We start from the raw sequence: 57,671 nt of genomic DNA, 5'->3' as shown, positions 1-57,671 counted from the left end.
AATTTCACCGCTGTCAGGTTTAATTGCTATAAAGGTGCCATCATAATTTTTGAGTGTTTCATAGGCAGACTCTTGCAAAAAGGCATCTATGGTTAAATACAAATCTTCACCTTTTCGAGGAGGTATTTCTTTTATCAAACGAAGTTCTCTACCAAGAGCGTCCACTTCAACAACTTTTTCTCCTGGGATTCCTCTTAATTTATCATCATATATATACTCTAATCCAGCCTGTCCAACTTTAAAATAGGAAGGAAGCTCTCTAAAGGATGGATTGTTTTTTATATGTTCCTCAGTAATTTTCCCAAGATAACCAATCAGATGGGCTGTTGCCTCTTTATAAACATAATGACGTTTTATTTCAATTTCTATGATTAATCCAGGAATTTCAGATTTTCGTGCTTCAAGCATTGCAACCTCTTTAAATGTTAAATTTTCTTTTATTCTTATAGGGATATAGATGCTTTCAGGTTTTTTTTTAATTTTGTTTGCAATCTCTTCTTCAGGGATATTTAAAATTTCACTAAGAATTTTTATATCTATATTCTGTGTATATTCTGGCGACAATGAAACACTAAAGGAAGGAATGTTTTCAACTAAAGGTATTCCATTTCTGTCGTAAATAATTCCTCTTGGTGCTGGAATTTTTATGATTCTTACTCTGTTTTGTTCAGAAAGTTTGTTGTATACTTCGCCTTTAATTATCTGTAAATGAAAAAGTCTAATGACGATAATAAAAAATATGAAAAATATTAAACCCATATAAAATTTGTTTTTAAAATTGTTCACGGCTTTCTCCAGCTTATTATTAAACCTATTGGAATATTAAATAAAGCTCTTATTAAAATTGTTTTAATTAATAGAAGATTGTCAAACTGTAAGTTAAAAAAATAAATAATTATAATGCTATAGATTACTTCATCTAATAATGTTAAAAGAAAAACTATCAAACCCTTAAATTGTTCTGTCCAGTGAAAGAAAAGCTGTTTAGTTAAAATAACAAGAGATATTCCAGCAGTAGTTTTAGATATTATTGCAGGACCGATTATCCCCTGTGTTAAATCATCGAAGAAACCAATTAAAACAAAAAATAACATAGGCAATACTTCAGATGGTGTAATATTTCGTAGTTCTTCTTTCGGAAAAAAGTGTTCAATGACAAATTTATAAATTAATAAAATAGAAAAGTTTAATCTTATTGTAGAAATAGTTATCAATTCTTGGAAGAAAAAAGTTATTAATATGAGTATTGTCCATTTGAAAAAGTTTTTCATATGCTCTTTTTTATTACAGCAACCTCTTCAATATTATGCTCTCTTTGTATTGGTATGACATCTATTTTTTGAAAAAATCCTTCCTTTTTTGTTGTTGATTTTACAGCACCTACTAATATGCCTTCTGGGAAAATACCATCTAATCCAGAAGTTATAATTCTATCTCCTACAAGAATTTCTTCTTCAAGGGGAATATACTTTAAAAGGCATCCATTGCCTGTTCCGCTAAGTATTCCTTCTGTGCGAGTTCTTTCTATCCTTACAGCTACTGAAAAATTTGGATCAGTAAGAAGTAATACTTCAGAAAAATTAGAACTAACTGATATCACTTTGCCTACTAAACCATTAAATGTAATCACTGGAAAGTCTTTCTGAACTCCCTGATTACTTCCTTTGTCAATCCAGAGAGTTTTCATAAATTTATTGGATCCTTTAGATATAACATTTGCAATGGTGACTATATCTTTACGAGTTTCTTTTAAGTCCAGAAAAGATTTAAGTCTTTTATTTTCATTAATTAACTCTTGATATGATTTCTGTATTAGAGAAATTTCATAAAGTTGCCTTTTTAATTGTGTATTTTCTTCTTTTAAATAAAAAAAATCCTTTAATAAATCTTTTAAATAAGTTAAAGGAGCTAAAATTTGAGAAAAATGAATTTTCGAAAATGTTAATTTTCCCTTTGCCTGATAACTAATTAGAAAAAATGAAGCAAAAAGAATAAAAATTAACAGGAAAATAGTTAATTTTTTTATCATCAATTGACATTAATAGAGACTCTTCTTAATAAATCAAGCTTGTCAAGCATTGCACCACAGCCTCTTACAACCGCCTTTAAAGGGTCATCGGGAATTACAACAGTAACACCAGTATGTTCTCTTATAAGAATATCAAGTCCTCTTAATAAAGCCCCTCCTCCTGCTAAAACTATCCCCTTGTCAGCAATGTCTGATGCAAGCTCTGGAGGAGTATTTTCCAATGTTACTTTAATTGTTTCTATAATGAGATAAATTGGCTCATGAAGTGCTTCTCTGATTTCATCTTCTGTGATTGTTATAGCCTTTGGAATTCCACTTATTAAATCTCTTCCTTTTATTTCCATTGTTTTATTTGAATTTAGAGGATAGGCACTGCCAATGTTTATTTTTATAAGTTCGGCAGTCCTTTCTCCAATCATTAGGCTATATTTTCTTTTTATGTAGGAGATTATTGCCTCATCCATTTTATCTCCACCAACTTTTACAGCCTTTGAACAGACAATTCCGTCTAATGATATTACCGCAACATCTGTTGTACCTCCACCAATGTCAACAATCATATTACCAGAGGGCTCTCCAACAGGTAATCCAACACCAATTGCTGCTGCCATAGGTTCTTCTATTAGATATACTTCCCGAGCTCCTGATGCAATAGCAGCATCTTTAACAGCTCTTTGTTCAACCTGAGTTATACCTGAAGGTACACCAATGATAATTCTTGGAGAAATAAAACATTTTCTATTGTGAGCTTTATTTATAAAATATTTAAGCATTTCTCCTGTAGCATCGAAGTCTGCTATTACACCATCTTTGAGAGGTTTTATTGTAATGATATTTGCTGGAGTTTTACCCATCATCTCCTTTGCTTCTGTACCAACAGCAATAACTTTTCTGTTGTCTCTTCTCATAACTACTACAGAAGGTTCATCACAAACAATACCTTTGTCTTTAACATAAACCAACGTATTAGCTGTACCAAGATCAATAGCTAAATCATTTGAGAATTTACCAATTATTTTTTGAAGGAACACTCTTCGCCTCCTTTGTTTTGTTCATGATAATATTTTAAAATATTTTTTTGCTATTCTTCTATTACAGAAGTATTTGCTAAGTAGTCACCTAATCTTTTAGATTCTGAATCTCCTACAATCATTATAAATTCAAAAATAAAAATTATAATACCTAAAGCCCATCCAATGAGAGGTATTTTAAATAAAAGAAGGGCAAAAGCAAAGAATAAATTTCTTATAATTGAATCTCTAAAATTAGCAGGAGTATTCTGTTCTAATTTTACCACTCTTAAGTTCAAAAAAAATTTCCCTATACTCTTTCCTTTAAAAATTCCGTCACTGAGTAATATATAAAGAATACCTAAAAATAAGCCAGATTCAGGAAAAATTTTCCATATGCTGTAAACGACAATTAGATCTATAATTTTTGCTAAAACTCTGTAAAAAATTTTACTATGTCTCGGATTATTAGCCATTTTTATTTTTGTATTATATAATTTTATGTTTTATTATAAATAAGCACTTGCCTCTTTTTTGTATAAACAATTATGATAGGATACAATAAATTTTATGAATAAAGCAAAAATAGAAAACATAGAAATTTTAATGAGGAGGGAGAGATGGATAATAAATTTTTGAGGAAATTTTATTTTTGGGCATTATTTTTTTTCTTCTTTTTAGCCTCTTCTAATTTAAGTTTTGGAGAAATTATTGCTCAGCCAGGAACTTTTGACCATTTTCAAATTGAAGCTCCCGATAAACTTTTAGTAGGTAAAGACCATAAAATAATTCTTTATGCTGTAGATATTTTTGGCAATAAAGTAAATATGCCAAAAGATTTTGTTAGAGAATTAAGATTATCAACAACAGGTAATGCTCAAATAAATCCGAGCATTGTGAAATCTGATGAAATAAATTCCTCAGGGTTATCTATCAATATAAGAAATGAAAAATCAGAGGAGGTAGTTATAAGTCTCTATGAAAACAATCGTCCTTCTCCTGTTTTAGAAAAGAGAATTAAATTTATAGCTGATGCTCTAAATGCTTTATTTATTAAACATCCTGATTCAGTTAAGGCAGGCAAGGAATTTATGGTACAACTTTTTGGGGTCGATAAATATGGCAATTTAGCTTGTGATTATGACCCTAAAGAGATTAATGTATTTTTTAAGGGAGATTTAACTCCCGAAATTAAAGAATTTCAATTTTCTCCTTTTAATTGCACTGTAGATATCAAGCTTTATACAGAGAAAATAGGGAATTTTTATTTGGAAGCAGCTTTATTAAATAAAAATATCTATGGTAAAAGTAGAACAATTGAAGTTTTAAATGGTGACATAGCTTATTTTATAGTAAATGCTCCCCAAGAAGCAGTAGTCGATGAATCCTTTGATTTAACAATTATAGCCCTTGATAAATTCAATAACTTTGTAAAAGATTTTGCATCCAAGAAAGAAAAGATTATTGTTGAAGCAAAAGGAAAAGGCAAAATTTTCCCTTATGAACTCTTATCACAGGCTTTTTCAGATGGCAAAGCTAATATAACTCTTCGCTACAATATACCAGAAGATATTAAGATTATAGTAAAGCTTGCAGGAAATACCAATATAATGGGTGAAAGTAGCATTGTTAAAATTCAACCTCAAAAGGTAAAAAGATTTGAAATTTTTGCTCCAGATACAATCATAGCAGGTCAAAGATTTAAAGTAAAAATTGTAGCCTATAATCAACTTGATAAAATAATGTCAAGTTATAATTTATACGGTAAGAATGTAATTTTAAAAACAACAGGTACAGGGAATCTATCTCCGAATATTATCCCACCTTCAGCATTTAATCAGGGAGTAGCTATTGTAGATTTAACATATGACAGAGCAGAAAAATTTGATATTATTGCTACTACTGAACAAGAAGATATTCCATCTAAATATATTCATGTTGAAGAAAAGAAGAAAAAAGTAAAAACAAAGCATAAAAAAGATGCTAAGGGAAGATCTGTTCTTTTAGAGCTAAAGAATATAACCCAAATTGAGTCAAAAAATGAGTGTAAAGTTATTTTAAATATACCTAATATTGATAAAGCAGGCAGATATTTCCCCAAGACAATTAAAGACAAAAAAACTATGACAGTTCTAATTGAAATATCTCCAGCTATAAACAAAACTGAAGGACCTATAAATTTTGAGTCAGAATTTATAAAAGAAATTTTTGTAAAGGAAGAAAAGGAAAAAGTTTTGGTTAAAATTGTACTTAAGAACCCACTTAGATATCATCTTACTAAACAGAAAGATGAACTTATTGTTACATTTAGGAGAGCTTAATGGGGTTTTTTGACAAACTTAAAGAAAAGTTAACAAAAACTAAACAGACAATAATTGAAAAAATTGAAGCTATTGTTCCTGTTGGAAAGAAGATTGATGAGACAACAATAGAAGAAATTGAGGAGATTTTGATATCCTCTGATGTAGGTATAAAAGCAACAGAACAAATCACTGAACTATTGAAAAAAAGAGTTAAAGAGGGTGCCCTTAAGGATTATAATGATTTAAAGCTTCTTTTAAGAGATGAACTTTATAAAATTCTTGAAGACAATACATCGTTAAATTTATCAAATAAACCATCGGTGATTCTTGTTGTTGGAGTAAATGGTGTAGGGAAAACAACAACTATTGGAAAATTAGGGCACAAATTTGTCAGTAAAGGTAAAAGTGTTGTTTTTGCTGCTTCTGACACATTCAGAGCTGCTGCAATCGAACAGCTTGAAATATGGGCAAATAGAGTAGGAGCAGATCTTATTAAACATAAAAGTGGTGCGGATCCTGCTGCAGTGGCTTTTGATGCTTTGGAGCATGCAAAATCAAAAAATAAAGATATTGTAATTGTAGATACAGCAGGTAGACTTCATACTAAGTTTCCTCTTATGGAAGAATTAAAAAAAATCAGTAGAGTTATGAAAAAGTCCATTCCAGAGTCACCCCATGAGACTTTGCTTATTTTAGATGCCACAACAGGTCAAAACGCAATAAGGCAGGCAGCACTTTTCAATGAGGCACTCGGACTTACTGGTATTGTAGTGACAAAGCTTGATGGTACTGCAAAGGGAGGTGTAATTTTTGCAGTAAAAAAAGAAATAGGTATACCTATAAAGCTTATTGGTATTGGAGAAGGAGTTGACGACTTAAAAGAATTTAATCCTAAAGAGTTTGTTGATGCATTGTTTGATTAATTGGTTGCGGGGAGAGGATTTGAACCTCTGACCTTCGGGTTATGAGCCCGACGAGCTACCAGACTGCTCCACCCCGCGATCATTTTTAATATAACTTAAAAAATAATGCTTTGTCAAATATATGAAGATAGTTTTAGCATCCAGAAATAAGAAAAAAATCGAAGAGTTAAAAAGACTTCTTGAAGGTATCGACATAGAACTTCTCTCTGCCAATGATTTCCCTCATTTAGAAGAAGTTGAAGAAGATGGACAAACATTTGATGAAAATGCTTTAAAAAAAGCTCGATATGTAAGTCAACAAACTGGCTTGCCTGCCATTTCCGATGACTCAGGATTAGAGGTAGAAGCGTTAAATGGGTCTCCTGGTGTAAGGTCAGCAAGATATGCAGGAGATAAAGCTACAGATGAAGAAAACATCATAAAACTTTTGAAAGAAATGAATGGAATTCCTGATGAAAGACGTAAAGCTCGTTTTGTATGTTGTATTGCTTTGGTACTTCCTGATGGACAGGAATATCTATTTTGGGGATATGTAAATGGAAAAATTACTTTTGAACCAAGAGGTAATAATGGATTCGGATATGATCCCGTATTCATTCCAGAGGGTTACCAGAGAACTTTTGCCGAGATGGAACCTAATGAGAAAGATAAATTGAGTCATAGAAAAGAGGCTCTTGACAAATTAAAGGGATTTTTGGTAAAATTGCGCACTCGTTTATAAAGAAAACTTATTATAAAATTATAAAATTTAAGTTGCTTTTTATTCAATAATAGGTTAAATTATTAACCAAAGTATTTTTAATTAGCATGCATAAAGGAGGATTCAATGAGACTAGTATTCTTAGGTGCACCGGGTGCGGGGAAAGGAACTCAGGCAAAAAGATTGGTAGAAAAATATGGTATCCCTCAGATATCCACAGGTGATCTTCTTAGAGCAGCAGTTGCTGCAGGAACAGCCCTTGGTAAAGAAGCTAAGTCATATATGGATAGGGGTGAACTTGTTCCAGATTCAGTTGTTCTTGGAATGGTAAAAGAGAGGCTTTCTCAGGATGATTGTAAAAAAGGTTTTATTCTTGACGGTTTTCCAAGAAATGTTGCTCAGGCTGAGGCCCTTGATAAGATACTTGTTGAAATGAATATGCCTTTAGACCTTGCATTAAATTTGGATGTTCCTTTTGATGATTTGATGAAAAGGCTTACTGGAAGAAGAACATGTAAGTCCTGTGGTCAAATGTACAATGTCTATTACTCACCTTCGAAAGTAGAGGGTAAATGTGATAAATGTGGTGGCGAACTCTTTCAGAGAGATGATGATAAAGAGGAAACTATAAGAAAAAGATTAGAGGTATATAAAGCTCAAACAGAGCCACTAATTGAATATTATTCTAAAAAAGCAATTCTTAATAGTGTATCAGGCACAGGTAATATAGATGAGATATTTAATAGTATCTGTGCAATCTTAGAAAAAAAGTAAATTAAAGGAGGGAAGGTATGCCGGAAGTAAGAATTAAAACTCTACCACCGCCTCATGGTGGAAAGCTTGTTGACAGGGTTGTCCGTGACCCACAGATGGCAAGAAAATTGATGGAAAAATGCTCTGCAGTTTATGACATTAAGCCAACACTTTTTAAAGGCAATCCAGTAAGAAATGTTTACAGAGAAATCATGTCAGTATGTTATGGATTCTTCAGCCCTGTTGAAGGTTCTATGACAAAGGCTGAACTTGAAAGTGTTCTTGAAAAAAGAAGACTCTTAAGTGGATGGGTATTCCCCTATCCAATTCTTTTTGATATTTCTGAGGAAGATTTCAAGAAATTAGGTGTAGGACCAGGTGACTGGCTTCTTATCAGACTTAAGGGTGAACCTTTTGCAATTCTTGAAATTGAAGAAGTTTATGAAATAGTACCAGGTGATGTTGCAGTAAGAACCTTCGGAACACCTGAGAAAAATCCTGAAGTTGTAAAAGTTCCTTTTGATCAGAAGCATACAGGATACAATATTTACTGCTCATTAAATCCAATAATTCTTGCTGGAAAATACACAATAATTAATGAGCCAAAGTTGAGACCACCCTTTGATAGATTCTGGTATCCACCAAAAAGAGCAAGAGAAGAATTTGAAAAGAGAGGATGGACAACAGTTATTGCTCACCAGACAAGAAATGTTCCACATACAGGCCATGAAGCCTTGATGAAAAATGCTGCATACATTGGCGATATTAAACCTTGTGATGGTATTGTTGTCAACGCAATAGTTGGTGCAAAAAGAATTGGTGATTTTCCAGATGAAGCAATTGTTGAAGGTCATGAAATGGTTCATCTTGCTGGTTACATTAAACCAGAGCGTCATCTTGTAACCTTTACACTCTGGGATATGAGATATGGAAATCCAATAGAATCTCTGATTCATGCGGTAATCAGGCAGAACATGGGAATTTCCTTCCATATGTTTGGAAGAGACCATGCAGCATTGGGTGAGTATTATGATATCTTTGCAACCCAGATTCTCTGGTCCAAGGGTATTCCAAGCTTTGGATTTGATGCTCCACCATATGCAGTTGATGGTGGTTTCTATATAAGACCTCAAAACATTGAAGAGTTCTGGTTCTGTCCAAAATGTAAAGAGTTTGCCTATTCAGCAAACTGCTCACATAAAGGAATTTACTCCAGATACTCTGGAAGCTTTATCAGAGGACTTATTAATGAAGGTGTAATGCCACCTCCAGAGATTTACAGACCAGAAGTTTACAAGGTTGTTGTAAAATGGTGGCAGAAATTTGGATATCCATTTAACAATGAGAAGTATCTAAAAGAGAGAGAGGAGAGATTAGAGGTAGATCTCCCTCATATGGAACTTCCAGCTCATTTAAAAAAATAAAGGAGGTGAATAATGGCTAAATATTTAGGCGTAATAATTGATGAAAAAAGAATGGCAGCTATAAAGGGTACCCCCCTGGAGGAAAAAGTTGAATCCATTTTTGGTGGAGCATTAAGAAGATTAGTTATTGAAGTTCCCGATGACCTTGGGCAGAAAGTTATTGACCAGTTTACAAAGGCAAGATTTGATGCAAGAGGATTTATTGAGGAAACTCCTGCAGCATTTAAGAGAGCAATATTCAAAAGAATTGCTGAAATGAAAGAGTTATCAGCAGCAGTAGTAGAAAAGGTTCTTGCTGAAGACCTCGATAAAGTAAAAGAGGAAGCAGCAAAGGAAGACAAAGAACTTCCTGTTCCTGATATTGATATCAGTGATGTGCTGGAATTACAGAAAAATCCAGTACAAAAACCAGCATAATAAAAAAACAAAAAAGGAGGTTAAGCTATGCCAAGTTTTGTAATGGTTGAAAAATGTGACGGCTGCAAAGCCCAAGACAAGACAGCTTGTCAGTACATCTGTCCTAATGATCTTATGACTCTGGACAGAGAAAAAATGAAAGCCTTTAACCAGGAGCCAGATCAGTGCTGGGAATGTTACAACTGTGTAAAGATATGCCCACAGCAGGCAATCGAAATTAGAGGTTATGCAGACTTCTTCCCACTCGGTGCAAGCGTTATTCCAATGAGAGGTCAGGATGCCATTATGTGGACTATTAAGTTCAGAAATGGCTCTATTAAGAGATTCAAATTCCCAATAAGACTTACACCTGAGGGTTACTGGACAGCTGATACTATTTATAAAGATCTTCCTGAACCAGATTATTCAAAAATTAAAGGTCCTGGCTATTTCAATTATGAAGCCAGAAAAGAGTAAAAAATAAATTAAAGAAGGAGGTATAAAAATGGAAAAAGAGACTTGCACATTTTCATACTGTCAGAGACCAGAAGTAATTGAAATTGATACCGATTTTCTTATAATCGGTGGTGGAATGGCTGCTTGTGGTGCTGCATTTGAAGCATGCAGATGGGCAACACCAAAGGGACTTAAAGTAACAATGGTGGACAAGGCAGCAACTGACCGTTCTGGTGCGGTTGCAATGGGTTTGAGTGCTATTAACACCTACATTGGTGAGAATAAAGTTGAGGACTATGTTAGATATGTCCGTGCAGACCTTATGGGTATTATTAGAGAAGACCTTGTCTTTGACCTTGGAAGACATGTTGACAACTCCGTTCACATGTTTGAGGAATGGGGTCTTCCAATTTGGAAAAAGAGTGACGATGGTTGGTCATTAGATGGCTTCCAGGCAAGAGATCAGGGTAAGCCAAAGCTCAAAGATGGTGGAGTTCCATGCCGTTCAGGAAAATGGCAGATCATGATTAACGGTGAATCCTATAAGGTTATTGTTGCTGAAGCCGGAAAAGCAGCCCTTGAATACAATAGAAAAGCTCTCAATATCCCTCAGAATCACTTTGAGAGAGTATTCATAGTTAAACTTCTCAAAGATGCAAAGGAGCCAAATAGAGTAGCAGGCGCAATTGGTTTTAGCGTAAGAGAGAATAAAGTATATTTATTCAAAGCAAAAGCAATTCTTAATGCTTCAGGTGGTGCTGTTAATGTATTCAGACCAAGATCAACCCGTGAAGGTATGGGTAGAGCTTGGTATCCAGTATGGAACTCAGGTTCAGGATATTATCTTGGTATGAGTGTTGGCGCAGAAATGACAATGATGGAAAATAGATTTGTTCCTGCAAGATTTAAAGATGGATACGGACCTGTTGGAGCATGGTTCCTATTCTTCAAAGCAAAAGCAAGCGATGCTCTTGGAAATGATTACTGTGCAAAAGACACACCAGAATTCCAGGATGCTGTAAAGAAATATGGTAAATGGGCAGAGGCTCTTGGAACAGCTATCAGAAACCATCTTATGATGCAGGCAATGAAGCAGGGTAGAGGTCCAATCCTTATGAATACCCACACCGCAATGCAAGAGCTTGCAAAGCAGATGGATGCCAAGAGGCTTAAACATCTTGAAGCTGAAGCATGGGAAGACTTCCTTGACATGTGTATCTCCCAGGCAGGACTTTGGGCAGCTAACAATGTAGAACCAGATAAGTCTCCATCCGAAATTATGCCAACAGAACCTTATCTTCTTGGCTCACACGCTGGTTGCGCAGGTTTCTGGGTAAGTGGACCTGGAGACATTCCTGGAGCACCAGCTGAATGGTTCTGGGGTTACAACAGAATGAGTACAGTAAATGGACTCTTTATGGCTGGAGACATTGTTGGAGCCTCTGGACATAAATTCTCCTCAGGTTCTCACGCAGAAGGTAGAATAGCAGCAAAAGCAGCAATCGCATTCATCCTTGACAATCCTAACTATACGCCAACAATTGCTGAGGATATAAATGCCCTTGTTGCTGAACTCTATCTACCATTTGAACTTTATGAAAAATACAAAACCTATTCTACTGATCCTAAGGTTAACCCATACTACATAAAGCCAGAAATGTATCAGGCAAGACTTCAGAAGATTGCTGATGAGTACTTTGGTGGAATTGGAACATGGTATATGACATCTAAGACCATGATTGAAGAAGGATTAAGAAAACTTCAAATGCTCAAAGAGGATGCAGCAAGACTTGCAGCAGCAAATCTCCATGAGCTTCTCCGCTGCTGGGAGAACTACCACAGAACACTCTCCCTTGAAGCCCATGCAAGACATATCCTCTTCAGAGAAGAATCCAGATATCCTGGTTACTACTACAGAGGAGACTTTGACTTTGTTGATGACAACAACTGGCGTGCATTTGTCAACTCAGTGTATGATCCAGCAACAGATACATTTACGCTTAAGAAAGTCCCATACGTCCAGATCATTCCAGACTAATATGAGGTTGAAGAAGGGAGGGAGGCATCTCCCTCCCTTTAAAATTTTGGTTTTTGATTTAAAATAAAAGTTCGTAATGCAGTGCAAAGCTGTATTACGATTTTTTATGTTTATGATAACTCAATAAAGGAGGCTGAGAATGCATCATAATGGTAGCCCAAATCGAATATTGGTTATAGGAGGGGGATTTAGTGGTTTAACTGCAGGTATAGAGGCTGCCGAGACAGGAGCTGAAGTAATAATTGTAGAAAAAAATCCCTATCTTGGCGGAAGAGTAGCCCAGTTGAACAAATATTTTCCAAAAATCTGCCCCCCCCTATGTGGACTTGAAATTAATTTCCGTCGTATTAAAGTAAACCCGTTAATTAATTTTTATACGATGGCAGAGGTGGAATCTATTTCTGGTACTCCTGGTGATTATACGTTAAAAATTAAACTTAATCCAAGATATGTAAATGAAAACTGTACAGCCTGTAATGCCTGTACAGAAGCCTGCCCTGTTGAAAGAGATAGTGATTTCAATTTTGGTCTAAATAAAACAAAGGCAATTTATCTTCCTTTTGAACAGGCATTTCCATTAAGGTATGTTGTTGACAGAAACAAATGTCCAAAGGACTGCCCTGCTCCCTGTGTAGATGCCTGCAAATACAACGCTATTGATCTTAATATGCAAGCTGAAACCATTAATCTTAATGTTAATTCCATAATTGTTGCTACCGGATGGAAACCCTATGATGCTCAAAAAATAGATAATCTTGGTTTTGGTAAAGTTAAAAATGTAGTCACCAACATGATGTTCGAAAGAATTGCATCAAAGAATGGTCCAACAGGAGGACAGATAATTAGACCTTCAGATGGCAAACCTGTAGAAAAAGTTGCCTTTGTCCAGTGTGCAGGCAGTAGAGATGAGAATCATCTTCCTTTTTGTTCATACATATGTTGTCTTGCCTCTCTTAAACACACTCTTTATATAAAAGAGCAAAATCCAGATGCGGAAGTTTACATTTTCTATATAGACATCAGAACCCCTGGAAGATATGAAAAATTCTTCAATCAGGTCAAAGAACAAAGCGGGGTTAACTTAATTAAAGGAAAAGTAGCATCTATTGAACAGGATGCTGAATCAGATGATGTAGTTGTGGTTGCCGAAAATATATTAAATGGAGAAAAAATAAAACAAAAAGTTGATATGGTAGTTCTTGCCACAGGAATGCAGCCTGAGGGTTTGGAGTTTAAAGTTCCAGGTCTTAAGTATGCTGTAGATGGATTTGTTATTGATGCAGAGGGTATATATTCTGCAGGATGCGCAAAGAATCCTATGGATGTTGCAGGCTGTGGTAAAGATTCAACTGGCGCAGCCCTCAAGGCAATTCAGATTGGTGTAAGGAGGTAAGAAATGGAAAAGAAAATAGGACTTTATATCTGTAAAGGCTGCGGTATAGGTGATGTAATAAATACAGAAAAGATTGTAAACATAGCAAAAAATGCATTAAGAGTGCCTGTAGTAGCTGAACATGATGTTTTATGTAGCAAAGAAGGTGTTGAGTTAATTAAAAAAGATATTGCAGAGCAGGGTGTAAACAGTATAGTAATAGGGGGATGTTCACCAAGAGTTAAAACCTATGAGTTTACTTTTCCAGGTTGCTTTGTTGAAAGAGTTCCTGTTAGAGAGCTTGCTGTTTGGACAATAGAAGATGATGCTGAAAAACAGCTTGCCGCAGAAGACTACATTAAACTGGGGATTATAAAGGCACAAAAGGGAGAGGTCCCAGAGCCTTATATCATTGAGATTAACAAGACAATTCTTGTGGTAGGTGGCGGAGTCTCAGGAATGACAGCTGCGTTAGAAGCTGCGAAGTCAGGATATGATGTTGTTTTAGTTGAAAAAGAGGCTGAACTTGGTGGTTTTGCTCGTAAACTTTACAAAAAGGTTCCAACTGATGACTATACAAAAGGTGTTTTAGCTGATGTCAATATTGAGCCTCTTATAAATGAAGTTAGCTCAAATCCAAAAATTAAGGTTTATACATCATCAAAAATTGAAAAAATTGATGGTCAGCCCGGTGATTTCGATGTAACCATAGCAAAGAATGGCTCAACAGAGACAATCAAGATTGGTGCAATAATTCAGGCAACTGGATGGAAACCCTATGATGCTAAAAAACTCGCCAAAAAATATGGGTATGGCAAATTTAAAGACGTTGTCACAAATATTGAGTTTGAAGAGATTGCTAAAGCAAATAATGGAGTAATCAAAAGACCTTCTGACCACAGAGTAGTTAATTCGGTCCTTTTTGTTCAGTGTGCTGGACAGAGGGATCCTGAACATATTCCATATTGTTCTGGAATGTGCTGTGCAACAACCCTTAAACAGGCAAGATATGTAACTGATGGTAATCTTGATGCATCAGCAATGATTATTTACAAAGATATGAGAACTCCAGGAAAGCTTGAATACTACTATAAAGAAGCTCAAAATAACCCTGGAGTTATGATGGCTAAGGGCGAAGTTACAGGAATAAGAGAGGAATGGGATAAACTTATTGTTACTGTTGAAGATTCTCTGCTAGGTGAAAAGGTAGATATTGAAACAGAGATGGTTGTCTTAGCTACCGGTATGGTTCCTACAACAAAGGAGCCTCAAGATTATTTAATAGGACTTGCTCAAGCAGCTGCAAAGGGTGACGAAGAAAAAGCAAAATATATTGAAACAACTAAAAAACCTGAATTTATTCTTAATCTTGGTTATCGTCAGGGCCCTGAACTTCCTTTCCTTGAAGGAGGATTTGGTTTTGCTGACTCTAACTTTATTTGTTTTCAGTATGAAACCCGCAGAACTGGAATATATGCAGTTGGTCCTGTAAGACAACCAATGAATATGACTGAGGCACAGGAAGATGCCCGTGGTGCTGCACTTAAGGCAATACAGGTTCTTGAACATGTTGAAAAAGGAATGGCTGTTCACCCAAGAGCATGGGATACCTCATTCCCAGAACCAAATCTTACAAAATGTACAGCCTGCAAGCGTTGTACTGAGGAATGTCCCTTTGGTGCTATTGATGAAGATGAAAAGGGAGTTCCATTCTATAAACCAAACAGATGTCGTAGATGTGGAACCTGTATGGGAGCCTGCCCTGAAAGAATAGTTTCTTTCAAGGATTACAGTGTTGACATGCTTGGAACAATGATGAAAAATGTTTCAGTTCCAAGTGAAGACGACAGACCTCGTATTATTGTCCTCTGCTGTGAAAATGACGCATTCCCTGCAACAGAAACTGCAGCTCTTCACAGATTAAAACTTGACCCAGCAGTAAGATTTATTCAACTTAGATGCCTTGGTTCCATGAACCTTGTCTGGATAGCAGATGCTCTCTCAAGAGGTGTTGATGGAATGCTTCTACTTGGTTGTAAATTTGGCGAAAATTACCAGTGCCACTTTGCTAAAGGTAGTGAACTTGCCAAATACAGACTTGGTAAAGTTCAGGAAACTCTTGACAGACTTCAACTTGAGTCAGACAGAGTTCAAATGTACGAATTAGCAATTGATGAGTACTGGAGAGTGCCTCAGATTATAACAGAGTTTATGGATAAAATTAGAGAAATTGGTCCTAATCCATTTAAGGGCTTCTAAGGAGGGAAGACATGGACAAACCAGTAAAACCAGATTTACAATTTGCAAAAGAGATTATCAAAGCAGGTGGAGAATCACTAAAAAAATGTTACCAGTGCTCAACTTGCACTGTTGTATGCCAACTTTCACCTGATAAAGCACCCTTTCCAAGAAAGGAGATGCTTTATGCTCAGTGGGGAATGAAAGAGAAACTTTTCAATAATCCCGATATATGGCTTTGCCATCACTGCGGTGATTGTACTGCTTACTGCCCAAGAGGAGCAAAACCAGGTGAGGTTTTGGGTGCTGTCAGAAAACTTATGATTCAGCATTATTCTCCACCGAAATTTCTTGCTAAATGGGTTGCTGATCCAAAGTATCTTTTACTTCTGTTTTTATTTCCCTTGTTATTGTTCCTTGGAGAACTCGCAATTCTCGGCTATTTTTCAGGTACAGAAATTCCAAGAGGAGAGGGTGGTGTAATGGCTTATTCAGCTTTTCTTCCTGCTGTGCCATGGATTGATGTTCCCTTTATGGCAATTGCAGCTTTTGCTGTAATTTGTTTTTACCTTGGAGTGAAAAAATATTGGCTTGATTTGACTGCAGGAGTGGAGCTAAAGAGAAAGGATATTTATAACTGCATATACGAAACCATAAAGGATATACTTCTTCATAAGAAGTTCCAGTTTTGTACAAGTAATAAAGGAAGATATTCAGCTCATATGCTTGTTCTATATGCATTTATTGGTTTGGCAATAACAACAGGAATTGCTGCTTTTTATGAATGGGTATTACATTGGCCATCACCATATCCTCAGACAAATATAGTCAAAATAATTGGTAATACAAGTGGAATCGCTTTACTCATAGGCATGTTTTTAGTAATTGTTAACAGAGCAAAGAATTCTGCTCAACAGGGTATAGGAAGTTATTTTGATTGGTTCTTAATAACTGTAATATTTGGAGTCGGAATTACAGGTTTTATGGCACAGATTTTAAGACTTGCAGAGGTTGAAACCCTTGGTTATGCATCCTACATTGTCCATCTTGTTTTTGTATTTGTTCTTTTTGCCTATGCACCACACTCAAAGATGGCTCATATGGTTTACAGAGCAACAGCTATGGTATTTTCAAAGGCTGCAATGAGAGAAGAAAACATAAAGAAGGAAGAAGCAGCATAATTTATTTAAAAAGAGGCGGGAACAAACCCGCCTCTTTTTTGAATTTTTGGTAATATATCTTATGAAATTCACTCCTGCCTATTTAAAGCTTTCTGAACATGAATTTATAGAAAAAGTGGAACATGCTTTTGAAATAATAAAAAAATGTAGCCTATGTCCAAGAAATTGCAATGTTGACAGAACCGCTGGAGAAAAAGGAGCTTGTAAAGTTCTTGACAAACCCTATGTTTCAAGTTGGGGACCCCATTTTGGTGAAGAACGACCTCTTGTAGGAAGATATGGATCTGGTACTATTTTTTTTGGTTATTGCAATTTAGCATGTGTATACTGTCAGAATTGGACAATTAGTCATCTTGGAGAGGGAGAAGAAATTTCCTGTGAGGATTTAGCTGGTATAATGATATATCTTCAAAATTTAGGATGCCATAACATCAATCTTGTCACTCCAACCCATCAAGTACCTCAGATACTGAAAGCTCTTTGGATTGCTATGAATCAGGGACTAAAGATTCCTGTTGTCTATAATTGTGGGGGATATGAATCTATTAAAACTTTGAAAATTTTAGATGGGGTTATTAATATTTATATGCCTGATTTTAAATATTCCGATTCCGAAAAAGCGGAAAAGTATTCAAAAATAAAAAAATATGCAGAGGTTGCTAAAGAGGCTTTAAAAGAAATGCACAGACAAGTTGGTGATTTAATTATTAATGAACAAGGTATTGCTCTCAGAGGTTTACTTGTAAGACACCTTGTATTACCAAATAAGATAGCTGGCACTGAAGAGGTAGTGAGATTTATTGCAGAAGAAGTTTCAACTAATACATATATAAACATAATGGATCAATACAGACCCTGTTATAATGCTAATGAATATCCAGAATTAAATAGAAGAATAACCAAAGAGGAGTTTGAAGAAGCAGTAAATATTGCTTTAAAACACGGGCTTAAAAGAATAGATTGTTTAATTTATTCAAAGTTCGATTATTTCAGGTTTTAGATTTTTTAAGTCAAGAATCATAAATGTTGCCTTTCCATAGAGCCAACCACAAGCTTCTCCAGGATTTAAAATTAAAGTATTATTTACTGTTCGAATATCTATTTCATGCATGTGTCCGTATACGATAATATCAAATTTATCAGATAAGGCTAATTCATCAAGCATCTGAGGTTCATGCATGAGGGCAATTTTTCTACCTTCAATTTCAATATTTCTAATTTGTTTTTGTATTCTATCTCCATACATTTTCTTTAATAGGACTCTATCACCATCATTATTTCCGAAAACACCATAAAATTCTCCTTCGAAGTTTTTAAAAACTCTCCATGTAAAGGGAGAAACAAAATCTCCTGCATGAAGAATCACATTAATTCCTCTTTCTTTTAAAATTTTCAGTATTTTTCTAATATTTTCCATATGATCATGGGTGTCAGAGATTATTCCTATAAACATTTTCCTCCTCCAGATTTATTAAAATTTTGCCAAAAGGCAATTCTTGATAGGCTCTTACTATCTTAAGCCTTAGTAATTCCAACAATGCTAAAAAGGTAACTATAATTTCAATTCGACTTATTTTATTAAGAGATTGAGTATAAAAAAGTTCTTCGAAGGTGATATTCTTTTTTTCTTGTAAAATTGTCAAAATTTCTTTAATTTTATCTTCCACTTTTATTGTATCTTTTGGAATATAAATCCGAGGTTCGGGTTTATCAAGAAGTTTTTTTAAGGCAGATATAAGGTCAAATATGTTTAATTCTTGTATTAAAAATTCTTCTTCCTGAGCAGTTTTTCTTGTAAATGCCTTTGACCAGAAAATATAACGCTCTTTTAGTTTATTAGATATTTCTTTAAATTTTTCATATTCTACTAATTTTTCTACAAGTTCAACTCTTGGGTCTTCATCTTCATTATATTGCTCAGGCTTTGGCAGTAACATTTGTGATTTTATATAAATTAATGTGGCAGCCATTAATAAAAATTCTGAAGCTATTTCGAGGTCTAATTCTTTCATTAATTCAAGATATTCAAGATATTGTTTAGTAATAAGTGAAATTGGTATATCATAAATGTCAATTTTATTTTGCTTAATTAGATGGAGAAGTAAATCCAAAGGACCTTCAAATAAAGGTAGAGCTATTTGAATTGCCATTTTTTATTTTATCATATAAATTATTCATTCTGAGTTAGCCTTTTTAAATCTAAAATTGCCGATAGAAATTTCTACTCTGGGTGATTTTTGTCGTTCTGCCCTGATCCCAAGCGAAGGAGAAAAATTTGATCCAGAAATTCCTCAAGGCATCGAGCCTCTCGGAATGACGACTTGCTCAAAAATTCAATTTTTTTCTATCGGGGAATTTAGGTTTTAATAGGCAATTTTAGAAATCAAATCAAATTATTGATATCACCATGACAGAGAACAAAATCGTATTTTAAAGGATCGGAAGGAGAGAGTTTTTTCAGGGATTCTGTAATTTCCAATGCTGTTTTTAAATTTTGAACATTTCTTTTGGTAAGCCCTATTCTTTTTGAAACCCTCATTACATGAACATCAAGGGGGATAATAAGTTCTGAAGGTTTAATTATCTTCCATAATCCAAAATCAATATCCTGAGACCTTACCATCCATCTTAAAAAGAGATTAATTCTTTTACAGGGACTACCTTTTTCTGGTTTAGGGAAAAAATGTAGAAGTCCCTTTGTTTTTATATCTTTTCCATAAACAGGAGTTAAATCAACATTTAATCCTTCTTTTACAAAGTTTGAAATTTTGGAAATAGTTGAATTACTTGTTAATTCAGGTTGATTAAAGTATATTTCCAATGATGGACCTTTTTTGAGTATCCTTTGAAGAATAAATAAAAAACCTACAATATCTTGAATTGAGCTAAATCTATATTTTATTTTCAATTTTTCAATTAACCACAAAGGTTGAAAATTAATTATGAAATCAGCAGGATTTTTCCCCATGATTTTGAATAGTTCTTCAAGGAAGTTACAGAAACATTTAATACTTCCGTAGGCAAAAGCTGAAGCTATAAAAGCAGAAACTTCTATATCAAAAGGGTTATTGTACCTTTTTGGGAATTTTATTGGGTCATGCTGTATTGCTTTATCAAAGTCAAAGGAATTATAAATTTCTTCGAGTTTTTCTTTCAAATTTTCCATTTTTGAATTTGTCTATAATAAAGAGCTATCATGAGCGACTTTGTCTTTTTTTCGCTTCTCTCAGGACAACCTCTAATTCTTTCTGTCATTCTGAGCGTCAGCGAAGAATCCCCTCTTTTTCCATATCCAGCGAGTAATGAGAGATTCTTCGGGACATTGAGTCCCTCAGAATGACAAAAAAAAGGGTTGTCCTTCTGCACTTCTTTTCCCGTCATTCTGAGATCCATTTTCCTGTCATTCTGAGCCAAAGGCGAAGAATTCCTCTTTTTTCTGAGAGATTCCTCGGGGGATTGACCCCTTCGGAATGACAAAGGGAGACCCTTTCCCTTAATTTCTAATGTTGACAGGTAAGGTGTCATTCTGAACGAAGCGTTAGCGTAGTGAAGAATCTCCTCCTTATTTTTCACATTACACAGTCTGTAAAGAGAAATCCTTAGGAGCATTAAGCCCCTCAGAATGACAGTATGCTTGAAAGACAGCTTTTCTTTAATTAACAATTTTATGTCCATTTTTTATTTTTGATTAAATTACAAATTTTATGCAATAATTAAATTTTAATACCCAATTAACAGGAGGAAGACTATGGGGATGACAATTTCAGAAAAAATCCTTGCAGAGCATGCGGGTAAAAAAGAAGTTTCTGCTGGTGAAATAATAAATGCAAAGGTTGACCTTGTCCTTGCCAATGATATAACTGCTCCAATTGCCATAAAGGAGTTTGAAAAACTTGGAGTAAAAGATGTTTTTGATAAAGAAAAAATAGCTTTAGTGCCAGATCATTTTACACCCCAAAAGGACATCAAATCTGCTGAACAGTGTAAAATACTTAAAGATTTTGCTTACAAATATAAAATCAAAAATTACTTTGAAATTGGAAGAGTAGGAATTGAGCATGCCCTTTTACCAGAACAGGGATTGGTTTTACCTGGAGACCTTGTAATTGGAGCAGACAGTCACACATGCACCTACGGAGCTCTTGGTGCCTTTGCAACTGGTGTTGGCTCAACAGATGCTGCTGTTGCTATGGCAACAGGTGAATGCTGGTTCAAAGTTCCTGAAACAATAAAATTTATTTATTATGGCAAACTTCAGCCATGGGTGAGTGGAAAAGATTTAATTCTTTATACAATCGGAGATATTGGTGTAGATGGAGCATCATATATGGCAATGGAATTTACAGGTGAAGTAATTGACAGAATGCCAATGAGCGGAAGATTTACAATGTGCAATATGGCTATTGAAGCAGGAGCAAAAGCTGGAATTATTGCACCTGACAATATAACAGAAGAATATGTTAAAGTAAGAGCAAAAAGACCATATAAATTTTATAATTCAGACCCTGATGCTAAATATGTTCAGATAAAGGAATATGATTGCTCAAAAATTCAGCCAATGGTAGCATGTCCACACCTTCCATCAAATGTAAAACCTGCAGGTGAGCTTTCTCATATAAAAATTGATCAAGTTGTAATAGGTTCTTGTACTAATGGAAGGCTTGAGGATTTAAGAGAGGCAGCGCAGATACTCAAAGGAAGAAAAATTCATCCTGAAGTAAGAATGATAATTATTCCTGCAACACAAAAAATCTATATGGATGCATTAAAGGAAGGATTAATAGAAATATTTATTGAAGCTCAGGCAGTTGTATCTCCTCCAACATGCGGACCCTGTTTAGGTGGACATATGGGAATTCTTGCTAAGGGAGAAAGAGCAATAGCAACAACAAATAGAAACTTTATAGGAAGAATGGGACATCCAGAAAGTGAGGTATATCTTAGTTCTCCAGCAGTGGCTGCTGCAAGTGGAGTTTTAGGAAGAATTGGAATACCTGAAGAATTAGGTTTTTAAAAGCCATATGATTCAATGAGATGGAGTATCCCATTAAATAGGAGGATACTCCATGCTCTGATCTTGCATTTAATCTATAATTATTTAATCAAGATAAAATTTTTTAATTTTTCACTTTTTAACAGGAGGTAGTTGAATTTCAAGCCATTTGCTCGCATTTCTGGTTTCATCACTTTCTCTTACACTATTCAGACTATCAACTATTGCTCTAACTTTTACTTTTTGTCCAGCCATACTCAAAGGAAAATATATTGGGACTAAAAGATTTGAATAGAATTCACCAACACCGCTTCTGTTTAATCCATTTATAAAGATCCCGTCTGTTAAAACTTCCTGTTCAGCTCCTGGAGGTGAAATTAATTCCTGCATAATTGACACTTTAAATCTTTCTCTTGCTGGAGCATTTCCACGGTTTTCTATACGCAATTTTATTTGAGCTATGATACACTCACCTCTGCAGGCACTGGCAAAGCCTATACGGGGATTTCCATCAAGATTTATTCTCCCAACAATTATAAGATCTGGCATGGCAGGAAGTCCTATTTTTTGTTGACTCTGAGTTGATGGATCTGCAGGAGATGGCGCAAATTCTTTTGTTTTCTCACAAAATGCTTCAGAACATAAGATTGAAACAAATAATACACAGATTATGAAAAATCTTGTTTTCATTCATTCCTTCCTTTTTATCTTTGTTTCATTGAAAATGTTCCACTGCAACACTTGCCTGCAATAGCAGTATAGGTACCATCAATTACTTCCCACTTGCCTGTAGCGCTTCTACATATTTTTGCTTTTACTTCATGAACACAATTTTCATCTGGGCTGCCAGGCACTCCTTTTGCTTTACCTATTAGGCTACAACAATTACTTCTTGGTATAGGTGTTACTGTTCCTTCAAATTTTGCCTTAACTGATCCTGTTGAACTCTCTATCACCTCACCGTAAACCGCTGAACCACAATCTGTTTGCTTGATTGCCATGGTGAACTTTTCTGTTTTTGGTCCATAGGGACAGTTTGGTGAATCCTTACTTATACCCTCATACTTACCTGAAATACAGCATTTAATTGGTTTAACGGTAAGTTTTTCATTTTCTCCAGGCTTAATCGTGAGTTTTTCCTCTGCCAGAGCAAAACCCAAAAATGTTAAAACTAACAAAACTATGAACATAATTTTAAAATAAATTTTCATTTTAAACCTCTTTCTTGTTTTTAATTTTTCTTCCTACTGGAAGAATAGGTCTTCCAGCAGGAATTTTTTTATTATCTAAAAAGGGCATTTATATCAGTTCCACTTCTTTCCTTTTGATTGTTATTAACATTGCAATCATCATTCTGTGGGTTGCCATCAAGTCTTATATCAGGGTCATAGGCAATTATTACTTTGTAGGAAGGAGGGAATTCTCCTTCTGCAGGAGATGAAGCATTCCAGTTACGTTCGTATGTAATTATAACTTGCTGACCCGGATTTAAATTCTGAAACTTTTTCTGAGCCACAAGGCGTGCAGTCCCACCCATTGGAATTTCATAAAGATAGACTGCCTGTTGATTCGCTCCAGAAATGTATGGTGCTAATCCAGCATTCTTAACTACTCCTGTAATTCTTACCTTTCCTGAGAACTGACTTGTCTTTGAAATAATGGTAAAATCAATTTTCTCTACCGCAGGATCAGGACATTTTGGCAACGGTTTAACTTGTTTTAACTTATCAGTATCAACTGGAGATTTAAGGGTATCTTTTGGTTGAGGAATCTGTGTTTCTGCTATTGCTATTGAAAACATAAATAAAGCTAAGGTCAAACTTAAAAAACTAACATATAAAAATGATTTTCTCATCTTATCCTCCTAATTTTTCATTTTACTTTTAATTAAATTCTCTTCTTTTAACAGTAAATTTTTTCAAGATTTTCATAACCTATTGTAGAGCCTTATTCAATAATATCATGTTGAACTTGTCCATCAAAACCCGCTGGAATAAAACTGTTATTGCCAATATTCACCTCCCTTCTTTTATTTTCTTCCTTATAAGTAAGGTTTACTCTCAATTTTGTTCAAAAAATTTTTAAGAATTATCATGGAGATTAGTAAAAAATAATATTTATTTCATGGCTGGAACTTTAGGAAAAATTGGAACACCTGAAGAATTAGGTTTTTAAAAGATTTAAAATTTTTTCCTCCATTCTATGCATTTTTTTTGCTTCATAGGCAGTTACTTCATGGTCATAACCCATGAGGTGAAGTATTCCATGAATCAAAAGTCGAGTAAGTTCCTGCCAGAGGGATACTCTATAATGTTTTGCCTGAATTTTTGCCTGCAATGGATCTATAAGTATTTCACCAAGATAAATTTCTTTGAGATTATTGTCTGTTTCTAAATAAGGAAAAGATAAAACATCGGTTGTACTTTTTTTGCCTCTGTATTTGTAATTTGTCTCCTTCATTTTTTTGCTTCCAATCAGAACAACAGATATTGTTAAAACATCAAAATTTTCAATATTACATTTTTTTAATTGTCCGGTTTCCTTTAAGATTAAAATTATTTTTCTGACAATTTTAGATAACCTTTTTAATGAAACTTTTATCTTTCTTTGTCTATTCGCTATCTCTACTTGTAATTTCATTCTTTTTGGGTTTTTCTTTCTATTTCTGGATAGGGAATTCGTCTGTGGAAGATTCCAGTTAGTACATATTCAAATCTCTTTTTTATCTCTGTTAAATCTTTTAATGTTATTTCGCAATCATCAAGCTGTCCATCAAGAAAGATATTTTTAATTATTTTGTCTATTAAATTTGAAATTCTTGCAGGGGTTGGGTCATCAAGGGTTCGTGCTGAAGCCTCTATAGCATCTGCAAGCATCACTGTAGCTGCAAGCTTTGTTTGGGGTTTAGGTCCGGGGTAACGATAATCCTGTTCAGTGGGCGGAGTTTCCGATTCTTTTAGAGCTTTCTGATAAAAGTATGTAATCAATGCTGTTCCATGATGTTGTTGAATAACATCTTTAATTATCTCTGGAAGTCCAAATTCATTGGCAAGTTCAACTCCGTCTTTAACATGGGAAATAATAATCATACTGCTTAAATGGGGATTTAGTTTTTCATGTTTACTAATGCATCCTGTTTGATTTTCTACAAAATACTCTGGCATTCGTATTTTACCTATATCATGATAATAAGATGCTACTTTTGCAAGCAGAGGATTTACTCCAACAACTTCTGCAGCAGATTCAGCAAGACTACTTACAATCATGCTGTGATGATAGGTTCCAGGAGCTTCCAATGATAATTTTTTCATAAGAGGATGGTCAATATCTAATAATTCTATAAGACTAAGTGGAGTGGCTATCTTAAAGAACTTTTCTATGACAGGCAAAAATAAAAAACATAAGGCAGAGACTGAAAAGCCATTAATTACAGAAAAAATCATCAAAAAGTAAATTGAATTCAAAGAGATACTTTCTGTAATAAACAAAATTGAAAGGGAGCTAATAAGAGTCAATAAAGTAATATAGGCTCCTGCAGTTATTATGTCTGTTCTTTTCTTTACTTTTAATAAACTGAAAGCTCCAATAAGACATGTAATAAAAACATATATAGGAAATAGAGAAATTTCTATCCATATCCCTATCATAAGGCTTAAAATAAGAGAAAATATGATAGCTGTATGAAAGTCAAAAATCATGACGATCATTACAGCACCAATTGCAAAGGGAATTCCAAAATAATGGATTAGAGGATTGTCAATTTCTAATCCTTTAGAAAAAACAGAAAATAAATGTTCGAATAATCTGATAATAATTAAATTAAAAATAATCATGCTTCCAAGAAGCAGAAGCATCTTTTTCTTTTTCAAATAGGCAGGTTTATATCTTTTTAAATCTCTGTAGAAAAAAACAAAGAGAATGAAAATCAAAACATTGATGCCTAAGAATGAAAAAATTCCTGATTTATAATCATGAAGCAATAGAGAGATTAAAAAAGATAAAACAATAATTGAATAAAGCATTGGCCTTTCAATAAATTTGTCTATAGGAGTTGTCTTCTGTTTTTTTCTGAAACGTTCTATGAATTTTCTTAAATATGTCCTGTTTGGATTAAGGGGTTTAAGTTGAGGTGTATCTTTCATGTTTTTCATAGGCTCTTATTATTTCCTGAACAAGTCTATGTCTTACAACATCCTTTTCAGTAAAATATATAATCTTTATTCCTTCAATATCTTTAAGAATTTTTAATGCTTCTACTAAACCTGATACTTTCTGAGGTGGAAGGTCTATTTGGGTAATATCTCCAGTTATCACAGTTTTTGAGCCAAAACCAAGTCTTGTAAGATACATCTTCATCTGTTCTGTTGTTGTATTCTGGGCTTCATCAAGAATTATAAAAGCGTCATTAAGAGTTCTACCCCTCATAAAGGCAAGCGGTGCTATTTCAATTGCTCCCTTCTCAATGAGTTTTGAGGCTCTATCAAGGTCAAGCATGTCATATAAAGCATCATAAAGAGGCCTTAAATAGGGACTTACCTTTTCTTCAATTGCTCCTGGAAGAAATCCTAATTTTTCTCCTGCTTCTACTGCTGGCCTCACAAGCACTATCCTTGAGACAACTCTATTAAGCAAAAAATGAATTGCCATTGCCATGGCAAGATAGGTTTTACCTGTACCTGCTGGTCCAATTCCAAAAACTATATCATACTTTAGCATTGCCTCCATATATTGCTTTTGTGTTTCTGTTTTTGGGATAATTACTCTTTTCTTAGAAGGTATTGGTATTCCACCCTTAAATAGTCCAACGATTGAAACAGGTTTACCTTCCTTAAGTCCCTGAAGTGAATGCATAATATCTTCAGGCTTGATTATATAACCCTCACGATTTATTGTTCTTATATCTTCAATTATTTTTTCAGCTTTTTCTATGTCTTCTTCACTTTCTCCTTGAATAATAAGTTTGTTCCCTCTTACACTTAAAGTTACATTTAATGCATCCTCAATGAGTTTAAATATTTTATCTAACCCTCCATGCATGAAGGGATATTCTTTTTCTTCATTAAGTTCTATTATGCGGGCTATGACTTTCCTCCTTTAGTAGAGCTTTTAATTATAAAATTTTCAAATCCTTTGGCATGCAATTCCTGAGATATTTTCTTTGCCATTGAGAACCTCTCATATTTCCCTATTCTGACTTTATATAAATCCTCTTTAACCAGAAAACTGTCATATCCTGCTTTTTTCAATCTTTCTTTTAAATTATAAACATTTGTCATTTCTGAAAAAGCTCCTACTTGAATTGTATAAGTTGATTTTTTAATAGTTTTAGATTTAGCTGTTGTAAAAGATTTTTTTAAAACTTCATGTTTTTCTCTTTGTTCTAAAGCTTGTATTTGTGTTTTAGTTTCCATGTTTTCTGATTTCTTTTCCTGTTGTTGCTTTTCTGCTACTTCTATCTTTGGTGTAGGTATATTTTTTTCATCCTTTTGAGGAGGTTTTTCTACATTATCTTCAGTTTTTGGTTGAGAAGTTTCATTTTTATTTGCGAAGGCTGTCCCAACAGGTGTTGATAGAACTGTTTTTTCTGAGTCTTCAGTTTTTTGGATATATACTTCTTTTATAGGAGCTGTAATATATCCCAGAGTATAACCAATTGCTATTCCAATTAATGCAATACCTAATAAAATTGCAAAAAATATTTTTTTGTTCATTACTAAAAGTTCCTCACCTTTTTGTTTCATATGATTAACATAGCATCACCATAGGAAAAAAATCTATACCTTTTTTCTATGGCTTCCATGTAAGCTTTTTTAACTTTTTCAATATCACATAAGGCAGAAACCAGAGCAAGAGGAGTTGATTTTGGTAAATGAAAGTTTGTAATTAATGCATCTATAATTTTAAATTTATATCCAGGATAAATAAAAATATCTGTATTACCTTTTATTTTTTCATTATCCGAACCCATATCTTCGTATATCTGAGAAGCATAACCTTCCAGTGCTCTTGTTGTGGTGGTACCAACAGAAAAAATCCTTTTACCTTTCTTTTTAGCTGAATAAATTTCTTCTATCACGGTTTTTTCTATTTCAAAATATTCAGAATCCATTTTATGTTCCTTTAAATTCTCAACTTTTATTGGCTTAAAAGTTCCGACTCCAACATGAAGGGTTATCTCAAGCAGTTTTACTCCTTTGTTTACAATTTTTTCGAGTAGTTCCTTTGTAAAATGTAATCCTGCTGTAGGTGCTGCAATAGAACCACTCTTCTTTGCATAAACGGTCTGATAGTGTTGTTTGTCAGATTGATCGGGCTTTCTTTTAATATAGGGAGGTAAAGGCATAAATCCTTTTTCATTTATAAGATTTTGCACATCTTCAGCATTCATATTTTTGAAAACAATCTGCCATCCCTCTGATTTTCTTAGTTCAGCGCTAATTTCATCGATAAAAATTTCACCTTCATATTCTCCCTTTTTTATTACTTCCCATACTACATAGTGAGATGAAGCTTCTTTTTGCCTGATAAGAAGAATCTCTATTTTCCCTCCTGTTGGTTTTGTAGCAATAAGTCGAGCGGGAATAACTTTTGTGTTATTGATGATAATTATGTCTTCCTCATGAAAATATTCAACAATTTCTGAAAAAATTTTATGTTCTATTTCCCCAGAATCTTTATGAAGAACAAGAAGTCTTGATTGATCTCTTTGCTCAAGAGGTTTCTGAGCAATTAAATCTGCTGGTAGTGGATAATCAAGTTCAATTATTTTCATTGATTTGAGATATTTCTGTGTTCGGGTAAAAATATTGAAGTATTTCTTTGTAATTGTTTCCTTCCTGTGCCATCTGAAAAGCACACCATTGACACATTCCAACTCCATGACCAAATCCGCATCCTTCGAATACTATCCCATCTTCTTCGATTTTTATAGAATTTATTTTAGTACTTGGAAGAGTAGTCCATTGAAGAAGTCTTCTTAATTCTGTTGCTTTTATTACTTTTTTATTCTTTCCATTTGTGAATTCTAATTCTTTCACTCTTCCTGTTGATGTATAACTTAGAATTTTAACATTATTTATATTGTTCATTGATAAGGCTTTTGCAAGGATTTCAAAAGGTATTTTTTTCTCCCATAATGTATATGGTGATGGAGTAGAGGGTACTTCAACAGGCTTAAGGTAGGGGTATTCTCTTCCGAAAACCTCCTTTGGATCTTCAGTTTGTCCTACGCTGCAGGCATGATAAAAAGCCATAATTGGTTCACCATTGTAAGTGAGAATTTGACCTTTTGTTTCATTAACTGCATTTTCTACTTCTTCTGTTGTTTCTTCTCCTTTATAAACCTGATGGAACACAGAAGAAGTTACATCATAAAAACTTTTGTTTCTGTTTCGTATTATGTGAGCTAAAGCATATGTTCTTGCTAAAACAGCCTGGGCTTTTAATGCCTCTTTAGGCCAATTCACTCCTACTTCTGATGCAACTACCCCCTTTACATAATCTTCAAGTTCAACAACATTTATAAGATAGTATCCATCATTGTCCTTCCATAGTTCAATTTGCCCTTCATATTTTGATCCCTTTACAAATGCTTTTGCAGAAACTTTTTTTACTTTTTCTAAATCTGTTGAGGAAGGTCTTCTCTCTCCAAGAAGAACACGAATAAAGGAAATATCATTTTTTTCTGCTGTATAGGCTCCATTAGAAAAAATCAATATCAATGATAATATAAAAATTAGACTTAAAAAATTCATCGCTTGCTCAAAAAGTAAAAGATTAAACTAAATAGAATGCTTAAAAGTATTGAAGTACCTATAGGCAGATAAAGTACGAAATTTCTCTTTTCAATTACAATATCACCAGGAAGCCTTCCAATTAAAGGAATTTTCCCAATAACCATAAGGAGCAATCCGAGCAATACTGTTACTGCTCCAATTAGAATTAAAAATTTACCAATCTCATTCATAGTTAATCACCTTTAAATATCTCTCCGCTTCTGAATAAATACAACCACAATATCGCTGTTTGTATAGTTCAAGTACTTTACTTAATTGCATTGCCTTTGAAAACCCTTTTCTAAAATCCTCTGCATAGAAATTAACCCCAAAGGCTTCTCCAACTTCTTTACCAATTTCTATTATTTTATCAAACTTTTGATAGGGACTTACCAAAAGAGTTGTTGTAAAATTTTTAATTCCTGTTTCTTTTGCTTTTTTTGCTGTTTTTTCAAGTCTCAATTTATAGCAAATTAGACATCTTTCTTTTTCTCTTCCTGAAACCATACGAATAAACTTATAAAAATCTCTGTAATCTTCATCATAAATAACAGAGAGATTCCAGAGTTTTTCAAGTTTTTTTAAAGAATCAAGCCTCATCATATATTCTGTATAGGGATGAATATTGGGATTATACCAATAAAGAGTAATTTTAAATCCTTTATCTTTCAGAGATTCAAGAGGATAAATAGCACAATTACTGCAACAAGAGTGAAGTAAAATTTCCATGTTTAAAATAACCTTTCTGGTATTCTTTTTTTCAATACTTCATAGGCTAATCGGGTAGCAACCCTGCCTCTTGCAGTTCTTTCAATAAATCCTTCTTGCATTAAATAGGGTTCATAGACATCTTCAATTGTATCTTTATCTTCTCTTAAAGAGGCTGCAATAGATTCTATTCCAGCTGGTCCACCATTGAATTTTTCAATTATTGTAAGAAGAATTTTTCTATCCATATCATCTAACCCATAGTCATCAACATCCATTGCATGGAGTGCTTCTTTTGCTATAGATAAATCAATTGTTTCTTTATTTTTAACTTGAGCAAAATCCCTGATTCTTTTAAGTAATCTGTTTGCCACTCTTGGAGTACCACGAGACCTTCGAGCAATCTCTGAAGCAGCATCTTCTTCTATTGGAATTCCTAAGATTCTTGCTGACCTTTTTACAATTTCTTTAAGCTCCTCAGGAGCATAAAATTCAAGTCTAAAGACAACTCCGAAACGATCTCTTAAAGGTGAAGTGATTAAACCTGTTCTTGTAGTGGCACCAATTAGTGTGAATCTTGGAAGATTAATTTTTATTGAGCGAGCAGAAGGTCCTTGTCCTACAATAATGTCAAGATTAAAATCTTCCATTGCAGGATACAAAATCTCTTCAACCATTCTTGGGAGTCTGTGAATTTCATCAATAAATAGAATATCTCTGTCAGAAAGATTTGTAAGAATCGCCGCAACATCCCCAGCTCTTTCAAGAACCGGACCAGAAGTGCTTTTAATATTAACACCAAGTTCATTGGCTATAACAGTTGCAAGAGTGGTTTTCCCAAGTCCAGGAGGACCACAAAAAAGGACATGATCAAGGGGTTCTCCTCTTAAAAGGGCTGCTTTTATGAAAACTTCAATATTTTCCTTTATTTTTTTTTGCCCTATAAATTCTTTTAATGTCTTAGGCCTTAGAGTAATATCTAAAAGTTCGTTATTCTCCATGTTTACCTGCAAGTACTGCTAAGCATTCTTTTATAATCGTTCCTTCATTTTTATCTTTACTGTAAATCTTATCTAAAACCTCCTTTGCCTCAGTTTTTTTATACCCTAAGTTTACTAAAGCAGACAAAATATCCTCGTAAATCTGATCCTTTTCATAAACAAGGGATGGTAATACACCTTTTAATTCAAGGAGAATTCTTTGAGCTGTCTTTTTACCAATTCCAGGCACTTTACTTAAAGATTTAATATCTTCCTTATCAATTATTTCCTGTAAAGTTTTTCTATCATAGGTAGAAATAATATTCATTGCCATTCTTACACCTACTCCAGAGATTTTAATTAATTCTTCAAAAAGCTCTCTTTCATGGCTTTCTAAAAAACCATAAAGTTCAATGGAGTCTTCTTTTAAATTTAAAGAAGTATAAAGAAGAATATCCTTATCTTTATTAATGTCCTGAGAAACTCTAATGGGTACCTTAACTGAAAATCCTAATCCTCCAACCTGAATTACAACTCTATCAGGCTTAACAGAAACAACCTTACCTTCTATGAAATCAAACATTAGTTTATTTTAACATAATGCTAAAAGCATAAAATAAAGTATCGCCTGATTTGTTTACTTAATCTCAGATATTTTCTTTTTAAATTCAGATATTGTGAAGGGTTTGTTTATTATTTTCATACCTTCTTTAATCAAGGCATTTATCTGGGCAACATTGTTTGCATAACCTGTCATAAATAGGACTTTTACGTCAGGTTTTATTTTCTTAAACTTTTTATAAAGTTCTGCTCCTCCAATTGAAGGCATTACAACATCAAAAAGGCACAGGTCAATTTCGTCTTTTATTTTTTTAAACTTTTCTAATGCTTCAAATCCATTTGAGAAAGAAACAACATTTAATTCTATGCTCTTTAACATTTCCTCAACAACAGCTCTAACTTCATTGTTATCCTCAACAAGAAGAATACTTTTTATCTCAACTGATATATCCTCATCCTTTTCTTCAAATAATTTTTCCTCCCTTTCCATAAGAGGTAAATATATTCTGAAAGTCGTTCCTTTTCCTTCTTCACTGTAAACATTTATAAATCCTTTATGTTGATGAATTATTGAATATACAGTTGAAAGTCCTAAACCAGTGCCTTCTGTTTTTGTTGTAAAAAAGGGATCAAAAATCTTATCTATAATATCCTTTGGTATTCCTTTACCTGTGTCAGTAAAACTTATACATGCATAATCTCCTATCTTTGCGAAAGGATATACTCTTTTTGCATCAGCATCAAATTTCTTGTGTTCAACTACAATTTTTATCATCCCACCATAAGGCATTGCATCTATTGCATTAACTGTTAAGTTAAGTAAAATCTGGGTAAATTGGGTTCTGTCAAGGCTTACTGATAAGGGTTTATCAAAGAGTTCAAATTCAAAAGAAATGTCCTCCCTTAATGTGGGCGTTAAAAGTTTAATTTCCTCCTTAAGAAGTTCGTTAATGTCATAGACTTTAAATTCCATTGGTTGACTTTTCGTAAAAACAAGGAGTTTTCTTATAAAATCCTTTGCTCTTTCAACACCCTTTGATATATTTTCTGTATGTCTTTGTATCTGGGGATTATCCTTTGTAATCATCTGAATAAGTTGATTGCTTCCTGAGATTACTGACAGAATGTTGTTAAAGTCGTGGGCAATAGAGCCTGTAAGTCTTCCAATACTTTCCATTTTTTGGGCTTGAAAGAGTTGTTCCTGAAGTTTTCTTTTTTCTGTTATATCCTTTATTGATGAAACAATAAAAAGAATTCCTTCTTTTTCATCTCGAACAACTGAAGATGATAAAAGAGCATAAAAGGGTTCACCATTTTTTCTTTTAAAGGTAACTTCAAAATCTTTAACATAACCCTTTAATTCTAATTCCTTTAAAATTTCTAATCGCTGACCGATATCGTGATAAATCTGCCAGGCTTTTATTTTTAATATTTCTTCTTTATTTTCGTATCCAAACATTTTTAATCCTGCTTCATTTATATCAAGAATATCACCTTCTGTAGTAGAAAGAACTATTGTATCAATGGAAGAATCAAATATTTTTTGAAGTTTCATTTCTCTGTCATATATGCTTTTTGCCATCTGAGAAAGATTATAAGAGACTGTATCTAATTCGTCTAATCCCGATTTATAGGGAGAAACATTAAATTGTCCCTCTTGTATTTTTTTAATCATCTTTAATATTTCCTTTATGGGTTTTGATAATTCCCTTGATAGTATTAAGCTTATTGCAATGGAAAGAAATAAAGAAACTAATAAAATAAGAATCATATTTTCTCTTAAACCATAAATTACAGAGAATGCACTATAATAGGGCATTCCTATGAAAATTATTCCATCTAATGTGGGAATCTTTTCTGCTTTAAATATATATCTTTCTCCGTCAATCTTTCCTTCGATTAATTCTGCTACACCAGAGATTCCCTTTTTTACAAAATCTAAATCTGACCAGTTTGTCCCTTCATTTACTACTTTTTCATTAATATGAAAAAGTACTGTTCCCTTTTTATTTACAACAAAGGCATACATTCCTTGATTTTTAAGTATTTCTAAAACAGAATTTATCCCTGGAACATTTAAAAAGGCTAATACAATTTTGTCTGATGTAAGTTTTGACATTACATAATAAGATTCTTTGTCAATTAATAAAACATGGGGACCAAAAAATTGTGATTTACTAGCATTTTGAAAAATCGGAGAATATGATAAATCTATACCTATCATTTCCTGTCTTTTTGGAAAAATATCTTTGACTACTCCTTCTTTATCAACAACAATAAGATGCTTTATTGATGGTCTCTGAGAAAGTAAAAGTTCGACTTTTTCACGATTATAATTTTCAGCAGACAAAAACCCTGCAATTGCTTCTAAATCTCTGTATCTTTCTGAAATTGCCCTTTCAAGATAAAAGGAAAAAAGATTTATGTAGGTTTCATAATCTTGTTTTTTTTCCTGTTCAATATGTTTTTTTGAAAAAATATGAAAACCTGCATTGGTTAATAATATTATTATGAGAGAGAGGGAAATTAATGCTCCAAGAATATATAAGTGAAATGTCTTTTTCATTCCTGAACCCTTACCCATTTTCCCTTTTCAACTTTTACAACAAAAGGTTTTATAACTCTGTCACCAAATTTGTCAATAACAATCTCTCCCTGTAAACCTTGGAACCTACCAGTTTTTATTATTAGCTCTTTCATTTTTTCCCTTGTTGCACCACTTTCAACTGCCTGCTTTATTATCATTACTGATTCAAAACCTACAACTGCTCCCATCTCTGGTTCGTATCCAAATCTTTCAATGAATCTCTTTTTAAATTTTTGATAGAGTTCTCCTTTATATTCTTCATCAAAGGTTTCAATGCTTAAAAGTCCTTCAATTCTTTTTCCACCATTATCTATAAGTCTCTGAAATTTTGCCCAAGGCGAAGAAAGAAGTATTATATCTGGATTTAAAATTCTTAAGTTTTGAGCAATTAATGCAGTATTGTAAACCTCTGTAATTAATAAAACAGTATCTGGTGAATAACTTAAGATTTTCTTTGATAGTTCTTTTATATCGGTCCAACCTTCCTTAAATGGGATAAGAAAAAATTTCACATCTTTGCCAAAATTTTGCATAAAATTTTGTGCAAAATCTATGGTATATATTGGATTTAGTGTATCATATACTATGACAATTTTTTTAGGATTTATTTTTTCTTTAACATATTTTGCTAATACTTCAGCATCATCTTTATTTGTAGGTCTTAATCTAATCATGTAATCATCTAAACCTGCAAGTTCAGTTGATGTGGGAGTTGGTGCAATTGTTAAAATCTTTTTTTCATTTATGAGTGGCAAAAGAGCTTTTGCTGTTGTACTTGCTGCAGGACCGATTACTGCAATTACTCCTTCATTTACAAGTTCGCTATAGTTTTTCTTTGCCTGTTCAATATTATATTTGTTATCTTTGATAATAAATTTTAAGGGTTTTTCCTTTATTTCTCCTTCTTCATTTATGAGTTCAACGGCAAGTAAAGCACCATCTCTTATTTCCCTTCCTAAGTCTGGATATACTCCTGTAAGAGTTACAGAAAGTCCAATTTTTATTGATTGTTTATTTTGAGAGAGTGTAAACCATAGGATTATAAAAACTAATATTAAACCAACTGATATGTAAAGAATTTTCTTTTTCATTTTTTATCTTCCCCTCTGAAAAGGTTCTGTATAATTTTAACATTTATTAATTAATGTGTCATTCTGTTCCCTTTTTCTGTCATCGTATATTAATCGTATATTATGAATATTGGGTATAATCACGATCTTAAGCGAAGGATCTCGTTCCTCCTTTACCGTAATTCTGAGGGCGTTAGCCTGAAGGATCCTTTTTTTCTGAGAGATTCCTCTGGGAGATTTACCCCTTCGGAATGACAAAAGGAGACCTTTCACGGAGTTTATCCCTTCCCTTCGTTCAGGGCAGGCTCTGAGCAAAGCCGAAGGGTTCAGGGTGACAGTAAAACAGGATGACAGAAGAATTAATTCATCCCAAATATAATCTTAAAATTGACTGTCCCCAAAACAGACTTACCAGAGCACCAAGAGAAAGAAAAGGTCCAAAGGGGATTTTTCTATTGCCTGTTTTTTTAAGAATTATAATCCCAACAATACTACCAATTAAACTACCTATAAATACTGTTAATAAAGCATTCTGCCAGCCCAGTATAGCACCAATACCTGCATTAAGCTTAATATCGCCTCCTCCCATACCACCCCTGCTTAAAAGAGCTACTATAAAAAGGCTTCCTCCGCCAAAAAGAATGCCTAAAAGACTATCCTTTATATTCGATACCAATCCATCTAAACTATGAGGCAGGACAGATATAACTAATCCGCAAATTATCAGAGGAATTGAAATTACATCGGGAATAATCTGAAAGTCAAGATCAATAAAAGATATTACTATGAGAGCAGATATAAACAGAAAAATAAAAGGCAGAACTAGCGTTAATCCAAAGTGTAGATAGGCAATTCCATATAAAATTCCATTTAAAAGCTCTACAATTGGATATCTAAAGGAAATTTTACTACTACAGGAGGCACATTTTCCTTTAAGTAGTATATAACTTAAAAGAGGGATATTATGCCAGGGTTTTATTGTATTTTTACATTCAGGACAGAAGGAAAAGGGTTTAACTATTGAAATGTTTCTTGGAATCCGATATATGCAAACATTCAAAAAAGAACCAACGACTAACCCAAAGATTAGAGATATTACAAATTCCACTTCGTAACATCTCCAAGATCAGATAGTTTCTTTTTTTTCTCCTCTATTTCCTTTTCTACTTCCTTTAATTCTTTGATAAAACTGAATATTTTTTCATTTTCCTGTAAATTTGTAGAACTTCCCCATGATTTATAGGTTTCTTGTCCTAATTTTTTAAGTATTTCATCTCTTTTTTCTGTAATTTTGTGGATTTCTGACAACACCCTTAAAATATTAATCTCTACTTTAACTCTCTCTGAAATGGTTTTTGCCCAGAAATTAAGAGTTTTTAAACCCTGTAAAATATCTTTTTTTATGATCTCAAGCATTTTTATCCCACCTGATCAAGATGCCTTATTTTAAACTTAACACCTATAGAATTTGCAATCTCTGCACATTTTTTCAGGTCAACTTCTTTAACATTAACAACTGTCACCTGCACATAGGGAACATATTTTTTTGCATCCTTTATAAATTCTATAACACTATCATAGGCATCCTCTCTGAAGGGATTACATACTTTATTGTAGGTTTCTTTATCATGGGCATTGAGACTCACTGAGATGGAATCGATAAGTCCTTCAAGCTCTGGTAGAATTTTTCTTCCATGAATTAGATTGCCATGTCCATTTGTATTAATTCTTACCTTACCACCCTTGTCCTTTATCCATTTTGCAACTTTTTTAATAATATCAAGTCTTAAAAAGGGCTCACCGTAACCACAAAAAACTATTTCCTTGTATTTTTTTGGGTCTCCTACTGCTTCAATAAGTTCCTCTGCTGATGGTTCCCTTTCAAGCCTTAAATTGTGTCCCTTTACATAGTCAGTATGAAATCTAACACAGAATTTACATATATTTGTGCATCTGTTTGTCACATTTAGATAAAGGGTATCCCTGATTTTATAAGCAATTTCACACCTTGGAAGGTCTCCAATCTGAAAAAGTTTGTTTACATTGACAGTTGTTATTCTATCAATATCTTCAACAGTAACTCCTCTTAATTCTGCCAATGCTTTGGCAGTATATATCAAAAAAGCTGGTTCATTTCTTTTGCCACGCATTGGTTCGGGTGCAAGGTAGGGTGCATCGGTTTCAATCATAAGATAGTCATCGGGAACAAAACGAGCAACTTCTTTTATTTTTGTTGCATTTTTAAAGGTTACAACTCCAGAAATTGATATCAAAAATCCCATATCCATTGCTCTTTTTGCCTGATTAAGATTTCCACTAAAACAATGCATAACTCCTTTATTGATATTCTGTTCTTTTAAAATTTTTATTGTGTCTTCAAAGGCTTCTCTTGAATGAATAACCACAGGAAGACCAACATCCCTTGCAAGGGAAAGCTGTGAAGCAAAAGCCTCTCGCTGAATTTCTCGAGGTGAATGGTCATAGTGATAATCAAGACCTATCTCACCTATTGCAATAACTTTGGGATGTCTACTTAATTCAAAAATTTTTTTTAAAATTTCATTATTTAAATCCTTTGCATCATGGGGATGGATGCCTACTGTAGCATAAACCATGGGATATTGCTCAGCAATTTTAATTGCTTCATCAAGACTTTCAGTATCTGATGAGATGGTAATAATAGTGTTTACACCAGCATTTTGGGCATGCTTAATTACTTGGGGTATATCTTTTTTGAACATTTCAAGATGGCAGTGGCTGTCAATCATGCTCCAAACTTCTTCAACCTCAAAGTATTTGCAAGAACTAAAGGCATTATTGAAGTAGCTGGAATTACTCCAAGCTCACCTTTAAAACATTCTCTTTCTGTGAAAGCATTTACTAATCCGCCAAGAACATAGGGAGAATTTATAAGTAAAGGAACAGGATGCCAGCTATGTGCCTTAAGAAGGCTTGGTGTGCTGTGATCTCCTGTAATTACAACTGTATCAGGTTTTAATGAAAGAATTTCTGGCAAGAATCTGTCAAACTCTTCAATTTTCTTTACCTTACCTTCAAAATTTCCATCCTCACCAAAGGAATCAATTTTTTTAATGTGAAGGAAAACAAAATCATAGTCTTTGTAAGCTTTTTTAACCATTTCAACTTCTTCCTTAATATCACCTTCAACTGGAATATTTTCCATTCCAAGAAGTCTTGTTATCCCTCTATACATCGGGTATACTGCTATGGAGCATGCTTTAAGTCCATATCTTTCTTCAAACGATGGGATTGGCGGTAAAGCAGAAAATCCTCTTAAAAGAACATAATTAGCTTTTTCTTCATTTTTTAGAATTTCTTTCGCCCTTTCAATAAATTTTTTTGCAACTTCTGCAACTTTTCGTGACTCTTCATTCAATGGCTCAGGTTCCAGCGGTGGTTTTCCTTCCTTTTGTGGGTCTGTATCGGTTACCATTGCCTCTTTCTCTGTTATATTTTCGGGGAATCGGATAACAAGGCAGAATCTATGTTCTTTACCAGATTTTAAAATAATTTCAGTTCCATCGATTTCTTTTATCTCATCTGATAATCTTTTTGTAAGTTCAATATTTTTTTCCGTTGAAATTCTACCTGCTCTTCTGTCAATAATGAGACCATCTTTTAAAGTTGCATAATTGCATCTTAATGCTACATCAGTTTTTTTAAGCTCTATATCAAGTCCCAATGCTTCAAGAACACCTCTACCAATTTCGTATTTTAGGGGATCATATCCAAAAACTCCAAAATGACCAGGTCCACTTCCCGGTGTAATTCCATAAGATACAGGAATGTGAAGTCCACAGGCAGAGGATTTTGCCAGAGCATCAAGATTAGGTTTATATGCAGATTCAAGCTCTGTTTTTCCATTTACAGGAAGCCCCCCAACTCCGTCAAGGATTATAAAAATTATCTTTGTCTCGTTTTTTTGAATTAAAGAAGATATATCCATTAAAACACTCCTTTTTAATTAAGATAGTTGGAAAGTTACTTGCTTTTTACCTTATCAAAGTTAAGGATATCCATATATTGCCATTCTCTCCAGGCAAGCACATAAATACCTTGTTTGGTTGCATATTTTATCACATTTTCTGGAAAGATGATACTACCAAAAATAATTATTAGTTCCTTACCAGTGTGTTCAGGGAAAAATTCAAAAAATCTTTTGCTTTTCTTCTTTATTTCCTTTACATCTTCAACTTTTGGAGTTGAACGAGCCTCTATCATGAAAATTTTATCCTCACAGCCTGCAATGGCATCTATTTCATAGTCTTCACCATTTTTTCTTCTAAAAATTCTCTGTCCTTCCATTATAACTTCACATTGGAAGTATTTGCTTAGAGTAGGTCTTAAAGCAGGGGCTATAAGGTCTTCAACAATGGTTCCCATTTTCTTTGCAAGAGCGCTCCATTCCTTGTTTTTTCTGATGTTTTCTTCTTCCTGTCTTCTTTTGAATTCCAGCATCTCATCTTTGAATTCCTTCATCTCATCTTTAAATGCCCGCATTTCATCTTTAAATGCCCGCATTTCATCTTTAAATGCCCGCATTTCATCTTTAAATGCCCGCATCTCATCCTGAAATGCCCGCATCTCATCCTGAAATGCTCTTCTGTCCTTTTCAGATTCCTCTATATATCGTTGTAATCTCTCTTCAAAAGCCTTTCTATCTTTTTCAGCTTCTTCCCTGAATTTTTGCATTTCACTCTCTAACCTTCGCAATGCAATATCAGTATTAACTATAAATTGACCAAGCAGGCTTTCTAAGGATTCTACTCTATGTTCTAAGGTCCTCACTTTTGCCTCCTTGAGGTTGCTTAATTTACTATATCAATTTTCGAAATGATTGTCAATTTAAAAGACTTCTTTATCTTAATATGATATAATTATAAAAGAAATTTATAAGTCAAAATGACTGAGAAAAACCATAGAAGACTTCCACCAGGGCAAAGATTAATTGATAATTTTCCTGTACTTCATTATGGCTCTGTTCCGGAGATAGATATTAACACATGGGATTTTACAGTAAAGGGACTCGTGAATAATCCATTAAAAATTAACTATTACGAATTTTTAAAACTTCCTTCAGTTAAGATAAAAACAGACTTTCATTGCGTTACAGGCTGGTCAAAATTTGACCTTCTATGGAAAGGGGTACTCTTTAAAACTATTGCAGAAATTGTAAGACCTCATAATGAAGCTAAATATGTAATTGTTTATGCTGAAAATGATTACACAACAAATCTTACAATTGATGTAGCTTTAGATGACGATGTAATTTTTGCCTATGAATATGATGGAAAACCTTTAACGCTTGAACATGGTTATCCATTAAGATTAGTTGTTCCAAAGAGATATGCCTATAAGAGTGCCAAATGGGTTCGGGCTGTTGAATTCACCGTTTATGATAAACCAGGTTTCTGGGAAGTACGGGGTTACAGTAACTCCGCTGATCCATGGAAAGAAGAAAGATACGGATTGCCATGAAATTAATTTTTTCAATTTTGATTGTAATTATATTTTTTAATCCTCTGTTCGCAGAAGAAATCTATAAAGATAGTTTTCCAAATGGAAAGCCTCAGCTTAAATGGAACTTTTTCCCCTTCTTTAACTTAGATAACTTAGAAGGAGTTTATGATCCTTCTGCTCCAGATAGGGACAATGGAATCGGAGTTTTGAAAAATTCAAATGTTGGTGGTTTTGCAAGTTTAAGTTATGCAGTTACTGAAGAGGTTGAAAATTTTTATCTTGAATCCTACATTTATTGTCCAATAACAGAAGGAACAAAGGGATCTCTTATTGGTTTAGCCTTTTTAATTGATCCCATTAAAGGCAATTTTTACAGAGTAGTCTGCGACTTTAAAACTTCCGAGCCAAGCATCAATCTTGCCTATGTTGGCAATGATACGAGAAATTTTCCAGTTTTTCTAAGAATTTGGAGATCGAATGAGATTCCAGGTGGAATTCCAAAGAAGGAAGGATGGCATAAATTAGGTATTAGAGTAAAAGATGGGAAAGTAATTATTTACTGGAATGGAAAAAGACTAAACTTGACTCCTATATCAGTTGACAGAATTAAAAGAGGCTTTGTAGGAGTCTATACCAATTATGTTGGCGGATTTGGCTTAGCTACTACTAAAGTGGATAGTTTTATACTGAAAAAAGAATAATTTAAGATTTAAAAATGAATTTTTAAATTCCCTAAAAATTTTTCAACTATCTCAGGGAATTTTATATGGACGGTAGGGGAGTCGAACCCCCGACCTCCAGAGTGCGATTCTGGCGCTCTCCCAACTGAGCTAACCGCCCATTTTGTTTTATAATATCATATTTGACAAAAATTTTTCGTAGGAGGAGGATTAAATGAACTGGCAAGAAGTAAAGAAAATAGCAAAAGAAAAACTAAAACCCTACTGTCGTGTATGTCCTATTTGTAATGGAGTTGCCTGCGCAGGAGAAGTTCCCGGAATGGGAGGAGTTGGAACAGGTTCTTCATTCAAAGCTAATGTTGAAGCATTAAACAGGATAAAACTTAATCTTTCCACTATTCATGATGTTAGACAACCAGATACAGAAATAGAAATTTTTGGACAGAAACTTTCTCTACCTGTAATGTCTGCTCCAATCACAGGAACAACATACAACATGGGTGGAGCTATTACTGAGGATGTTTACACTCAAGAAGTTATTGCAGGTAGCATCATGGCAGGCACAATTGGATGGACTGGCGATGGTGCAGATCCTCTTATGTATGGAAGTGGAATTGATGCAATTAAGAAAAATGATGGAAAAGGAATTCCTATAATAAAACCAAGAGCTCAAGATGAAATAATTAAAAGAATCAGACTTGCAGAGGAAGCTAAAGCATTAGCTGTTGGCGTTGATATTGATGGTGCTGGATTAGTTACAATGGCTCTCAGAGGACAACCTGTAAGCCCAAAATCTCCAAAGGAGATAGAAGAATTAGTTAAATCAACCAAGCTTCCATTTATATTAAAGGGTATTATGACATTAAAAGAGGCCGAAATAGCATATAACTTGGGTGTTTCAGCAATAGTTGTATCCAATCATGGTGGAAGAATTCTCGATCATACACCAGGTGTAGCAGAAGTTTTACCTGAGATTGCTGACAAACTCAAGGGTAAAATAACTATTATTGCCGATGGTGGAGTTCGTTCAGGTGTTGATGTATTGAAACTTCTTGCTCTTGGTGCAGATGCTGTGCTTATTGGAAGACCAATTGTTGTGGCAGTATTTGGCGGAGGAAGAGATGCTCTTAAGCTTTATTTTGAAACAATAAAAAATGAACTTAAACAGGCAATGCTTCTTACAGGAGTTGACTCTGTAAAAAATGTTCCAAAAGAAATTTTAAGGTAATCTAAAAGTCGGTATTAAAAGTTAGGATGTCTTAGCTCATACTGTATTCAGAGGGAGCATTACTTAAGATTTCTTGTTTTAAACTGATGGCGAGGGAACTTATTCTGATTAAAAATAAGGAGAAGATTCTTCACTTCGGTTACGCTTTATTCAGAATGAACCCATCTTTTATGTCACCCTGAGGGACGAAGTCCCGAAGGGTCTCCTCCTTGAAAAAAGAGAGGATTCTTCGGCACTTTGTGCCTTAGAATAACTTATTCATCTGTCAACCTGACCCTCACCAAAGTAAAGGGGATGTGGCTTACAAAAAATAAAAAATTCATAAAATTCGGATCAGAATGATACATAAAGAAAAATTAAACTGCTCAAGAGATAACTTTGCAATCGCCAAATTTAGGCAAAAAGTTATTGTAATTTAATTATAGATTTGATAAAATTTTACTAAACATTAGAGTTTTTAGAGAATATTCAAATAGAGGAGGTGAAAATATGCAGACAGCATTGGTAGCAAAGGAGCAAAAGGAGACAAAGGAATCCCAGATTTTACAACTTGTAACTTTTACTCTTGGAGGGGAGGAGTATGCTGTTGATATTTTGAAGGTGCAGGAAATAAACAGGATGAAGGAGATAACAAGGGTTCCTAATGCACCCTATTATGTAGAAGGAGTAATCAACTTAAGGGGTAAAGTAATACCTGTTGTAAGTCTTAGAAAAATGTTTGGATTAGCTGAAGAAGAAGACAGAAGCAAACAGAAGATAATGATAATGGACATTCAGGGGACAACAATAGGATTGATAGTTGATACAGTATCTGAGGTTTTGCGGATATCATCAAACATAGTAGAACCTCCTCCATCAATGACTTATTCAGTAAGCAGTGAATTTATTTCTGGAATTGCAAAGCTTGAAGACAGGCTAATAATACTGCTTGATATGGACAGACTGATTGGTAAAGAAGAGAGTGCAAGCATAGTGGATGCAACAGAAAAGATGGCTATTGAGGGGTAAAAAGATTAGGGATGAAATTCTTCGGTACTTCGTGCTTAAGAATAACTACTCCATCTGTCACCCTGAGGCAAAGCCGAAGGGTCTCCTCCTTTTTTGTCATTCCGAGGGACTCAATGTCCCGAGGAATCTATCAGAAAAAAAAGAGGAGATTCTTCGCTATCGCTCAGAATGACAATAAAGAAGTCCAGAATGACAACCCTTTTTGTCATTCTGATTGGGGTAAATCCCCCAGAGGAATCTCTTTGAAAAAAAGGAGGATTCTTCGCTATCGCTCAGAATGACAACATTCAGAGGAGATTCTTCACTACGCTATCGCTTCGTTCAGAATGACAATAAAGGAGGATCAGAATGACGGTAAAAGAAGTGCAGAATGACAACTTTTTGTCATTCCGAGGGACTCAATGTCCCGAGGAATCTATCAGAAAAAAAGGAGGAGATTCTTCGCCTTCGACTCAGAATGACAAAAAAAAGAGGCTCAGAATGACAAAAAAAGAGGCTCAGGATGATAAAAAAGAGGCTCAGAATGACAAGAAAGGAAGTTCAAGATGACAGAAAAAGAAGTTCAGGATGAAAGAAAACGAGTTTAAGGATGACAGAAAAATGCTCAGGATGAAAGTGAGAGGAAGCAGAATCAACGAAAGAAATTAAAATGATAAAAAATCGGAAACAACAAAGTATGGATTCTCAAGGTTATGTAAAACTTTAAATATTTCAAAATGAGGGGGGGCAAAATGCTTAAGAATTTAACAATTGGCAAAAAATTAACAGTGGGCTTTGGAGTTATTATATTTTTGATTGTTCTTTCAGGGGGAATAACATTTTATCTTTTAAGTTCTATGAAACCTTTAGCAGAGGACATTGATGAAAGGACTGACAAATTTCAACATTCAGCTACAATAAGGGCGAGTGTTTTAAGAATTGCATTAAGTGTTGAAAAAATATCAACAGAAACTGACCAAAGGAAAAAGGAAGAGATAAAAAAGGAAATTGAGGGTTATAGAGAAAATTATAGAAAAAGTTTTGAATTCTTAGAAAATACAACAAGAACAGAACAAGGTAAAAAAGTTTTAGCAGAAGTTAAAGAAGCAGTTTCTGATTTAAGAAGTTTTAATAATAAAGTTATAGAACTCTCCTTTGCAGGGAAAAATAAAGAAGCAGTTGAGTTAATAAATAAAGAAGTTGAACCAAGAATAGAAAGAGTAAACAAAGCAATAGATGGTTTAGTTAATTTCCAATACGACGGACTTAATAAAAGGGCAAAGGAGATAAAATCCCTAATTACAAAAGAAATAACAATAGTAGGAATTATAACTTTATTCAGTATTGTAGTAGCAGTAGTATTTTCTACTTTAATTTCCCGTTCAGTCCGTAAACCAGTATCAGAATTAAAGGAAGCCCTTGAAAAAGTAGCCCAGGGAGATTTAGCAGTTAATATCAAAATAGAATCAAAAGATGAAATTGGAATGATTTCACAAAGTCTGAAAGATGCCATTACAAGTATCAAATCTCTTATAGCAGAGTCAAAGACAATATCAAGCTCTCTTGCTTCTTCTTCTGAACAACTATCAGCAACAACAGAGGAGATATCAAGAAATCTAAAATCCCAGACAGAGAGAGCCTCACAGATAGCATCCTCTGCAGAGGAAATGTCACAGACAGTTGTGGACATAGCAAAGAATGCATCAAACATAGCAGAGGTAAGTGTAACAACAGCTAATGTAGCAAAAGAAGGTCGTGACATGACCCTTAAGACAGCAAATGAAATAAAAGTAATAGAGGGAGCAATACAGAAACTATCAGAGGTAATAAATGTATTAGGAGACAGGTCACGACAGATTGGCGAAATTGTAACAGTAATTAAAGATATTGCGGATCAGACAAATCTTCTTGCCTTAAATGCAGCAATTGAGGCAGCAAGGGCAGGTGAGCAAGGAAGAGGCTTTGCTGTTGTAGCTGATGAAGTAAGAAAATTAGCTGAAAGAACCACCAAAGCAACCGATGAAATAGCAGAGATGATAAGAGGAATACAGACAGAGGTAGATGTTGCAGAAGGCTCTATGGAGGATGCAACAAAAAAAGTGGCAAGTGGTGTAGAACTTTCAAATCAGTCCTCCCAGATATTAAATCAAATACTAAATAAAGCACAGGAACTTCAGAGCATGATACAGCAGATTGCATCTGCAACAGAGGAGATGTCATCAGTGACAGACCATATTACGCAGGATATCAGTAGTATTGCAGAAGGTTCTAAGGAAATCTCTTCAGCAGTGGAACAATCAGCCCATACAGCATCAGACATAGCAAGATTAGGTGCAGAGTTAAACACAGCCATTGGTAGATTTAAAGTATAAATCACTTAAATTGATTGTGGAAAGACTGTCTCATATTGTTATTATGATGAGCTTAATGCCCCAAAGTGTCGTCCTGAGCACTTCAGCTTTGCTCAGGATAAACTGTTCGAAAGAACTCATTTCCTTTTCTGTGATCCTTCGGGGTTCAATACCCCGAAGGATCTTTCATTGTTTTTTATAAAATCGGAATGAGATTCTTCGGGCTAACGCCATCAGAATGACAATTCACTTAGTCTGTCCTTCCATTTTCCTCTCATTATTAGATTATACCCCATATTCATAATATACGATGACAGGAAAATATGCTCATAATGACACCCTTTTTTTGTCCCCCTGAGGCGTAAGCCGAAGGGTCTCATTCCTTTGAAAAAGGAGGAGATTCTTCACTCCGCTTACGCTTCGTTCAGAATGACAAAAAGGGGTAGGAATGACAGAAAAAAATTATAATGACAGAATAGGGGTAGAACTATTCTATTACCCAGAAATAATCTTTATATCAAGAATTTTCTCTACATTAAAATTTCTTTCCTGTTCTCTCATTTTACAGAAAGCTTTTAATCCGATGAATTCTTTATTTGCATACTCCATTTTGCCAATCCAAAGAGGTATAACTTTTCTTTTTGACTTAACATCTGTTGATTTTAAATATACAATTTCAATTTCTTCTTTGTTTTTTATTGCCCTTTCAATCATAGAAATTTTTTCTTCAACAGGTAGCTCTCTGTTAGCATGCTTGTATTGAAAATGGGTAAGAAATTTTACAATCCTTCTGTCAAGGAGTATGTGTTTCTGTGTAACTGGCTTTTTAAGTATAAGTCCATCAAGACTTTTACATCTTGACAAAGCGACATAGAGCTGTCCATGAGAAAAAGTACCCCTTCCAAGGTCGATTATTACCCTGTCAAAGGTCAATCCCTGACTTTTATGAATTGTAATTGCCCATGCAAGCTTTAATGGGTATTGGGTAAACTGTCCAACAACTTCAGATAATATTTTCTTTCTTTTGCTGTCATATTTAAATTCATACATCTCCCATGTAAAGGGTGTAATTTCAACAATGTTTCCATTTGTTAATTCGACAAATATAATGTCTGGCTCTGTTTTCCTTTTTTCTATTTCTATAACTCGTCCTATATCTCCATTAATCCATCTACCCTTTGAATCATTGTTAAGTAGCATTACCTGAGAATCAATTTTTATTGTTAATTCCTGCATAGTGGGAAGCTCTGATTCATTAAATTGTCCATCAATAAAACCATAATATTTAAACTCTTTACCCTTTATCTTAGAAAGTTTTTCAGAATTAATCTTTTCAGCCATCTTATTTGTTGTTGTTAAATAAATATAAAATTCCTCATCCTGAGGAACAAAATCAGGCATTACTCTTTTGTTTAATTTGTTTAAATCTTCATCTGTAACAGTATTATTTCTTATTGCATTAAGGATGTTTAGGAAATCTGCATCCTGTTGCCTGTAAACTTTTTCAAATTCTAAAAATTCGAATTCACATTTATTGAAAACTTCTGCATCAAAAAAATAGGGAGTTTTGTAAAATTCCTTAAAAATATCCCTTTCTTTGTATGTAACAACAGGAGGAAGTTGATAGAGATCACCAATAAAAAGCATCTGTATTCCACCAAAGGGTTTATTTTTCTTTCTCCCATGCAATTTTAGAAAAATATCTATGCAGTCAAGGAGGTCTGCCCGTAACATTGATATTTCATCTATTATGATTGTGTCAACCTTTTTATAGAGTTGAGGATTTTTTGGTTTTATTTCTTTTACTTTATGGGGTGTTATGTCAGGTTTAAAGTTAAAGAATGAATGTACTGTTTGTCCTTTGATATTTACTGCTGCGACTCCTGTTGGAGCTAAGACAGCAATTTCTTTTTTGGTATTTTCCCTTAAAAAACTTAGAAAAGTAGATTTACCAGTGCCTGCTTTACCTGTAACAAAGAGATTTTTATTTGAGTTTTCAACAAGTTCAATGGCTCTTTTGAAATCTTCGTTAATTTCAATGTTTTCAAGGTCAATCATGGTAGTATTTCAATTGGAGTTCCGTCAGGAACAAGATTCCATATTTCATCCATTTCTTCATTGGTTACAGCAATACAACCCTCTGTCCAGTCTTCAATTATATGATATTTACCAAGAAATTCAACACGTTTTGAAAGTCCATGAATAACTATGTCACCACCAGGATTTGCACCTAATCTTACAGCTCTTTCATAATCCATTTCATTTGGATAGGATATCTTCAAGGATTTATAAAAATTACTGTTTGGATTTCTACCAATAATGTAATATCTACCTTCAGGAGTTTTTCCATCTCCTTGAATAGTTTTTTTGCCCTCTGGATTCTTTCCCAGTGCAATTCTGTAGGCTTTGATTATTTTGCCTTCTTTCATAAGAAACATAGCCCTTTTTGATTTTATTACAACTATAAGGTCTGCAAAATCCTGTGCAAAGGAAAGATTAGTAAATACTAAAAAAATCGATAAACTAAAAAGAAGCGTCTTTAAGAGCATCTTTACAGGAACAATATCTTTCTTGGGGTAAAATACTCAAAGTTTCTTTTATAAGCTTTCTAATATGTTCAACTTTTTCATTCATAGTCTCTACAACTTCTTTTACAGTAAGTTTACTCTTTGATATACCTGCAGCATAGTTGGCTACAACAGTCAAAGCAACATAGCAAATTTCTGCCTCCCTTGCTAAGGATGCCTCTGGCATGAGAGTCATTCCTATTATATCTGCTCCGATATTTTTATAAAATTTTATTTCTGCAGAAGTTTCAAGTCTTGGTCCGTTTATGCAGATATATGTTCCTTCAGTAAAAAGGGAAATTCCCATTTTCTCGGCTGACTTAAAGATGAGGGTTCTTAATTCCTCACAAAAGGGATTTGTAAAATCAATGTGTACAACCTTTGGTCCGTCAAAGAAGGTATTTTCTCTCATTCCCTGAGTGAAATCTATAATTTGATTTGGAATAACTATACTTCCAGGAGGAATATTCTCATTGAGGGAGCCTACTGCAAAAACTCCGAAAATTCTTTCTACCTTTAATTCTTTAAATCCGAAAATATTTGCTCTGTAATTAACTTTATGAGGTGGAATTGTATGTCCTTCACCGTGTCTTCTTAAGAAAAAAATGTTTTTGTTATCAATTTCTTGTAATTCATAGGCAGAGGAGGGTTTACCATAGGGTGTTTCCAATGTAAAAGATTTTAGTTCTATCTTTGATTTACTAAGTCCGCTTCCGCCTATTATACCAATTTTCAATATTTCCCTCACTTTTTTAATTTATGATATTTTCTAAGTTGTCCCTTTGTCAACTTTTTCATTCTAATTTTACCTTTCTCCTTAGCCTTTTTGTCATTCTGAGGGAGCGTAAGCGACCGAAGAATCTAATCAGGAGACCCTTCGGCTTTGCCTTAGGGTGACAGAGGAGAGGGTTATCCTGAGCGCTAGCGAAGGATCTCATTCCTTTCTGTCATTCTAAAGGAGCGTAGACGAATGAAGAATTCCCTCCTTATCTCTTCCTCTCATCTATCTACAAAAATTTTTCTTTGAGTTTTAAAATCAATAACGGCACTTGTAGTAGTCTGAGTAACCTCAGCATAAGAACTAAATAGGGAAATTCTATTTTGATTTCGCTTTGTTTTTCTAATTCTTCAAAGACTTTTTTCAATTTTTCTTTTAATTCCATGCATTAAAGTATCACAAATCTTAATCTTTCATCAAATCATAGACAAGCATGTCAAGACTAAAAGAACGAGACTTCCTTAAAGAAAGATTTGCATTATAAAGGAGGGAATAAATTTTTTCATTAGATTCAGCTTTATTTGAATAATACCAGTTTAAAGCACCGAGAATTATATCTGGTTCCATATTTTTCAATTTATCAAGGATTTCGAATGCTTTTTTTTTATTTTTTTTCTTTATTGCCTCAATTAAATCAAAGGCTGTAAATTCACCAAGCTCAGTAAGAATATCCTTAATTTCAAATAAATCAATAGAAGATTTTTCTGTCAAAAGAGCAATCTTTTCTATTTCTGATGAAATTAAACCAGGTTGTCCGCCTGTTATATCAATTAAATAAAAAACAGCATTGGGTTTTAAGTTTATTCCATGTTCTGAGGCTTTATATTTTATCCATTCTGGAAGCTCTTTTTCAGGGATGTCAAAGTTAAAAATTATAGAATTCTTGTTATTTTTGAGATATGATATTTCTTCTCCAAACTCCTTAAATGAAGCATTGCACATTATTATAATGCTGATAGATGCCTTTAGGTTTATTATATTCTTTAGCCAATCAACTCTTTTTTCTGTTTTTTTAATCTTTTCAAAATTGTAAACAATAAGTATTCTTTTTTGAGTAAACAAAGAAGGAGAAATAAATGAGTTTTTGTCAATTTCATCGGGGGATTCATAGGTTTCTACTGATAGAGGATCAAAGTTCTTACGGATAAGTCTTATTCCCTCAAATAGGAAAAAAGGTTCCTGGGAATAGCAGAAATAAAGAATTTTTGGAAGTCCTTTCTTTATTTCCTGTTCAAATTTCTGTATTTCAAGCATAGTAATTTCTAAAATGAGGAAATTATTCGATATTGCTCAGAATAACAAGCGATTTTTTTCTCTTCACTGAACTTTTTTTGAGTTTTCATGTTCTTTCCTCTTTTTCAAAAATGAGCTTTCTTATCATGTCTTCGCATATATCACGAAGCAATGATTCAATAGCAAGTTCTTTATTAGCAATTACACTCTGTAAATCCCTCGTAGTTCTGAAAAATGTTATAAAAGGCGAAGATGGTGAAAATTCTTTTATTTTCTGCTGTCCTTCGTAAAAATTTACTCTGACATCCATTATAATCTGATATTCAACAGTATTAAGCCCAATCTCTGAAAGAGTTACCAACCGATAATTCTTTATCTGAATATCAATAACTCTGTTGGCAGAGGAAGTAAGCGTGAAGCCATTGTTAGCAAGTGTCTGATAGACGATCTTTCTCATTTTATCCTGAAGTCCTGGTTCAAGTGTAAGATTTTCAACATTTCTCAAATAAATTTCCTGAAATGGTAGGTCAGTCTTTGTATGAATACTATATCCACAACTCAGTGTAAATAGAGAAAAAAACAGCAATAATAAAATAAGTTTTTTCATTTTTATTTCTCCTTGATATAAGCATCTATAAATTTTCTTATTTGCCGTAAAAACTCTTCTATATCGCCAAGATTATTATTAAAAATCTGAAATAACTCCAACGGAGTAATTTCACTATAAAAATGGACCATCCTGTTACGGTAGCCTGCCATCATAAATAGTTTATCTGAAAGTTCCTCTGTGACAACTCCTCTATTTCCCAGTTCCTTTGCAATTTTCTTATATTCAAGCTCTTTAAAACCATAAGTCTTTGTGAGAATATGTCTACCAATGTCAAATACAGCCTCCAGAGCTCGTCTTAAATAACTCTCTACATAAGCAGGATTTCTTTTGTCAGAAAAAAACTCTTCCTGAGATATTCCATGAAAAGTTCTTAGTTCATTGAGGCATTCCTCTATAAAGCCAATTAAATCAGCTATCCGCTTTATATTCAAACTGGAAATAACCATTCTCTATTGCCTCTAAGATGTCTTTTATAAATTCTTTCTGCTTGAAAGATAAATCAGCAGCCTTTTTCATGATAAATTCTTCATATTCATCGGCAAACTCTTCATTCTTTGCGTATATTCGTATTCCCTTGATAATCTCATACTGAAAAAGTGAGTCCTGCTCGTGCATAAATACAAGGTCTATCTCAAAGGGCTCAAAGAGAATTGAAAAATCCCTGTAAAGCTCTCCATAGGTCAAAATCGGAGCAGGAGGAATTTCTTCAAAATAAACAGCAATGTCAAGGTCTGAATATGGCTCAACAGATACTTCTTCTCCATCAATATACCTCTTTCCAGCCTCAGCCTGAGAACCAAAAAGATATATCATGGAAATTTTATATTTTTCAGCTATTTCACTAAGCGAAAGCATATAATTATGATACCATAAATTTTATATTGCAACTTCTTAAAGATTAAGTTACTTCACCACTATATTTACAAGTTTACCTTTTACAGGGATGACTTTGAGGATTTCCTTTTCATCTATCCACTGCTTTACCTTTTCGTTATTAAGGGCTATTTTCGTAATTTCTTCATCGCTTAGCCCTTGAGGAATCATAATTTTTGAGCGAACTTTGCCATTTATCTGAACAACAAGTTCAATCATCTGTTCACGGGCAAGTTCTTCATCATACTGTGGCCATGGCTCATTGAGAATAAAGCCCTTTTCTCCTATTTCATGCCACAGTTCTTCTGCAATATGAGGTGCAAAGGGACTTAAAAGTATAAGAAAATTTTTCAAAGCAAATTTAAAAACTTTACGTTCCTCCTCAGTTTTAGGCTCAAAATGGTAGACTTCATTAACAAACTCCATTAATCTTGCAATGGCTGTGTTAAATTGATATTCCTTTTCTATGTCAAAGGTTACCCTTTTTATTGTTCTATGGATTAGGCTAAGGATTGAAAGGGAAGAAGGCTCAGGGTGACTTAATTCTCCCTCTGTCTCTTTAAGCCAGCTATGATGCTTATAGATCAATGAATACACTCTCTTTAAAAATCTATGCGCACCCTCTACTCCTTGTGAAGACCATTCAAGGTCTTTTTCAGGTGGCGCTGCGAAGAGAGAAAAAACTCTTACTGTGTCTGCTCCATAAGTTTCTATCATTTCATCGGGATCAACAATATTTTTCTTAGACTTTGACATCTTTTCCACCCTTCCAATTTGCACATCTTTTCCACAGTGAATGCATTTACCATCCTTTATTTCCTTAGGAAATAACCAATCATGCTCAGGACAACGATAACTTTCCATGCAAACCATTCCCTGGGTAAGAAGTCTCTGAAAGGGTTCATCAAAAGGAACAATCCATAAATCTCTGAGAACCTTTGTAAAAAATCGTGCATAAAGAAGATGTAACACCGCATGCTCAATTCCACCAATGTATTGGTCAACAGGCATCCAGTATTTTATTTTATCTTTATGAAAAGCAGATTCATCATGAAGAGAGCAGTATCTTATAAAATACCATGATGAATCAACAAATGTATCCATTGTATCTGTTTCTCTTCTGGCATCTCCTCCACAGCTTGGACATTTTGTTTTGTAAAATTCCTGAACATATTTAAGTGGAGACTCACCCTTTCCTGTTAAACTTACATTTTCAGGAAGTATTACAGGTAGGTCTTCCTCAGGTACTGGAACAATGCCACATTGGTCACAATAGATTATTGGAATAGGTGTACCCCAATAACGTTGTCTTGAAATTCCCCAGTCTCTTAGTCTGTAATTTACAGTTTTTTTACCAAGTCCTTTTTCTTCAATGTAGTCAGCAACAGCTTTTTTGCCTTCCTTTGATGACATTCCTGAAAAATTTCCTGAATTAACCATGACTCCCTCATTTTCATATGCTTCTTTAAGGGGATCGGGAAGTTCTTCATTTTCAGGTTTTATAACGACTTTTATAGGTATTCCATATCTTACAGCAAATTCAAAATCTCTCTGGTCATGGGCTGGAACACTCATTATTGCACCTGTCCCATATTCCATCAAAACAAAGTTGGCAATCCATATCGGAACTTTTTCTCCATTAAGAGGATTTATTGCATATTTGCCTGTGAAGACTCCTTCTTTGACTTCTGGTTCACGCTGAAGTAACCTTATTTTTTTAAGTGCGGATTTATCATCACAAAGTTTTTCTGCAAGAGGATGTTCTGGTGAGATACACATGAAAGTTACACCAAAGATTGTATCAGGTCTTGTTGTAAAAATTCTTAAAGATTCTTTCATTCCTTCTATTGGAAAATCAACTTCAACTCCTTCACTTTTTCCAATCCAGTTTCTCTGCATTGTAAGAACTTTCTCAGGCCAGCCAGTAAGTTTATCACAGTCCTGAAGTAGCTCTTCTGCATAGGCTGTTATTTTCAAAAACCACTGCTCAAGCTCCTTTTGCTCAACCTGACTCTCACATCTCCAGCAAGCACCATCAATTACCTGTTCATTTGCAAGAACTGTAGCACAGGAAGGACACCAGTTAACAAAAGATGATTTTCTGTAAGCAAGACCCTTTTCATAAAGTTTTAAAAATATCCATTGATTCCATCTGTAGTATTCTGGAGCGCAAGTTGTAACCTCGCGCCTCCAGTCATAGCTTAAGCCAAGCCTTATAAGCTGTTTTTTCATGTAGTCAATATTTTCATAAGTCCATTTTGCAGGATGAACTCCGTGCTTTATTGCAGCATTTTCTGCTGGAAGTCCAAAGGCATCCCATCCCATTGGATGAAGAACCTGAAAACCTTTCATTTTTTTATATCTTGCAATTACATCTCCAATAGCATAATTTCTTACATGACCCATGTGAATTTTTCCACTTGGGTATGGGAACATTTCAAGGCAGTAAAATTTTGGTTTAGAGTTTTCCTCATTAACTTCAAAAATTTTTTGCTCAATCCATACCTTTTGCCACTTTTTTTCTATTTCGCTATAGTCATAATTAGATTTCATTATACTTCCTCCAGCCTCTTTTTTGCTTATTATATAGATAAAAACACCAAAAATTCAAATAAATTGAAGGATTTGAAATTGCCGATAGAGAAAAGGCTGTCTTTCGCTCATAAGAGATTTTTTGACAGTTCTAAACTTGCTCCGCTACAGCCGCAAAACTCACCTTTCAGGTTCAAACAGTTGCGGCTGTTACGCTCCGCACTTCTCTAATGGCAATTTTGGGAGGGATTTGGAGATAATTTGCACATGAGTATTGATAAAGCTTAAAATACAATCATGGAGAATATCCTGATTCGCGGTGTTAATTGGGTTGGTGATGCTGTTATGAGCCTTCCTGCAGTAAGAGGTATAAGGAGGCTTCATCCTAACTCAAAAATATCTATTCTTGTAAAAGAAAAGGTAGCTGATATCTTCAGACTTGAAAAAACGATTGATGAAATAATTACTTATGGGAATGGATTAAAGGGAAAAGTCGATACAATAAGACAGTTAAGGGAAAGAAACTTTAAAAGAGTCTATCTGCTTCAGAATGCCTTTGATGCGGCATTAATAGCCAGTCTTGCAGGAATTCCAGAAAGAGTTGGCTGGAACAGAGACTGTAGAGGTTTTCTTCTTACCCACCCTATTCCATATCATAAAGAGGATAGAAAAATTCACCACATAGAGTATTTTTTCCAAATACCAAAGAGATTTAACCCTACTTTAAATCCTGATTATCCCTGGATAAACCCTAATCTTGAATTAAGAATTTCTGCTCGAAGGGAACTTAGAGAACTTAAAAGGCCAATCCTGGCAATTGCACCAGGAGCAAAATATGGAGCTACTAAAAGATGGGAATCCTGGAAATTTATTGAAATAATTAAAAGGTTTACAGATCAGTTAGGCTCAGTAGTAATTTTTGGGGATAAGGAAGAGGATTTAAAAATCGAAAAAATGAGGGAATTAAAAGATAAAGTATATGATTTTACAGGTAAAACAACTCTTTTAGAACTAATCTGTCTTCTTTCAGAATGCGATCTTTTACTTTGTAATGACTCAGGAATTATGCATCTTGGCTATGCCACAGGAATTCCTCTTGTAGCAATTTTTGGTTCTACATCACCTGAGCTTACAGGACCGCCAAAATTTGCAGGTAAAGTAGTAAAAGCTAATATAGATTGCAGTCCCTGTTTTAAGAGTAAATGCGAACATATAAAATGTATGAAATCCATAGAGGTTGAAGATGTCTGGAATGCTTTATCAGAACTTATCCCATCTAAAAGAGTTGTTTTTTTCGATAGAGATGGAACTCTCTGCAAAGATGCAAACTATTTATCAAGATGGGAGAATTTTGAGGTATATCCTGATATTGATGCATTAAGGGAATTAAAAAATTTAGGATTTCTTCTTATTGGGATAAGTAACCAATCAGGAATAGCAAGGGGTATTGTAAAAGAGGATTTTGTTCAGGAGGTCAATAAATTTTTTATTGATAAATACGGATTTGATGACTTTTTTTACTGCCCCCATCATCCCGATGAAGGATGTTTTTGTCGAAAACCAAATCCTGCAATTGCTATAATATCACGCTACAAATACAATATTAACTTTAAAAAATCCTATGTAGTGGGCGATAAACAAATAGATATAGAGCTTGCTCAGATGATAGGTGCAAAGGGAATTTTAATTGAAAAAGATGCTAAAAATTTAAAAGAAGTGGTTGATATTATAAAAAGAGATTTCGATGATTAAAGGAAATGAGAAAATTCTTATAATTAAACCAAGCTCTCTTGGAGATATTGTCCATTCTTTGCCTCTCTTAAATACTCTTAAAGAAAATTTTCCCTCCACTAAAATTCACTGGGTTGTTGCAAAAGGTTTTGAGGAACTTCTTACTGAACATCCTTTAGTTGAAAAACTGATAGTCATAGATAAGGATAAATGGAGGTCAATAAAAAATATTAACAGTACAATTAGAGAATTTTTTAATTTAAGGGAAGAACTAAAAAAAGAACAATATGATATTGCCATAGACCTTCAAGGACTTTTAAGAAGCGGAATTATTACAATGCTAAGCAAAGCTCCAATTAGAATTGGTTTCAAAGAATCAAGAGAATTTAGCACAATTTTTTACAATAAAAAAATTTCTGCATCTATTGAAAAACATGCTGTTTTTCGTTATCTTGAAGTTGCCAAAGAACTTGGATGCACAATAAATGAAATAAAATTCCCCCTTCCAAAACCCAAAGAACCAGAATGGCTTAGAGAATTAAAGGATTTTGTTGTAATTATTCCATCTGCAAGATGGCAATCTAAAAATTGGCCTCTTCCCTATTTTGTTGAACTTGTTAAAATGTTACCATACTCTTTCCTTATTGTCGGCTCAAAATCCGATGTTTCCGAAGCATTAAAGATTGAAGAATACTCAGAGGGTAAAGCAATCTCTGTGGCTGGAAAGACTACACTTAAAGAATTAATTGTTATATTTAATAAGTCTTTATTTGTAATAACACCTGATACAGGAACAATGCATCTTGCTACAGCCTGTGGCAAAAAAGTTGTAGCTTTATTCGGACCTACATCGCCTAAAAGAACAGGTCCCTTCGGAGAAGGGCATCTTGTAATTACATCAGGACTTAATTGCAGTCCCTGTTTTAGAAAAAAATGCGAAGACCAAAAATGTATGAGAGAAATAACACCTCAAATGGTATACAATAGGATAGTTGAATGGAGTCAACTATGAAAAATCACCTCCTTCAGAAACAGGGTGAAAGAGTATGATTAACAAAAAAAGGTTGTTTTTTAGTAAGCATAGCCCATACTGTTCTAAGGAGCTTGTGAGCCACAGCAAGGA

The 57,671-nt window shown here is 34.0% G+C and carries 58 protein-coding genes and 2 tRNA genes (1 of these 60 running past the window's edge); 21 read left to right on the top strand and 39 right to left on the bottom strand.

Going from position 1 to position 57,671, the window contains the following annotated elements; genetic code table 11:
• The 5 genes in view from mrdA to QI155_RS09060 are tightly spaced (at most 50 nt apart) and all read right to left on the bottom strand, a layout consistent with a single transcriptional unit that may run on beyond the window.
• Positions 1–786 carry the 5' portion of a penicillin-binding protein 2 gene (mrdA, locus tag QI155_RS09080; RefSeq protein ID WP_281321466.1) on the bottom strand. It extends 969 nt beyond the left edge of the window, so the window shows 786 of its 1,755 coding nt (coding positions 1–786); its start codon is at positions 784–786; its stop codon lies off the left edge, out of view.
• Positions 783–1,271, bottom strand: a complete 489-nt coding sequence (locus tag QI155_RS09075) for a hypothetical protein (RefSeq protein ID WP_068860268.1) — start codon at positions 1,269–1,271, stop codon at positions 783–785. The genes mrdA and QI155_RS09075 overlap by 4 nt, the downstream gene beginning before the upstream one ends.
• On the bottom strand, positions 1,268–2,029 hold the full coding sequence (mreC, locus tag QI155_RS09070) for a rod shape-determining protein MreC (RefSeq protein WP_068860266.1): 762 nt from the start codon (positions 2,027–2,029) through the stop codon (positions 1,268–1,270). The genes QI155_RS09075 and mreC overlap by 4 nt, the downstream gene beginning before the upstream one ends.
• Entirely contained in the window at positions 2,029–3,060 is a 1,032-nt protein-coding gene (locus tag QI155_RS09065) for a rod shape-determining protein (RefSeq protein ID WP_143600705.1), read from the bottom strand. The genes mreC and QI155_RS09065 overlap by 1 nt, the downstream gene beginning before the upstream one ends.
• Before the next feature lie 50 nt (positions 3,061–3,110).
• Complete coding sequence (locus QI155_RS09060; RefSeq protein ID WP_068860264.1) at positions 3,111–3,515, bottom strand: RDD family protein; 405 nt, start codon at positions 3,513–3,515, stop codon at positions 3,111–3,113.
• Positions 3,516–3,659: 144 nt separating this feature from the next.
• Here QI155_RS09060 and QI155_RS09055 point away from each other — a divergent pair, with 144 nt between their 5' ends.
• Positions 3,660–5,360, top strand: coding sequence for a hypothetical protein (locus QI155_RS09055; RefSeq protein ID WP_281321465.1), 1,701 nt, complete (start codon positions 3,660–3,662; stop codon positions 5,358–5,360).
• Positions 5,360–6,265, top strand: coding sequence for a signal recognition particle-docking protein FtsY (ftsY, locus tag QI155_RS09050; protein ID WP_068860258.1), 906 nt, complete (start codon positions 5,360–5,362; stop codon positions 6,263–6,265). Before QI155_RS09055 ends, ftsY begins: the two co-directional genes overlap by 1 nt.
• Before the next feature lies 1 nt (position 6,266).
• On the opposite strand, the gene QI155_RS09045 is transcribed toward ftsY, so the two are convergent.
• A tRNA-Met gene (locus tag QI155_RS09045) sits at positions 6,267–6,343 on the bottom strand.
• A 43-nt stretch (positions 6,344–6,386) separates the two neighbouring features.
• On the opposite strand from QI155_RS09045, the gene QI155_RS09040 reads away from it, so the two are divergent.
• From QI155_RS09040 to QI155_RS08995, 10 genes are all read left to right on the top strand, one after another.
• Positions 6,387–6,986, top strand: a complete 600-nt coding sequence (locus tag QI155_RS09040; protein WP_281321464.1) for an XTP/dITP diphosphatase — start codon at positions 6,387–6,389, stop codon at positions 6,984–6,986.
• Between the two features lie 105 nt (positions 6,987–7,091).
• Positions 7,092–7,739, top strand: a complete 648-nt coding sequence (locus tag QI155_RS09035; RefSeq protein WP_068860253.1) for an adenylate kinase — start codon at positions 7,092–7,094, stop codon at positions 7,737–7,739.
• Positions 7,740–7,756: 17 nt separating this feature from the next.
• A complete protein-coding gene (sat, locus tag QI155_RS09030; RefSeq protein WP_068860251.1) occupies positions 7,757–9,142 on the top strand; it encodes a sulfate adenylyltransferase in 1,386 nt (461 codons plus the stop codon).
• A 12-nt stretch (positions 9,143–9,154) separates the two neighbouring features.
• Positions 9,155–9,559, top strand: a complete 405-nt coding sequence (locus QI155_RS09025) for a hypothetical protein (RefSeq protein WP_068860249.1) — start codon at positions 9,155–9,157, stop codon at positions 9,557–9,559.
• A 27-nt stretch (positions 9,560–9,586) separates the two neighbouring features.
• On the top strand, positions 9,587–10,015 hold the full coding sequence (aprB, locus tag QI155_RS09020) for an adenylyl-sulfate reductase subunit beta (protein ID WP_068860247.1): 429 nt from the start codon (positions 9,587–9,589) through the stop codon (positions 10,013–10,015).
• Positions 10,016–10,043: 28 nt separating this feature from the next.
• A complete protein-coding gene (gene aprA, locus QI155_RS09015) occupies positions 10,044–12,032 on the top strand; it encodes an adenylyl-sulfate reductase subunit alpha (RefSeq protein ID WP_068860245.1) in 1,989 nt (662 codons plus the stop codon).
• Between the two features lie 139 nt (positions 12,033–12,171).
• A complete protein-coding gene (locus tag QI155_RS09010) occupies positions 12,172–13,425 on the top strand; it encodes a CoB--CoM heterodisulfide reductase iron-sulfur subunit A family protein (protein ID WP_068860243.1) in 1,254 nt (417 codons plus the stop codon).
• A gap of 3 nt (positions 13,426–13,428) precedes the next feature.
• On the top strand, positions 13,429–15,663 hold the full coding sequence (locus QI155_RS09005) for an FAD-dependent oxidoreductase (RefSeq protein ID WP_068860241.1): 2,235 nt from the start codon (positions 13,429–13,431) through the stop codon (positions 15,661–15,663).
• An 11-nt stretch (positions 15,664–15,674) separates the two neighbouring features.
• A complete protein-coding gene (qmoC, locus tag QI155_RS09000; protein WP_068860240.1) occupies positions 15,675–16,823 on the top strand; it encodes a quinone-interacting membrane-bound oxidoreductase complex subunit QmoC in 1,149 nt (382 codons plus the stop codon).
• Positions 16,824–16,884: 61 nt separating this feature from the next.
• Positions 16,885–17,823 (top strand): radical SAM protein, encoded by a 939-nt coding sequence (locus QI155_RS08995; RefSeq protein ID WP_068860276.1) that lies wholly within the window; start codon positions 16,885–16,887, stop codon positions 17,821–17,823.
• On the opposite strand, the gene QI155_RS08990 is transcribed toward QI155_RS08995, so the two are convergent.
• The 4 genes from QI155_RS08990 to QI155_RS08975 form a co-directional block, all read right to left on the bottom strand.
• A complete protein-coding gene (locus QI155_RS08990; RefSeq protein ID WP_068860239.1) occupies positions 17,797–18,276 on the bottom strand; it encodes a metallophosphoesterase in 480 nt (159 codons plus the stop codon). The two genes, QI155_RS08995 and QI155_RS08990, sit on opposite strands and share 27 nt — an antisense overlap.
• A complete protein-coding gene (locus QI155_RS08985; protein ID WP_068860237.1) occupies positions 18,254–18,973 on the bottom strand; it encodes a segregation/condensation protein A in 720 nt (239 codons plus the stop codon). The genes QI155_RS08990 and QI155_RS08985 overlap by 23 nt, the downstream gene beginning before the upstream one ends.
• 233 nt (positions 18,974–19,206) lie before the next feature.
• On the bottom strand, positions 19,207–19,989 hold the full coding sequence (locus tag QI155_RS08980) for a TIGR02757 family protein (protein ID WP_068860236.1): 783 nt from the start codon (positions 19,987–19,989) through the stop codon (positions 19,207–19,209).
• Complete coding sequence (locus tag QI155_RS08975) at positions 19,977–20,432, bottom strand: hypothetical protein (RefSeq protein WP_068860234.1); 456 nt, start codon at positions 20,430–20,432, stop codon at positions 19,977–19,979. The genes QI155_RS08980 and QI155_RS08975 overlap by 13 nt, the downstream gene beginning before the upstream one ends.
• A 139-nt stretch (positions 20,433–20,571) precedes the next feature.
• Between QI155_RS08975 and leuC the strand changes: the two genes are divergently transcribed.
• Positions 20,572–21,837: a 3-isopropylmalate dehydratase large subunit gene (gene leuC, locus QI155_RS08970; protein WP_068860232.1), complete on the top strand. Its 1,266-nt coding sequence runs from the start codon at positions 20,572–20,574 to the stop codon at positions 21,835–21,837.
• Between the two features lie 111 nt (positions 21,838–21,948).
• On the opposite strand, the gene QI155_RS08965 is transcribed toward leuC, so the two are convergent.
• The 20 genes from QI155_RS08965 to QI155_RS08870 all read right to left on the bottom strand — a co-directional run bounded on the left by QI155_RS08965 (position 21,949) and on the right by QI155_RS08870 (position 40,306).
• Positions 21,949–22,506, bottom strand: a complete 558-nt coding sequence (locus QI155_RS08965) for a hypothetical protein (protein WP_068860231.1) — start codon at positions 22,504–22,506, stop codon at positions 21,949–21,951.
• A gap of 14 nt (positions 22,507–22,520) precedes the next feature.
• On the bottom strand, positions 22,521–23,027 hold the full coding sequence (locus tag QI155_RS08960; RefSeq protein ID WP_068860229.1) for a hypothetical protein: 507 nt from the start codon (positions 23,025–23,027) through the stop codon (positions 22,521–22,523).
• A gap of 71 nt (positions 23,028–23,098) precedes the next feature.
• Positions 23,099–23,671 carry a hypothetical protein gene (locus QI155_RS08955; RefSeq protein ID WP_068860228.1) on the bottom strand — a complete coding sequence of 191 codons (573 nt, stop codon included), beginning with the start codon at positions 23,669–23,671 and terminating at the stop codon, positions 23,099–23,101.
• A gap of 308 nt (positions 23,672–23,979) precedes the next feature.
• Positions 23,980–24,456 carry an rRNA maturation RNase YbeY gene (gene ybeY / locus QI155_RS08950; RefSeq protein ID WP_281321462.1) on the bottom strand — a complete coding sequence of 159 codons (477 nt, stop codon included), beginning with the start codon at positions 24,454–24,456 and terminating at the stop codon, positions 23,980–23,982.
• Positions 24,453–25,967 carry an HDIG domain-containing metalloprotein gene (locus QI155_RS08945; protein ID WP_068860223.1) on the bottom strand — a complete coding sequence of 505 codons (1,515 nt, stop codon included), beginning with the start codon at positions 25,965–25,967 and terminating at the stop codon, positions 24,453–24,455. Before QI155_RS08945 ends, ybeY begins: the two co-directional genes overlap by 4 nt.
• Positions 25,936–26,853, bottom strand: coding sequence for a PhoH family protein (locus QI155_RS08940; protein WP_068860221.1), 918 nt, complete (start codon positions 26,851–26,853; stop codon positions 25,936–25,938). Before QI155_RS08940 ends, QI155_RS08945 begins: the two co-directional genes overlap by 32 nt.
• 41 nt (positions 26,854–26,894) lie before the next feature.
• Positions 26,895–27,557, bottom strand: coding sequence for an SPOR domain-containing protein (locus tag QI155_RS08935; RefSeq protein WP_068860219.1), 663 nt, complete (start codon positions 27,555–27,557; stop codon positions 26,895–26,897).
• Positions 27,554–28,588, bottom strand: a complete 1,035-nt coding sequence (queA, locus tag QI155_RS08930) for a tRNA preQ1(34) S-adenosylmethionine ribosyltransferase-isomerase QueA (RefSeq protein WP_068860217.1) — start codon at positions 28,586–28,588, stop codon at positions 27,554–27,556. Before queA ends, QI155_RS08935 begins: the two co-directional genes overlap by 4 nt.
• Complete coding sequence (locus QI155_RS08925; protein WP_068860214.1) at positions 28,575–29,570, bottom strand: SpoIID/LytB domain-containing protein; 996 nt, start codon at positions 29,568–29,570, stop codon at positions 28,575–28,577. Before QI155_RS08925 ends, queA begins: the two co-directional genes overlap by 14 nt.
• Positions 29,567–29,782 (bottom strand): DUF2905 domain-containing protein, encoded by a 216-nt coding sequence (locus tag QI155_RS08920; RefSeq protein WP_068860212.1) that lies wholly within the window; start codon positions 29,780–29,782, stop codon positions 29,567–29,569. The genes QI155_RS08925 and QI155_RS08920 overlap by 4 nt, the downstream gene beginning before the upstream one ends.
• Positions 29,775–30,320: an epoxyqueuosine reductase QueH gene (locus tag QI155_RS08915; RefSeq protein ID WP_068860210.1), complete on the bottom strand. Its 546-nt coding sequence runs from the start codon at positions 30,318–30,320 to the stop codon at positions 29,775–29,777. The genes QI155_RS08920 and QI155_RS08915 overlap by 8 nt, the downstream gene beginning before the upstream one ends.
• A gap of 2 nt (positions 30,321–30,322) precedes the next feature.
• Positions 30,323–31,300, bottom strand: a complete 978-nt coding sequence (gene ruvB, locus QI155_RS08910; protein WP_281321461.1) for a Holliday junction branch migration DNA helicase RuvB — start codon at positions 31,298–31,300, stop codon at positions 30,323–30,325.
• A complete protein-coding gene (ruvA, locus tag QI155_RS08905; RefSeq protein WP_068860208.1) occupies positions 31,290–31,862 on the bottom strand; it encodes a Holliday junction branch migration protein RuvA in 573 nt (190 codons plus the stop codon). The genes ruvB and ruvA overlap by 11 nt, the downstream gene beginning before the upstream one ends.
• Positions 31,863–31,916: 54 nt before the next feature.
• Positions 31,917–34,406, bottom strand: a complete 2,490-nt coding sequence (locus QI155_RS08900; RefSeq protein ID WP_281321460.1) for an ATP-binding protein — start codon at positions 34,404–34,406, stop codon at positions 31,917–31,919.
• The gene (locus tag QI155_RS08895; protein WP_281321459.1) at positions 34,403–35,518 is read right to left on the bottom strand and encodes an ABC transporter substrate-binding protein; all 1,116 of its coding nucleotides are present in this window, start codon (positions 35,516–35,518) and stop codon (positions 34,403–34,405) included. The genes QI155_RS08900 and QI155_RS08895 overlap by 4 nt, the downstream gene beginning before the upstream one ends.
• A gap of 343 nt (positions 35,519–35,861) precedes the next feature.
• Positions 35,862–36,605 carry an A24 family peptidase gene (locus QI155_RS08890; protein WP_068861781.1) on the bottom strand — a complete coding sequence of 248 codons (744 nt, stop codon included), beginning with the start codon at positions 36,603–36,605 and terminating at the stop codon, positions 35,862–35,864.
• A complete protein-coding gene (locus QI155_RS08885) occupies positions 36,593–36,913 on the bottom strand; it encodes a hypothetical protein (RefSeq protein ID WP_068861782.1) in 321 nt (106 codons plus the stop codon). Before QI155_RS08885 ends, QI155_RS08890 begins: the two co-directional genes overlap by 13 nt.
• Before the next feature lie 2 nt (positions 36,914–36,915).
• Positions 36,916–38,265, bottom strand: coding sequence for a TatD family hydrolase (locus QI155_RS08880; protein ID WP_281321458.1), 1,350 nt, complete (start codon positions 38,263–38,265; stop codon positions 36,916–36,918).
• Positions 38,262–39,464: a 2,3-bisphosphoglycerate-independent phosphoglycerate mutase gene (locus QI155_RS08875; protein WP_281321457.1), complete on the bottom strand. Its 1,203-nt coding sequence runs from the start codon at positions 39,462–39,464 to the stop codon at positions 38,262–38,264. Before QI155_RS08875 ends, QI155_RS08880 begins: the two co-directional genes overlap by 4 nt.
• A 35-nt stretch (positions 39,465–39,499) precedes the next feature.
• Positions 39,500–40,306 (bottom strand): hypothetical protein, encoded by an 807-nt coding sequence (locus QI155_RS08870; RefSeq protein WP_281321456.1) that lies wholly within the window; start codon positions 40,304–40,306, stop codon positions 39,500–39,502.
• Positions 40,307–40,420: 114 nt separating this feature from the next.
• Here QI155_RS08870 and QI155_RS08865 point away from each other — a divergent pair, with 114 nt between their 5' ends.
• Together QI155_RS08865 and QI155_RS08860 are read left to right on the top strand one after the other, a co-directional pair.
• Positions 40,421–40,996: a sulfite oxidase-like oxidoreductase gene (locus QI155_RS08865; RefSeq protein ID WP_068861716.1), complete on the top strand. Its 576-nt coding sequence runs from the start codon at positions 40,421–40,423 to the stop codon at positions 40,994–40,996.
• Positions 40,993–41,679, top strand: coding sequence for a hypothetical protein (locus tag QI155_RS08860; protein WP_143600894.1), 687 nt, complete (start codon positions 40,993–40,995; stop codon positions 41,677–41,679). Before QI155_RS08865 ends, QI155_RS08860 begins: the two co-directional genes overlap by 4 nt.
• A gap of 66 nt (positions 41,680–41,745) precedes the next feature.
• Here QI155_RS08860 and QI155_RS08855 read toward each other — a convergent pair.
• Positions 41,746–41,818: transfer RNA gene (locus tag QI155_RS08855), tRNA-Ala, on the bottom strand.
• A gap of 54 nt (positions 41,819–41,872) precedes the next feature.
• Between QI155_RS08855 and QI155_RS08850 the strand changes: the two genes are divergently transcribed.
• The 4 genes from QI155_RS08850 to QI155_RS08835 all read left to right on the top strand — a co-directional run bounded on the left by QI155_RS08850 (position 41,873) and on the right by QI155_RS08835 (position 46,245).
• Positions 41,873–42,886, top strand: a complete 1,014-nt coding sequence (locus tag QI155_RS08850; protein ID WP_068861718.1) for an alpha-hydroxy-acid oxidizing protein — start codon at positions 41,873–41,875, stop codon at positions 42,884–42,886.
• A gap of 489 nt (positions 42,887–43,375) precedes the next feature.
• A complete protein-coding gene (locus tag QI155_RS08845; RefSeq protein ID WP_068861682.1) occupies positions 43,376–43,894 on the top strand; it encodes a chemotaxis protein CheW in 519 nt (172 codons plus the stop codon).
• A 348-nt stretch (positions 43,895–44,242) separates the two neighbouring features.
• Positions 44,243–44,443 carry a hypothetical protein gene (locus QI155_RS08840; protein ID WP_281321455.1) on the top strand — a complete coding sequence of 67 codons (201 nt, stop codon included), beginning with the start codon at positions 44,243–44,245 and terminating at the stop codon, positions 44,441–44,443.
• 182 nt (positions 44,444–44,625) lie between these two features.
• Complete coding sequence (locus tag QI155_RS08835; RefSeq protein ID WP_281321454.1) at positions 44,626–46,245, top strand: methyl-accepting chemotaxis protein; 1,620 nt, start codon at positions 44,626–44,628, stop codon at positions 46,243–46,245.
• Positions 46,246–46,719: 474 nt separating this feature from the next.
• Here the strand turns inward: QI155_RS08835 and QI155_RS08830 are convergent, their stop codons facing one another.
• The 8 genes from QI155_RS08830 to leuS all read right to left on the bottom strand — a co-directional run bounded on the left by QI155_RS08830 (position 46,720) and on the right by leuS (position 54,838).
• Positions 46,720–48,282, bottom strand: coding sequence for an AAA family ATPase (locus QI155_RS08830; protein WP_068861685.1), 1,563 nt, complete (start codon positions 48,280–48,282; stop codon positions 46,720–46,722).
• Entirely contained in the window at positions 48,279–48,773 is a 495-nt protein-coding gene (locus QI155_RS08825) for a L,D-transpeptidase family protein (RefSeq protein WP_068861686.1), read from the bottom strand. Before QI155_RS08825 ends, QI155_RS08830 begins: the two co-directional genes overlap by 4 nt.
• Positions 48,748–49,530: an S-methyl-5'-thioadenosine phosphorylase gene (mtnP, locus tag QI155_RS08820; RefSeq protein WP_068861688.1), complete on the bottom strand. Its 783-nt coding sequence runs from the start codon at positions 49,528–49,530 to the stop codon at positions 48,748–48,750. The genes QI155_RS08825 and mtnP overlap by 26 nt, the downstream gene beginning before the upstream one ends.
• 444 nt (positions 49,531–49,974) lie before the next feature.
• Positions 49,975–50,823, bottom strand: coding sequence for a DNA polymerase III subunit delta (gene holA, locus QI155_RS08815; protein WP_281321453.1), 849 nt, complete (start codon positions 50,821–50,823; stop codon positions 49,975–49,977).
• Between the two features lie 85 nt (positions 50,824–50,908).
• Positions 50,909–51,409, bottom strand: a complete 501-nt coding sequence (lptE, locus tag QI155_RS08810) for an LPS assembly lipoprotein LptE (protein ID WP_068861735.1) — start codon at positions 51,407–51,409, stop codon at positions 50,909–50,911.
• Between the two features lie 2 nt (positions 51,410–51,411).
• A complete protein-coding gene (locus QI155_RS08805; RefSeq protein ID WP_254045512.1) occupies positions 51,412–51,843 on the bottom strand; it encodes a DUF86 domain-containing protein in 432 nt (143 codons plus the stop codon).
• Positions 51,821–52,267 (bottom strand): nucleotidyltransferase domain-containing protein, encoded by a 447-nt coding sequence (locus QI155_RS08800; protein WP_068861733.1) that lies wholly within the window; start codon positions 52,265–52,267, stop codon positions 51,821–51,823. The genes QI155_RS08805 and QI155_RS08800 overlap by 23 nt, the downstream gene beginning before the upstream one ends.
• A gap of 48 nt (positions 52,268–52,315) precedes the next feature.
• A complete protein-coding gene (leuS, locus tag QI155_RS08795) occupies positions 52,316–54,838 on the bottom strand; it encodes a leucine--tRNA ligase (RefSeq protein WP_068861732.1) in 2,523 nt (840 codons plus the stop codon).
• Positions 54,839–55,114: 276 nt separating this feature from the next.
• Between leuS and waaF the strand changes: the two genes are divergently transcribed.
• Positions 55,115–56,569, top strand: coding sequence for a lipopolysaccharide heptosyltransferase II (gene waaF / locus QI155_RS08790; RefSeq protein ID WP_281321452.1), 1,455 nt, complete (start codon positions 55,115–55,117; stop codon positions 56,567–56,569).
• Positions 56,562–57,560: a lipopolysaccharide heptosyltransferase I gene (gene waaC, locus QI155_RS08785; protein WP_281321451.1), complete on the top strand. Its 999-nt coding sequence runs from the start codon at positions 56,562–56,564 to the stop codon at positions 57,558–57,560. The genes waaF and waaC overlap by 8 nt, the downstream gene beginning before the upstream one ends.
• Positions 57,561–57,671 lie beyond the last annotated feature (111 nt).

This window comes from Thermodesulfovibrio sp. 1176 (genome assembly GCF_029946585.1).
GTDB lineage: Bacteria > Nitrospirota > Thermodesulfovibrionia > Thermodesulfovibrionales > Thermodesulfovibrionaceae > Thermodesulfovibrio.
This window is presented reverse-complemented; position numbering and strand designations above follow the sequence as displayed.

What these genes read in the sequence shown, in the direction of transcription:
- QI155_RS09075 (WP_068860268.1), bottom strand. Translation starts at nt 1,271, where the DNA reads ATGAAAAACTTTTTCAAATGGACAATACTCATATTAATAACTTTTTTC.
- mreC (WP_068860266.1), bottom strand. Translation starts at nt 2,029, where the DNA reads ATGATAAAAAAATTAACTATTTTCCTGTTAATTTTTATTCTTTTTGCT.
- QI155_RS09060 (WP_068860264.1), bottom strand. Translation starts at nt 3,515, where the DNA reads ATGGCTAATAATCCGAGACATAGTAAAATTTTTTACAGAGTTTTAGCA.
- QI155_RS09055 (WP_281321465.1), top strand. Translation starts at nt 3,660, where the DNA reads ATGGATAATAAATTTTTGAGGAAATTTTATTTTTGGGCATTATTTTTT.
- ftsY (WP_068860258.1), top strand. Translation starts at nt 5,360, where the DNA reads ATGGGGTTTTTTGACAAACTTAAAGAAAAGTTAACAAAAACTAAACAG.
- QI155_RS09040 (WP_281321464.1), top strand. Translation starts at nt 6,387, where the DNA reads ATGAAGATAGTTTTAGCATCCAGAAATAAGAAAAAAATCGAAGAGTTA.
- QI155_RS09035 (WP_068860253.1), top strand. Translation starts at nt 7,092, where the DNA reads ATGAGACTAGTATTCTTAGGTGCACCGGGTGCGGGGAAAGGAACTCAG.
- sat (WP_068860251.1), top strand. Translation starts at nt 7,757, where the DNA reads ATGCCGGAAGTAAGAATTAAAACTCTACCACCGCCTCATGGTGGAAAG.
- QI155_RS09025 (WP_068860249.1), top strand. Translation starts at nt 9,155, where the DNA reads ATGGCTAAATATTTAGGCGTAATAATTGATGAAAAAAGAATGGCAGCT.
- aprB (WP_068860247.1), top strand. Translation starts at nt 9,587, where the DNA reads ATGCCAAGTTTTGTAATGGTTGAAAAATGTGACGGCTGCAAAGCCCAA.
- aprA (WP_068860245.1), top strand. Translation starts at nt 10,044, where the DNA reads ATGGAAAAAGAGACTTGCACATTTTCATACTGTCAGAGACCAGAAGTA.
- QI155_RS09010 (WP_068860243.1), top strand. Translation starts at nt 12,172, where the DNA reads ATGCATCATAATGGTAGCCCAAATCGAATATTGGTTATAGGAGGGGGA.
- QI155_RS09005 (WP_068860241.1), top strand. Translation starts at nt 13,429, where the DNA reads ATGGAAAAGAAAATAGGACTTTATATCTGTAAAGGCTGCGGTATAGGT.
- qmoC (WP_068860240.1), top strand. Translation starts at nt 15,675, where the DNA reads ATGGACAAACCAGTAAAACCAGATTTACAATTTGCAAAAGAGATTATC.
- QI155_RS08995 (WP_068860276.1), top strand. Translation starts at nt 16,885, where the DNA reads ATGAAATTCACTCCTGCCTATTTAAAGCTTTCTGAACATGAATTTATA.
- QI155_RS08990 (WP_068860239.1), bottom strand. Translation starts at nt 18,276, where the DNA reads ATGTTTATAGGAATAATCTCTGACACCCATGATCATATGGAAAATATT.
- QI155_RS08985 (WP_068860237.1), bottom strand. Translation starts at nt 18,973, where the DNA reads ATGGCAATTCAAATAGCTCTACCTTTATTTGAAGGTCCTTTGGATTTA.
- QI155_RS08980 (WP_068860236.1), bottom strand. Translation starts at nt 19,989, where the DNA reads ATGGAAAATTTGAAAGAAAAACTCGAAGAAATTTATAATTCCTTTGAC.
- QI155_RS08975 (WP_068860234.1), bottom strand. Translation starts at nt 20,432, where the DNA reads ATGCTCCTAAGGATTTCTCTTTACAGACTGTGTAATGTGAAAAATAAG.
- leuC (WP_068860232.1), top strand. Translation starts at nt 20,572, where the DNA reads ATGGGGATGACAATTTCAGAAAAAATCCTTGCAGAGCATGCGGGTAAA.
- QI155_RS08965 (WP_068860231.1), bottom strand. Translation starts at nt 22,506, where the DNA reads ATGAAAACAAGATTTTTCATAATCTGTGTATTATTTGTTTCAATCTTA.
- QI155_RS08960 (WP_068860229.1), bottom strand. Translation starts at nt 23,027, where the DNA reads ATGAAAATTTATTTTAAAATTATGTTCATAGTTTTGTTAGTTTTAACA.
- QI155_RS08955 (WP_068860228.1), bottom strand. Translation starts at nt 23,671, where the DNA reads ATGAGAAAATCATTTTTATATGTTAGTTTTTTAAGTTTGACCTTAGCT.
- ybeY (WP_281321462.1), bottom strand. Translation starts at nt 24,456, where the DNA reads ATGAAATTACAAGTAGAGATAGCGAATAGACAAAGAAAGATAAAAGTT.
- QI155_RS08945 (WP_068860223.1), bottom strand. Translation starts at nt 25,967, where the DNA reads ATGAAAAACATGAAAGATACACCTCAACTTAAACCCCTTAATCCAAAC.
- QI155_RS08940 (WP_068860221.1), bottom strand. Translation starts at nt 26,853, where the DNA reads ATGCATGGAGGGTTAGATAAAATATTTAAACTCATTGAGGATGCATTA.
- QI155_RS08935 (WP_068860219.1), bottom strand. Translation starts at nt 27,557, where the DNA reads ATGAAACAAAAAGGTGAGGAACTTTTAGTAATGAACAAAAAAATATTT.
- queA (WP_068860217.1), bottom strand. Translation starts at nt 28,588, where the DNA reads ATGAAAATAATTGAACTTGATTATCCACTACCAGCAGATTTAATTGCT.
- QI155_RS08925 (WP_068860214.1), bottom strand. Translation starts at nt 29,570, where the DNA reads ATGAATTTTTTAAGTCTAATTTTTATATTATCATTGATATTGATTTTT.
- QI155_RS08920 (WP_068860212.1), bottom strand. Translation starts at nt 29,782, where the DNA reads ATGAATGAGATTGGTAAATTTTTAATTCTAATTGGAGCAGTAACAGTA.
- QI155_RS08915 (WP_068860210.1), bottom strand. Translation starts at nt 30,320, where the DNA reads ATGGAAATTTTACTTCACTCTTGTTGCAGTAATTGTGCTATTTATCCT.
- ruvB (WP_281321461.1), bottom strand. Translation starts at nt 31,300, where the DNA reads ATGGAGAATAACGAACTTTTAGATATTACTCTAAGGCCTAAGACATTA.
- ruvA (WP_068860208.1), bottom strand. Translation starts at nt 31,862, where the DNA reads ATGTTTGATTTCATAGAAGGTAAGGTTGTTTCTGTTAAGCCTGATAGA.
- QI155_RS08900 (WP_281321460.1), bottom strand. Translation starts at nt 34,406, where the DNA reads ATGAAAAAGACATTTCACTTATATATTCTTGGAGCATTAATTTCCCTC.
- QI155_RS08895 (WP_281321459.1), bottom strand. Translation starts at nt 35,518, where the DNA reads ATGAAAAAGAAAATTCTTTACATATCAGTTGGTTTAATATTAGTTTTT.
- QI155_RS08885 (WP_068861782.1), bottom strand. Translation starts at nt 36,913, where the DNA reads ATGCTTGAGATCATAAAAAAAGATATTTTACAGGGTTTAAAAACTCTT.
- QI155_RS08880 (WP_281321458.1), bottom strand. Translation starts at nt 38,265, where the DNA reads ATGATTGACAGCCACTGCCATCTTGAAATGTTCAAAAAAGATATACCC.
- QI155_RS08875 (WP_281321457.1), bottom strand. Translation starts at nt 39,464, where the DNA reads ATGGATATATCTTCTTTAATTCAAAAAAACGAGACAAAGATAATTTTT.
- QI155_RS08865 (WP_068861716.1), top strand. Translation starts at nt 40,421, where the DNA reads ATGACTGAGAAAAACCATAGAAGACTTCCACCAGGGCAAAGATTAATT.
- QI155_RS08860 (WP_143600894.1), top strand. Translation starts at nt 40,993, where the DNA reads ATGAAATTAATTTTTTCAATTTTGATTGTAATTATATTTTTTAATCCT.
- QI155_RS08850 (WP_068861718.1), top strand. Translation starts at nt 41,873, where the DNA reads ATGAACTGGCAAGAAGTAAAGAAAATAGCAAAAGAAAAACTAAAACCC.
- QI155_RS08845 (WP_068861682.1), top strand. Translation starts at nt 43,376, where the DNA reads ATGCAGACAGCATTGGTAGCAAAGGAGCAAAAGGAGACAAAGGAATCC.
- QI155_RS08840 (WP_281321455.1), top strand. Translation starts at nt 44,243, where the DNA reads ATGACGGTAAAAGAAGTGCAGAATGACAACTTTTTGTCATTCCGAGGG.
- QI155_RS08835 (WP_281321454.1), top strand. Translation starts at nt 44,626, where the DNA reads ATGCTTAAGAATTTAACAATTGGCAAAAAATTAACAGTGGGCTTTGGA.
- QI155_RS08830 (WP_068861685.1), bottom strand. Translation starts at nt 48,282, where the DNA reads ATGATTGACCTTGAAAACATTGAAATTAACGAAGATTTCAAAAGAGCC.
- QI155_RS08825 (WP_068861686.1), bottom strand. Translation starts at nt 48,773, where the DNA reads ATGCTCTTAAAGACGCTTCTTTTTAGTTTATCGATTTTTTTAGTATTT.
- holA (WP_281321453.1), bottom strand. Translation starts at nt 50,823, where the DNA reads ATGCTTGAAATACAGAAATTTGAACAGGAAATAAAGAAAGGACTTCCA.
- lptE (WP_068861735.1), bottom strand. Translation starts at nt 51,409, where the DNA reads ATGAAAAAACTTATTTTATTATTGCTGTTTTTTTCTCTATTTACACTG.
- QI155_RS08800 (WP_068861733.1), bottom strand. Translation starts at nt 52,267, where the DNA reads ATGCTTTCGCTTAGTGAAATAGCTGAAAAATATAAAATTTCCATGATA.
- leuS (WP_068861732.1), bottom strand. Translation starts at nt 54,838, where the DNA reads ATGAAATCTAATTATGACTATAGCGAAATAGAAAAAAAGTGGCAAAAG.
- waaF (WP_281321452.1), top strand. Translation starts at nt 55,115, where the DNA reads ATGGAGAATATCCTGATTCGCGGTGTTAATTGGGTTGGTGATGCTGTT.
- waaC (WP_281321451.1), top strand. Translation starts at nt 56,562, where the DNA reads ATGATTAAAGGAAATGAGAAAATTCTTATAATTAAACCAAGCTCTCTT.